Source organism: Faecalibacillus sp. (assembly GCF_047023275.1).
Taxonomy (GTDB): domain Bacteria; phylum Bacillota_I; class Bacilli_A; order Erysipelotrichales; family Coprobacillaceae; genus Faecalibacillus.
In genome coordinates this window covers 1-57671 of the sequence record NZ_JBKYAR010000001.1, presented here as the reverse complement: position 1 = coordinate 57671, position 57671 = coordinate 1, and the positions used below count along the sequence as shown (strand labels likewise).

Below are 57671 nucleotides of genomic sequence, written 5' to 3'. Positions count from 1 at the left end.
ATCAATAAATGGAAGATAGACATTATGATGAGTCAGCAGATTATACTTTCTGACATGGTTTAGTTGATTACGTGGCATGTAGGTATCAATCAAGAGAAGATTGTCTCTATCGATATCATTGACAAAAAGAATGGTATAGACTTCATGGACATTTTCACTGTATAAGATATCTCCTCGATTGACTTGATGATCCATCATTCTTGCTCCATAGATTTGAAAACGATAATGGACTTCTTTAGTAAGAGAACTGTTTTGCATTTCAATATCAATTAATTTTTCTTCATCAGTTTTCACTCTGACATCCAAGACCATATCCTTATCACTTAGATGTTCAGGATTGACTTCACTGTTTAAGACAAAGAGTTCCTGACATTGAATGCCTGTAATGCCTTCAATAATGAGCTTAAGTAAATAATAACAGCGAGAATCATTGAGATCACTCAACATGAATTTAAAGACAAGATCATTTTTAAAATCAGTAATTCTATTTCTTGGTTTGATTTTTGTTTCCATGTTTTCTCTCTCCATTATTTATATAGACAACAAAAATCATTTTTTCTTTAAAAAAACTTAATTAACCATCTGACACATCTTTTGATTTAACTCCGTTATTCTCACTTTAAACCGAGGAGTATAATCTATCACTTCTTTAAAATATTATATACTTTTCTTAAAGAGGTGGATACTATGGCTAAAAATCAAAAACCAAAAAAGGATTCTTTAATTACTTTAACTAGAAAATATGCAAATAATCATGATGAATGTGTAAAATTCTTTTTTAAAATGAAATGGCCTGTTGGCTTTTACTGTGAAAAATGTGGATGTACACATTACTATTCCATTAAAAGAGGTGATGTCTTTCAATGTAAAGAATGTGGTCATCAACATTACTTACTTTCTAATACTATATTTCAAGATAATAAGCTAGATCTTTATAAATTGATTTTAGGAATGTATCTCTTTTTTACGGCAAATAAAGGTTTGTCTGCGATTGAATTAGCTAATGAATTAGAAATAAATTATAAAACAGCGCTATTACTTTGTAGAAAATGTAGGATTCTTATGTCCCAAAGTAACAGTGAAAAAATTCTGGACAGCTTTTTTTATGAAGCAGACGTTGCTTATATAGGCTCAAAAAGTAAAGAAGAACACAAACAAGGAGTTGCTACTGAACAGCAACCCTTTTTAGTAATGTTATCAACAGATAAAGAAAATAAATATCCAAAATTTTTAAAATTAATGCCAGTAGCTGTAGATAGTACAAATAATATTGTTAGATTCATCTCAAAAAAAGCAATACTTTCAAAAGAAAGAATACTAAACACTGATGGAAAAACAACTTTTTTAGGATTAACTGATAAAATAACATTAAAATCAGAAAAAATACTCTATGATGAAGAAAATCATAGATTGTATTGGCTTAATGTATTAATTGGTGATATAAAGAATAATATTACTGGTATATATCATGGAGTAACTAAACGTGACTTACCTTTGTTTTTGAATGAACAAGAATGGCGTTTCAACCATAGATATACTGGAAAGAACTTCATGAACAAAATACAGAAATATGTTTTGAAATCACATCCATGTCCTAAAAAAGCAATTATTACTGTACTCAATTTATCCGAACCATACTATGCACATGTGTCAGATGGTTAATTAAGTAAAAAAATAAAAAAAACGAAATAATTTTCTTATTTCGTTAAATGATATAAATAGCAAGAGCAATTAAAATACTTGCAAGAATGTCTGTTAAATAATGTACGCCTGTAAGCAGTCTTGTGCAAGTAATTGTAACAGCAAGTGCTGATAATAATAATCCCATATTTGGTCCTCTAGCAATAACTGTTAAAGCAATAGAAATAGCTAGACTTGTGTGAATACTTGGAAAAGAATGACCTATTCTTTCTTTATCATCAATTGGTTGAATATTATATTTTTGAACAGGACGAGGTCTATCAACTAATATTCTAAGTAAAACCGTAATTAATAGTACTGTAAATGGTTTAATAAATAATAGATAGAATCCTGTTTGTGACTCTAAAACAATTTTTAATAAGAAAAGAGAATAAAATATAGCAACCATCCAAGGACAAAATTTTGATGCAAAATACACACAAGATTTTATAAAAGGATGTTTATACATAAATTTATTGATACCTTCATAAAAAAACTTCATAATAACCCTCCAAAGTTTTGCTATATCTATTATACTATAAAAGATAAAAGATAGCATTAATAATTGAATTACGTTATAATGGAACATAATAAGAGGTGTGAAAGATGAATAGAAAATTAATGCCCTTTATGTTACTTCTTATCGAAGTTGTCATGTATTACTTTATATGTTTATATTTCCATATGGATATGGATTTAATCATAGGTTCAGGAATCCTTTATTTTTTATTTCTATTTATATATGGACATTATTCATTAAGTACATGTTTAATATGGGATGAAATCAAAGCGTTAGTCAAATCAAGTTTTTGTTTTTATATAGCTTTACTTGTTTTAGTACCAAAATCAACAGGTTATGAAAGAAGAATGCATTTAACGATTATGGTAGCGTCAATGTTTATCATTTGTTTACTTGCTGATCGTTATATTAGAATAGCTTTTAGAGAACAATTTGCTAGAAAAACATTAGTTATTGGAACAGGGTATGAAGCAGCAAGACTTGGTAAAATATCAAATAATAACCGATTTGCCTTAACTAAAGTAGAAGGTTATGTGGATGCAAATTGGACAAATCAATTATTTGATTTTAAACAGGAAAATGTTATTAAAAATAGTTTTATTTATAGTTATGAGGAATTAGATGAAGCTATTAAGACATTAAAAATCGAACAAATTATTGTAGCTTTACCAGAGGCAAGTGAAGAAGTGATTGATAAAGTGATGTCAGATATATATGGAAAAGTAGAAACTGTTAAATATTTACCAGATGTTAATGGAACAATGACTTTTTCTTCTGAAGTTCAGGATTTTGATGGGCAATTACTAATTGCAACTGCAAATAATGAAATGTCTGCTCTTGCTAATACAATGAAAAGATTTATTGATATTTGTGCAGGAATTGTTGGATGTTTAACGTTAATTCCTTTGATTGCTTTTGTAAAATATAAATATGTCAAAAGTGGGGATCATGATAGTATTATTTTTAGTCAAGATAGAATAGGTAAAAATGGGAAATTGATTAAAATTTATAAGTTTAGATCAATGGTACCTGATGCAGAAAGAATTTTAGATGAATTGATGGAAAAAGATCCTAAAATCAAAGAAGAATATCTTACAAATAAAAAACTAGTCAATGATCCAAGAATTACACCAGTAGGAAAGTTTTTAAGAAAAACATCTTTAGATGAATGGCCTCAATTTGTCAATGTTCTTTTAGGAGAAATGTCACTTATTGGCCCTAGACCTTATTTGCCTAGGGAAAAAGAAGATATGGGTCAGTATTATAATTCCATTATTAAATGTAAACCAGGAGTTACAGGAATGTGGCAAGCAAATGGTAGAAGTGATGTTGAATTTAATTATCGTTGTAAATTAGATGATTATTATTATCATAATTGGTCTATTTGGTTAGATTTTACGATTATTTATAAAACAATTAAAAGTGTTGTTTATGGTAAGGGATCGTTATGATTCCTTTTTTTGTTTAAATAACAAAAAAAGGAAAATACTTAAAAAAATAATGTAATGAAACCTATTATGATTGATTTAATAATATATGATGATAAAGTATAAATAGGTAATATATATGTTAATAAAAAGTAGGGAATCTAAATGATACAAGCAAAAGTAACAAAAAATTTAACAGGGATTATAATACAAGGAGATTATGATGATTTTAATGATTTAGTTAATGCTATTTATCGAATGACAGGAGTAGATAGTAATGAAGCTGGGTTGTATGATGAAGTAAAAATGAGATTGTTAGGTTTGTGTTATGATATTCGCCATGCGTATATGGGTGATAGGGAAGTTGTTTTAAAAGATAATGTTTTAAATGAAGATTTGAAAGAAGAAATGGGAATTAAAAATTGTGAACAAAATATTTATTATAGTGTGAATGTTTTATATCCAGAAGCTCTTTTTCTTGCGTTAGCTGTTCCAAATATGTTTATATGTTGTAACTATTATTATGGTAAAAGAGATGAATGTGATCAAGAATTTAAAATGTTTAGTTCGAATTCGGATTATTTAAAAGATAAAGCTCTTTTAATGTTATTATCAGCAGTTATTTTCCAATCACTTGAAGAAGTGATTGGAAGTGATGAGTTTAATAAAGTATATAAATTAATAGAAAAATCACGAGAGTATTATATACATTATGTGACTCAATATGTTGATTATTGTAATTTGGAATTTCTTAAAACTGATATCAATAAAAGAAAAGATAAATTAATTGATATTACTAAAAAATTCATTAAACCATCAAAAGAATATCAAAGAATGGAGAAAAGAATTAAAGAGTATTCCCAAAAGCATCAAATTCCAATTTATGCTGTAGAAGATGATAATTTAGAATATCCAAATGAAATAGAGTGGTAAAAATATTAAAATAACCAAGAATAAATCAAAATTAAACGAATATAATATTAATGATCCTAAGTTACCCGTTGGGGCTTAGGACTTTTATATTTTTTTAATTAAATACCAATTTTCTGAAAGCCCCATTTGTTCATATACTTTTTCTAAAGTTATTACGTTTAATTTTTTTGATAAGCTTGAAAGGCGACCACTTATTTTATTAAACATTGTATTAAATTCTTTAGATGGTAGTAAAATTTTTGAAACAATGATTATAGAAAAAATATCATTTTTTCCTTTTATATATTGATTTTTAGTATTTTTTTGTATAGTTAATAAACTATGATAATTTGTATCAGAAATTTGTTTTTTACATTTTGTATTATATAACCTATCATCGTGAGCACAAATATTTCTAAAAAAAGCCAATACTTCTATATATGATATTAAATCAGTTTCTTGTATACCCCAATGTTGAGAGACTTCTATTCTTTCTTTTTGTTTCATAAGATTATAAAATGTGGATAATCTAGAAAAAGAAATTGCATTAACTAGTACCCATAGAGGAACGTATCCTTCTTTTACAACGTAATGATTTATATAATCTTTCTTTATTGTATATCTTGCTAAATCCATTTGCATATTTGATATTAGTTCGTTAATATGTTTTGCTCTTTCATTTATTTTTTTCTTTGATGCGGATTTATAATCAATAAAATCAAAATTTGAATATCGTAAGTGGTTTTCTACACCATGATATTTTGAAAAAACATGTGAAACAAGAGTTCTTAAAGTGTTTTCAATTTGTAGTGTGTATTTGAATATTATAGCACGTAATTCCCTATCAAATTCATACAATGAATAAATTTCATTGAATGTAGTTCCTTTAATAAATTTCTCGTTTTTATTTTCATCTGTATAACAAAATAAATCTTTATAACCATTGATTACATTATAATAATTATGAATTTCTAATATTTCTTTTGCTTGGTCAATATCGTTAATAATCAAACCTCGTTCTTGTAGAATATTTATTTGGTCATCGAATGTTTTATAATTATGCATATTGTAGAACTCCTTTATAAAATAAAAAGTCTCGAGCCCCAACGGGTAACTCGAGATCTAACGTACTTATATAGTATACCAATTGAGAATTTTTGTAAATAAATTTTTAAGATTTAAATGATAAATTTTCTTCCTATAGTTTATCATATTTTTTAGTTCTATATTATGATAATTATAATAATTATTTATAAACTGTGATGCGAAATTTGTATGTAATAGTTTATTGGAACAATTAGATAAAAGTTATGAAGTTGATATTCTATACCTTTTTATAAATGTTTTTAAGTTGATGTTATTTAATAAACTTAGCAGAAATGTATGTAGAAAGATAATATATTGTACCTTTGGGTTGCTAAATATGTAGTTAGGTGTTGAAAGATAAAATGTGCATAAAGATAATGATACATTTTTTTTATTGGAGGGACTATGATGAAGGAAAATAAAAAAATGAAAAAAGTTGCAATAGCAACAGTAACAACATTAGTATCATTATCATCTATTGTTATGGTTAATGCTTTAGATGCTGATAATGATATTGCACAACAATCTATTTAAGAAGAAAGTGTACAAGGAGTAGCAGAGCAAGATACCAAACAAGGGTGGTCTATTGAAGATGGAAAGAAGTATTACTATAATGAGTGGGGTCTTCGAGTAGGCAGATTAGTTACCATTGATGGTATTACTTATTATTTTGGAGGACAAGGATGTAGTCTATCTGAGTTTGAAGGTGATTACACAATGAATGGTCATAGTGATCATAAATTGTTTACTTATAATAATAAAGGAATAGTAGAAGAAAGTATTGAAATAGTACCTAATGAAATTATTGAATTTAAAGGAAATAGATACTGTTTTGATTCATACTATAAACCATATAATGGTGTTAGAGAAGTCAATGGGAAAAAGTATTATTTTGTAAATATTGATGCTTGGACATATAAAGGTGTTCATACAATTGATGGTGAAAGATATTATTTCAATGAAAATGGGCAATTAGCAGTAAATAGGGAAGATAAAGAATATATTTCTATTTCTTTTGTTGATGGATATGGAATTGATAGATACTTAGTATCTTATGATAAAGATGGTAAAGTAAAAGAAACTAAATTAATTAAACCAAATCAATGGATTGAATTTGCTGGTGGAAAATATTATTTTAATAAGAATTATGATGCATATAATGGTTGGCAAGAAATAGATGGTAAAATGTATTTCTTTGATGAAAATAGTAAAGTTCATACTGGATGGTTAGAAGTAGATGGTAAAAAATACTATTTAAATCAAGATGGTGTAATGGTAACTGGAACACAAGAAATAGATGGGAAGCAATATACATTTAATGAAAAAGGTGAAATGTATGATGCAAATAAATCAGCTGATAATAAAAATACAACTGAACAAATAAAAACAGAAACTGTATTTAAATCTACTAATAAAAAAGATAAAAGTTCTAAAGTAAAAACTGGGGATGAAACAGTTGTTGGTATGTGGTCGATATTAATGTTTATTAGTGGATTGTTTGGAATTAGAGGTTTCAAAAGAAAAAAAGAAATTTAAGGTATCATATATTTGTAAATAGAAACTGGATGGTGTGAAATTAGAAAATATAGTGGAATGGTAGCTGATGAATCATTCCACTATTTGTGTTAAAAGTTTCTAAAAAAATAGACTTGAATCATAACCTTTAGTACAATAATTATATGAATACAGAGGAGGGATGACTGTGTTTAAGAAAATTTTAAAAATTATAATTGTAATGGCATTAACATTTTCGATGTCAATACCACTAATAAATGTATATGCATTTGAGGAAAATTATGAAAGAAATGTAATGCCTACAAGAAAATATGAAAATTTTGATGAGAATGTTAATGAAAATTCAAATAATTCATTAGCTAGATCATCACAAATGCCTGTGACATATAGTTCTGTAGATAAAGGATATGTTACAAGCGTTAAAAATCAAAATCCTTATGGAAATTGTTGGGCATATGCTGCATGTAGTGTAGCAGAATCTTATTTAATTAAACATGGAATAGCTGATAAAAATATTGATTTATCTGAAGCACATTTGAATTATTATATGTATCATAATCAGGGTGATAATTATGAAAATACTGATAATGATCAAACAAATGTCGTAGGGCAATATTCTTTTATGAATGTTGGTGCTGATCCTAAAATGTTACAACTAGCAATGAGTAATTTTGGACTAGCAAGTGAATCGAATTACCCAATTTCTAACATTGAAGAAATGCAAGGATCAAAAGCAAATCAAAATAATACGCAATATGTTATGACAAATAGTAATTTATTATGTCAACAAGCAAAAGGAAACGAAGAATTGATAAAACAAGCAATTTTAGATAATGGAAGTGTCTTAGCTTGTTACTATGATGCAGCAGGTGTTATTAAAGGAGAAAGCTATTATAATTCACAAGAGATTAATAGTTTTAATCATGCGATAAGTATAGTTGGTTGGGACGATGATTATGATGCAAATAATTTTAGAACAGTTCCTTCTAGAAATGGTGCATGGTTAATTAAGAATAGTTGGGGAACTGGTTTTGGGAATGAAGGGTATTTTTGGATATCTTATGATGAATATTCATTAGGAGCTGTTTATTCGTATGAATTTGAACCTAAAAATAATCAAGAAACATATCAATATGATGGAACAACTAATGCATTTAATTATTTTATTTCAGACAAAACAGATACATATGCTAATGAGTTTTTAGTTAAAGGGACAAATGAGGTACTTAATGCTGTTACGATTGGTAATAATACACCCAATGTTCCATATAAATTAGAAATTTATACAAATTTAACAGATACAAATAATCCAACATCAGGAAATTGTATTTTAACTAAAAATGGAATATTAGAAAATAGAGGAATTAATTATATTAAATTAGATTCTAGTATATCACTTCAAAATAGTACATATTATTCAATAGTATTCACATTAATAGGAACAAATCAAAATAACGCATCAATTATGCTAGATACGACAAAAAAAGCAAGTGATATTGAGTTTATTGCTGATCATTCTAATGAACATTGTTTTGCAAAACAGTATAATAACTGGCTTCAATTGACGGATTATACATGTCGTATAAAAGGAATTACCAAACAAAATGTTTTAAAACCAATAGAATCCATCACATTAAATAAAACGACACTGTCGTTAGTAAAAGGAAATACTGAAACATTACAAGCGACGATCAATCCAAGCGATACAACAGATGATAAGACACTAGCATGGAAAAGTGAAGATGAAAGCATTGCAAAAGTAGATGGAAATGGAAAAGTAACAGGAGTAGGAACAGGAACTACAAATATTACAGTAACTACAAGCAATGGAAAGAGTGCCACATGTAAGGTAACAGTGGTCAAACAAACACCAAGTGTAAACTACAGTACACATGTCCAAGACATTGGATGGCAAGGATATGTCAAAGATGGAAGTACTGCAGGAACAACAGGACAGTCAAAAAGACTAGAAGCAATAAGAATCAAACTGACAGATGAATTAGCAGAAAACTATGATATCTACTATAGGGTGCATGCACAAGAATTTGGCTGGCTAGGCTGGGCAAAGAATGGAGAGAGTGCAGGGACAGCAGGATATTCATACAGGCTGGAAGCAATAGAAGTCAAACTTGTAGAAAAAGGTGGAAAAGCACCAGGAAGTACACAGGATGCATACAGACAAAGATATGTAAGCTATCAGACACATGTTCAAGATATTGGATGGCAAGGAATAAAATATGATGGAGACGTAGCAGGAACAAGCGGACAAAGTAAAAGACTAGAAGCCATCAATATCAGTTTAAGCAATCCATTATACAGTGGATCAATCGAATATCAAACACATGTCCAAGACATTGGATGGCAAGGATGGAAAGCCAATGGACAAATGGCAGGAACAAGTGGACAAAGTAAAAGACTAGAAGCGATAAGAATCAAGCTAACAGGAGAGATGGCAAAACAATATGACATCTACTATAGAGTACATTCACAAGAATTTGGCTGGCTAGGCTGGGCAAAGAATGGAGAGAGTGCAGGAACGGAAGGATATTCATATAGACTTGAAGCAATCCAAATCCAACTTGTAAAAAAAGGAAGCAGTGCACCGGGAAGTACAAGTAATAAATTTCATAGATATAATTCTTGGGTTTCTCAATTGAATGTTGCTAAAGATACTTCACAATTAATACTTGTATCTGCTAATGGTTCTAATTATGCAACTGTTTCTATGCATACAAAGGGATCTGATGGATACTGGGCTGATAATTATTCGGTAACAGGAAGAGTTGGAAAAAATGGTATTGGAAAAACTTCTGAAGGAGATAAAAAAACTCCAACGGGTGTTTATACATTTGGACAAGCATTTGGAGTGGCTGATAATCCGGGATCATCTAGAGGTTATTTAAAGGTAAACAATAATCACTATTGGGTAGATGATAGTAGCAGTATTTACTATAATAAATTAGTTGATATTTCTCAAACAGGAAAAAGATGGAATTCTGCTGAACATCTTGCTAAATATCCTAAAGCATATAAATATGCTATAGCTGTTAATTACAATACAGAATGTATACCGGGGAAAGGATCTGCAATTTTTCTACATTGTGATACAGGAAATGCTACTGCTGGATGTATTTCGATTCCTGAATCAACAATGATTTATACATTACAAAATTTACATAGTGATACTAAAATTGTTATTGATTATAGTGGAAATTTATCTAGATATTAGTATAAATGGTAGATTAATTACAAACGTCAATTTTATATGTGAGAATTAAATTAGATAAAATGTTTAAAAAATAATTTGGCAAAGTTTAATAAAAAACGAGATAGTGAGGAGAAAATATAATGAATTCAAGAATAAAAATAGCATACATTATTTTATGCCATAAAAATGCTAATCAAATAAATAAATTGATAAAAAAATTGAATTTGGAAAATTGTGATTTTTTTCTTCATATTGATAAGAAAAGTTCAATAGAAGAAGATATTATTAAAAATAATCATATTTTTATTTTACCTAATGATAAAAGAGTTGATGTCAAGTGGGGAGATATTTCTATGATTGAGGCTACTGTTAGTTTGATGGAAAGTGTATTTGCTTCAAAAACAAAATATGATTATATATGGTTAATAAGTGGGCAAGATTTTCCGCTTAAAAGTTCTCAAGAAATTAATGATTTTTTAGAAAAAAATAAAGGGAAAAATTTTATAGAAATAAATAGATTCAAAGAGGAAAACACTATAAAAAAAAGATATGAATTGTATTTTCCAAATTGGATGAGAAGTAAAAATTTCTTTATAAAATGTTTAAAGATGGGATATATAAATATTGCATTACATTTAGGAAATTTACTTGATAGAAAAAATATACTTAACGTTGATTTCTATTATGGAAGTCAATGGTGGACATTGACCTATGAATGTGCTAAAGAAATATACGATATATTATTAAAAGGTGAATATATAGATTATTACAAAGGATCATTAGTTCCAGATGAATCTATATTCCAAACAATTTATATGAATAGTAGATTTAAAGATGAATATTATGATAAGTTAACATATGTTAATTGGGAAGGACAAACTAATCATCCTAAAACTTTTACTATAGAGGATAATGATGAATTAAAAAATGTTAATTATTTAATGGCAAGAAAGTTTGATGAGGATTTTGATAATAAAATTATAAATAAATTATATAAAGAGTTATAGTTTAGACAATTTAATTACTATTAATCTACAATTTATAATTGTTATTTTTCTTTTAGAAATATATAATGTAGTTGTTTTTGGGAGGAACAAAATGAAAAAAATATTTAGTTTTTTAATTTGTTTATCAATGTTTTTGCCAACATCGGTATTTTCATTAGATGAACAAAATGAAGATTTATCACAGTATAGTTATAGTGTAAGTGATGATGAAAATTTTCAAGATGGTGTTATGTCAAATCCAGATGGATATGAAGGAACAGGATATGTAACTGAAAATAATTCACAAAGTCAAATATCTCAATCTATGACTAGAGGGTCTGGTTATAATTTAACATGGGGCTATGAAAATGGTAAGAAAGCCATGTATGATGGAGATGGTGTTAGATTTGGATATGGTGAATGTAAAAAATAATTGATGTTTCATCATATAATGGTGGTATTAATTGGTCTGCGGTTAGATCAGGTGGAGTAGATGGCGCTATTTTAAGAATTACCTCATTTGCAGGTGGAAATATGCATGAAGATGCTCAATTTGCTAATAACCTACAAGGTTGTAGAAATGTGGGTATGCCTTTGGGTATTTATATGTATAGTTATGCTACTGATACATCTAAAGCAGCTAATGAAGCTAATTACGTTGTTGGATTATTAAGAAAATATGGAGTACGTCCATCAGAATTACAATATCCAGTGTATTATGATATGGAATCTAATAATTCGGTAGCAGGATTAAGTGTTGATCAAAATGCAGCGAATGCAGAAACGTTTATTAGTATTTTAAATGCAAATGGTTATACAGCTAATGTATATAGTTATACAAGTTATTTGAATTCAAATTTAAATAACCCTAGAATTCATAAATATGTTTCTTGGGTTGCACAATATGGAAAAAAATTAAGATTTGTTAACAATTATTATAAAGGTAATTATGGATGGCAATATCAATCTAATGGTTATGTTTCAGGTGTAAATGGTGAAGTAGATGTAAGTTGTTTTTCTAATTTTTATGGGTATGACTCATCAAATCATATAAATCAACCACTAGGTAGAGATAGCAGCACACCATACCTTGAATATAGAGCTAATAATGCAGGTGTAGAATGGTTACCATATTTTGTTGAACCAAATACAGCAGGAACAACAGGAAGAAGTTTACCATTATATCAATTAAAATTTAAATTAAATAATATGCCTAATTCATCACATTTATCTGGAGTTATTAAAAATTCTTCACAAACATTAACTTATGATAATATTGAAAGTGATGATACTATTGGAACAAATGGTTCTGCTATGAGACAAGTTATGTTTAATTTAGAAAATGTACCGGGTTATCATTTAGAATATCAAGTACACAGTTCTAATATAGGATGGCAAAATTGGGTAAAACAAGGAAATTATGCTGGTGATGGAAATAACGAAATTCAAGCGATTGATTTTAGATTAGTAGCTGATGATACAGTTAAAGTAGAATATCCTCAAATTTATTATAGAGGTCATATTGCTGATAAAGGATGGTTATCATATGTTCCTGATTCGCAAATTGCTGGTACTGTAGGACAAGGAATCTTTTTACAAGCACTTCAATTTGGTATGGATGGAGAAGATAATTATAATTTAAGTGGAAAAGTATATGTAGATGGTATTGGATGGAAAGAATATACAAATATTAAATCTGATACAGTATTAGGAACAACTGGACAAAACAAAGCAATCAAAGCAGTTAATTTTAAATTTAGTGATTTTTTAGGATATAAATTGCAATATCGTGTTCATCTATCAAATAAAGGATGGCAAAATTGGGTAGATGAAGGAACTGATGCAGGAGATAAAACGAATAATATAGAAGCTATTAAATTTAGATTAGTTACTGATAGTGGAATCATTAATAAAATCACATTAAATAAAGAAGAAGTAACTTTAGAAAAAGGAAGCAAAGATTCTTTAAGTGTAAGTTTTAGACCAACTAATACAACAATGGATAAAACAATTCATTGGTCATGAAGTAATGATAAAATAGTAACAGTTGATCAAAATGGAAATATTCATGCAGTAGGAGCAGGAAATGCTACAATTACTGCTGAAACAGTTAATGGAGTTAAAGCAACATGTGATGTCAAATCAATCATTTCTATTAGTTCTATTGAATTGGAAAAAACAAATGAAACAATTGAAAAAGGAAAGATAGTTCAATTAAATGCATCAATCAATCCAAACGATACAACTGAAGATAAAACTTTAGAATGGACAAGTAGTAATACAAATGTAGCAACAGTAGATGAAAATGGAAAAGTAAAAGCAGTAGGTGGCGGAGATACAACAATTACTGTCAAATCAAAAAATGGAAAAGAAGCAAAATGTCAAATACATGTCTTAAGTCATATTGATTCAGTCACATTAAATAAAAAAGAGTTAAAAGTAGAAAAGACAAATAGTGAAACATTACAAGCGACGATCAATCCAAGCGATGCAACAGATGATAAGACACTAACATGGAAAAGTGAAGATGAAAACATTGCAAAAGTAGATGGAAATGGAAAAGTAACAGGAGTAGGAACAGGAACTACAAATATTACAGTAACTACAAGCAATGGAAAGAGTGCCACATGTAAGGTAACAGTGGTCAAACAAACACCAAGTGTAAACTACAGTACACATGTCCAAGACATTGGATGGCAAGGATATGTCAAAGATGGAAGTACTGCAGGAACAACAGGACAGTCAAAAAGACTAGAAGCAATAAGAATCAAACTTTCCAATAATACATCCTATAATGGAACAATCCAATATCAGACACATATTCAAGACATTGGATGGCAAGGATGGAAAACAAATGATGAAATGTCAGGAACAAGTGGACAAAGTAAAAGACTAGAAGCAATAAGAATCAAACTGACAGATGAATTAGCAGAAAACTATGATATCTACTATAGGGTGCATGCACAAGAATTTGGCTGGCTAGGCTGGGCAAAGAATGGAGAGAGTGCAGGGACAGCAGGATATTCATACAGGCTGGAAGCAATAGAAGTCAAACTTGTAGAAAAAGGTGGAAAAGCACCAGGAAGTACACAGGATGCATACAGACAAAGATATGTAAGCTATCAGACACATGTTCAAGATATTGGATGGCAAGGAATAAAATATGATGGAGACGTAGCAGGAACAAGCGGACAAAGTAAAAGACTAGAAGCCATCAATATCAGTTTAAGCAATCCATTATACAGTGGATCAATCGAATATCAAACACATGTCCAAGACATTGGATGGCAAGGATGGAAAGCCAATGGACAAATGGCAGGAACAAGTGGACAAAGTAAAAGACTAGAAGCGATAAGAATCAAGCTAACAGGAGAGATGGCAAAACAATATGACATCTACTATAGAGTACATTCACAAGAATTTGGCTGGCTAGGCTGGGCAAAGAATGGAGAGAGTGCAGGAACGGAAGGATATTCATATAGACTTGAAGCAATCCAAATCCAACTTGTAAAAAAAGGAAGCAGTGCACCAGGAAGTACAAGTAATTGCTTCTATAAAAGATAAATAACCAAAAGGTAAATAATAGGCAACAGTACTAAACAACAGTTTTAGATACTGAACGACCAAATATTTACCTTTTTTATTTTATAAAAGAGATGACTACATAAAACTAATTATTAACTTTCATGACAGTTCCTTTAAAAAAATGAATGATAATATGTGAAAATATATTTTATGATTTAAATTTTTTTTTTTTACTGATATAATAAATGATAGGTTTTAGGGGAAGGAAGTGAAAAAACTTATGAATAGAAAAATTACATCGATTTTAATGTCTTTTTCATTGATTTTTAGTATCGTACCTTTTTATAATGTTTCGGCAATAGTAGATGACAGCAAGAATTTGGATGATTATACTGTTGCTAAACAAGAAGTACCAAGTGATTATGAAATTACTACTGTTGATGAAAATGGGAATGTAATCTCCTTAGAAACTGTGGAACAAAATATGCCAGATATTTCAGATGATTTGGATGAAAAAGATTTATTTGTACAACCTGAGGAACAATCTAGAGCAAGAGCATCTAATTCTAGTGTTTCAGTTGTTAACTTTAGGACAAAATCAAGTAGCAAAGAAAATACAGAGTATAAGGAAGATGGTACTAATCGTGATGGTTATACTAATGGATACTATGCAGCAGATGCAGCTTTTTTAGGTTATGATAATGAGGTGTCACCTACAAAAGTAAAATTTATGCAATCAGGTGTTATTGGTTGGGTAAATCTTAATGAGGTTGAGGTTTTAGATTATACTAGTTCTTCTGTTCAAACATTAAGTAAATATTATGTAAAAAATGGAAGACTTTATCATGGAATTAGTACAAAATTGTCAAATACGGCATATAGCAGTAATTTAGATTGTGGAGTTAAGCCATCTTATTTAAAGGATAATACAGATTATTATAGTTATGATGGCCATTATTTTTATGAGGGAAGTACATATAGTAGTTATAAAACCATGTTAGAAGATTATAAAACTAATGTTAGAACACATTCGGTGAATAGTTCTAATCCGTATTATAATTATTACCAATATTTATCTCATAGAAGTTTAACAATATATAATGCATCACAATTGAATCAAGCTATTTCTTATTTTTCTAAAGATAATAGTAAAATGAGAAATGAAGGGAATGTATTTATTTCAAACCAAAATACATATGGAACAAATGCAATGTTGATGATAGGTGTGGCTGCTAATGAAAGTTCGTGGGGGTCAAGTAATATTGCACAAAATAAGAACAATTTATTTGGTCATCATGCTTATGATAAAGATCCAAATGGAAGTGCAAATGGCTATTCTTCAGTAGATTATAGTATTTATTATCATTCGGCAATCTTTTTATCCAAAGGGTATTTAGATCCTATTACAGATTATCGTTATTATGGTGCTTTCTTAGGAGATAAAGCAAGTGGAATAGGTGTAAAATATGCTTCTGATCCATATTGGGGAGAAAAAGCAGCAAGTATTTGTTGGAAAGTAGATAACTATTTAGGTGGTACAGATTCTAAAAAATATACAATTGGTATAAAGGATACATTAAGTAATTTACATAGTGTTGTAAATATAAAAAATTCGTCAAATGCAAATTCGACTACTTTGTATTCAACATATCCAACTAGCTCAAAAATTTCAAACAAGACACTTGCGCCATCAAATTTTGCATTTCTTATTTTAAAAGATGGTAAATCAAATGGGGATTATAAGATACAATCTGATGGTTCTATTGATTCAACACGCTCTAAAATAGTTGTTCAATCAGAATATAACTATGATTCAAATTATGCATATATTCCAACTAATTCAATAACGATTGTAAGTAATGGCAGTAATTCTTCTTCTCAATTGAATACTTCAAATGTAGAAGGACAACCAACTGGTAAAACAGATAGTGAACCAACTCTATATTACCAATCTAATTGTCAAAACGTAGGGTGGTTAAATCAAGTCAATGAACCAAATACAACGGGAACAACAGGTAGGTCTTTAAATTTGTATCAATTGAAGTTTGATTTAAAAAATGCAAATCCAACAGCCTATTTGTCTGGAAAGATTTATAATTCAAAAGGATGGAAAACCTATGATAAAATTAATAATGATACGGTTGTTGGAGATGAATCTTCACCAATACAAGTTATAAATTTTTCAGCTAATTGTTTAACGGGATATAAGTTACAATATAGAGTTCATAGTGCTGATATAGGTTGGCAATCTTGGATAGATGAAGGAAATAATGCAGGAGTTAGTGGAAAAAATATTCAAGCAATAGATTTTAGAATTGTAAAAGATAGCACAGTTACTAGATTACCAGGTATATATTATAGTCAACATTTGAGCAATATAGGATGGACTAATAATTTAACAAATGGTAATGGTTATGGAAATACATCTGAAAATTTGGAAGCCTTAAAAATAGGAGTAGATAATTTAAATAACTATAATTTAACAATTAAAACATTAGATACACAAAATAAAAATAATACATATACTAATGTTACTAATTCAACAGTTATTGGCTCTACTGGACAATCGTTAGGATTAAAGATGATTAACATGTCATTATCTAATAGTAACAATTATGAACTTAAATATAGGGCATATATTGATGGAAATTGGACAAAATGGATATCACAAGGTAATGATTGTGGATCAAAAAATACTGGAATTATAAAAGATATACAAATCAAATTAGTGTATGTTTCACATATTACATCAGTTACATTAAATAAGAGTAGTTTGTCATTGTCAAAAGGAAATACTGAAACATTACAAGCGACGATCAATCCAAGCGATGCAACAGATGATAAGACACTAACATGGAAAAGTGAAGATGAAAACATTGCAAAAGTAGATGGAAATGGAAAAGTAACAGGAGTAGGAACAGGAACTACAAATATTACAGTAACTACAAGCAATGGAAAGAGTGCCACATGTAAGGTAACAGTGGTCAAACAAACACCAAGTGTAAACTACAGTACACATGTCCAAGACATTGGATGGCAAGGATATGTCAAAGATGGAAGTACTGCAGGAACAACAGGACAGTCAAAAAGACTAGAAGCAATAAGAATCAAACTTTCCAATAATACATCCTATAATGGAACAATCCAATATCAGACACATATTCAAGACATTGGATGGCAAGGATGGAAAACAAATGATGAAATGTCAGGAACAAGTGGACAAAGTAAAAGACTAGAAGCAATAAGAATCAAACTGACAGATGAATTAGCAGAAAACTATGATATCTACTATAGGGTGCATGCACAAGAATTTGGCTGGCTAGGCTGGGCAAAGAATGGAGAGAGTGCAGGGACAGCAGGATATTCATACAGGCTGGAAGCAATAGAAGTCAAACTTGTAGAAAAAGGTGGAAAAGCACCAGGAAGTACACAGGATGCATACAGACAAAGATATGTAAGCTATCAGACACATGTTCAAGATATTGGATGGCAAGGAATAAAATATGATGGAGACGTAGCAGGAACAAGCGGACAAAGTAAAAGACTAGAAGCCATCAATATCAGTTTAAGCAATCCATTATACAGTGGATCAATCGAATATCAAACACATGTCCAAGACATTGGATGGCAAGGATGGAAAGCCAATGGACAAATGGCAGGAACAAGTGGACAAAGTAAAAGACTAGAAGCGATAAGAATCAAGCTAACAGGAGAGATGGCAAAACAATATGACATCTACTATAGAGTACATTCACAAGAATTTGGCTGGCTAGGCTGGGCAAAGAATGGAGAGAGTGCAGGAACGGAAGGATATTCATATAGACTTGAAGCAATCCAAATCCAACTTGTAAAAAAAGGAAGCAGTGCACCAGGAAGTACAAGTAATTGCTTCTATAAAAGATAAATAACCAAAAGGTAAATAATAGGCAACAGTACTAAACAACAGTTTTAGATACTGAACGACCAAATATTTACCTTTTTATATGTTAATAAATGTTGTAAACTTAAGTTAGGGAGGTGAGAATGTGAAAAAGACATTAAGCATTATAGTTTCATTGCTATTGATTTTCAGTACTATTTTAAATGTAAAAGCTTTTGAAACAAATCAGATAGAAAATTCTTCCAATGAAGTAGTAGAAGATAATACAAATGATTCTTCTATAAATGAAGATGATTTACAAGATGTAGATCAAAATGAGAATACTGAAATAGTAGATGATAATGAAAACAGTGAAATTAATACTACTGAAGGGAACGATGAAATAACTAATCAAGTTACAACAAATTCACCAGAGGAAGTAATTACACCAAAAATAATGTATAAAACACATGTACAAGATTACGGATGGAGTAATTATATAAGTGAAGGCGTTTCTGGAACTGTTGGCAAATCAAAGAGACTAGAAGCTATTAAAATGAAGTTGGATTTAGGAAGTTACGAAGGATCCATTGAATATGCAACTCATATTCAAGATATTGGATGGACCAGTTTTGTATCAGATGATCAATTAAGTGGAACAGAAGGAAAATCAAAAAGATTAGAAGCTATTAAGATTAAGCTAGTAGGAGATATAGCAAATTATTATGATGTGTATTATAGAGTACATATTCAAGATAATGGATGGCTTGATTGGGCTTGTAATGGAGCAAGCGCTGGTAGTGAAACTTATGGTAAACGATTAGAAGGTATAGAAATTAAATTAATAAAAAAAGGTGACCAAATACCTGAAAACACGCAAAATCCATTTATTTATCCTGGATATATTTATTACTCAACACACGTACAAGATTATGGATGGTTATCTAATGTTGGAGATGGAAAAACAAGTGGAACGTCAGGACAATCAAAAAGAATAGAAGCAATAAAGGTTTCATTATGTAATTTATCTTATAGTGGAAGTGTAGAATATAGTACTCATATTCAAGATATAGGATGGCAATCTTATCGAAAGAATGGTTCTATAAGTGGAACATCAGGTCAATCCCAAAGGGTAGAAGCTATAAAAATCAAACTCACTGGTGAAATAAGTAATTATTATGATGTCTATTATAGAGTACATGCACAAGATTTAGGATGGATGTCTTGGACTTGCAATGATTCTAAAGCAGGTACTGAAGGACTTGAATTAAGAGTAGAAGCAATTCAAATATGTTTAGTTGAAAAAGGTGGAAATGCGCCTGGAGATATTTCTAGACCTTTTGTTGAACAAGGAAAAGTGGAATATAGTTCACATGTACAAAATATTGGATGGCAAAATTATGTTAATAATGGTAATACAAGTGGAACTGTAGGGCAAGGGTTGAGATTAGAGGCTTTAAAAATCAGATTAGGTGATAATTCCTATGAAGGAAATATTGAATATAGTACACATGTACAAGATTATGGCTGGGTGAATTATTCTAGTAATGATTCTATTTCAGGTACAATAGGACAATCAAAAAGAATAGAAGCTATTAAAATAAGACTTACAGGAGAAATTAGTAATTATTATGATGTTTTCTATAGGGTTCAATGTCAGGATTTTGGTTGGCTAGGATGGACATGTAATGATAGAATAGCTGGTACAACTGGTGGAGGCTATAGAATTGAATCAATTCAAATAAAACTATATCCTAAAAATATTACCAATCTAGGTATTTCTCATTTATCATGCATAACGTTTGAAGATAAAAATGGATTTAAAGTATGTAAAGATGCAAATGGAACATTATATGAAGATGCTCAAGGATTGTTAGGTATGAAAAGCTCATATGTACTACGAGTAAATAAATCAACAAATGTTGTAACCGTATTAGCAGCTAATGGTACAGGCGATTATAATATTGCCTATAAAAGATTTGTTTGTTCAACAGGCAATGGGACACCATATGGAACATATTATACACCTGTAAAATACAGATGGAGATATTTAGTGGGTCCAAGCTATGGGCAATACTGCACCAGAATTGTAAATGGTATATTATTTCATTCATTACCATACGGTCAACAAAATCCATATACATTACAAACGAGTGAATTTAATAAACTTGGAACAACTTGTTCGCATGGTTGCGTTAGATTGATGTGTAGAGATGCTAAATGGATTTATGATAATTGTAGTTTAGGAACAAGAGTTGATATTATAAGTGGTAAAGATCCATTAAGTAAACCTACAGCTCCTAAAATTTCTACGAGTCAAACATGGGATCCAACAGACCCAAATATATAAAAATAATGATAAAAATCCCTGGAAGTTAAAATAGCGACAAGGGATTTTTAATATATTAAAGAGAAATACGTTTAAAAATGATATGTTGAGATATAAATGTAATTATGTTAATATAGGACAGGATGAAAGGAAAATTATGATGGAAATATCAGTAATAATGGCAACATATAAAGAAAAAATAGAACTATTAAAAGTAGCGATAGAATCTATCTTAAAGCAAACATATAATAATTTTGAATTTATTATTATTTTAGATAATCCTGAAAATATTGAACATATTAGGTGTATAGAAAATTATCAAAAAAATGATGATAGAATACGTTTTTATATTAATGAAAAAAATATGGGATTAACAAAAACATTAAATAAAGCATTATCACTTTCAAAAGGTAAATATATTTGTAGAATGGATGCAGATGATGTTTCTATGCCAGATAGAATAGAAAAACAATTACATTATTTAAATCAATATCATTATGATTTAATTGGTGGTTTATCACATATGATAGACGAAAATGGTAAAACGATTTATTCTATTAAAAAAGTACCGACTGATTTTAATAAAATCAAAAAATGTATTAAATATAATCAAGTTATTTCTCATCCTACTTGGTTTGGAAAAAAAGAAGTATTTGAGCAATTAGAAGGATACAGACAAATGCCTTTATGTGAAGATTATGATTTTACATTAAGAGCAATTCTAAAAGGATATAAGATATCTAATCTTAATGAAGTTGTTTTAAAATATAGAATGACATCTGACAGTATTTCTCGTTCTAATTTATTTGAACAATATCTATATGGATGCTATATCACAAAACAATATAGTAAAAAACAAATAGCATCTATAGAAGATGCACACAATTATGTAAAAGAACATAATAATTCAAAAAATGCCAAAAAATATTTAAAAGCGAATAAATATTTCAATGATGCTTTAAATGATATAGAAAATAAATCGTTTATTTCGTTTATAAAAAATGGCTTATTATTATTATTTGCTTCAAAATATTATCTTAATAAAATTTATAGATTTGTAATGGTAACTTTATATAGTTAATGGGGGCTTATATGAAAATTTCAGTAGCAATGTGTACCTATAATGGGGAAACATATATTTTAGAACAATTAAAAAGTATTATTAATCAAACAAAACAAGTTGATGAAATCATTATTTGTGATGATTGTTCTAGTGATCAAACTACAACTTTAGTTGAAAATGCTTTGAACAATACATCTATAAATTATAAACTTATTAAAAATGAAAAAAATATGGGCTTTAAGAAAAACTTTTATAAAGTATTAAGTTTATGTACAGGAGATATCATTTTTTTATGTGATCAAGATGACGTTTGGATGGAAAATAAAGTAGAAGCAATGTATCAAAAATTTGAAGAAAATAAAGAAGCTTTACTTGTTTTTAGTAATGGTGAAGTCACAGACAAAGATTTAAATTATAAGATAAGCTTATTTGAATCTATTTCCTTTAAAAAAGATTATATGAAAAGTAATGATGAAATTCTTAAACATATTCTTGCGGATAATTATGTTACAGGAGCTGCGGCAGCTTTAAAAAAAGAATTATTAGATTTTGCAATGCCTTTTCCTGAAAAATGGGCACATGATTATTGGTTAGGTGTTATTGCTGCAATTAATAATGGATTATATTATGTAGATGAAATGCTTTTTAAATATAGACAACATGAAAATAATACTATTGGTGTTAATAAAAAAGTGAATATGAACTTGTTGAAAAGATTATTTGCGAAAAGAGAAGATGGTAATAAAAATAGAGATAATCTATATGCTGAAATAAGATTGCCTTTGTTAGAAGCCTTGATAGATTATTGTAAAATGAAAAATGTTAATAAGGTTTATTATGGATATGTGTTAGATAATTATCATTTTTGGAAAAAAAGAGAAAATTTTGCAAATAGTAATGTAATAAAAAATTCATTTATTGTATTAAAAGATGTATTATCTAAACAACAAGAAATTCATAGAAATACATCTCATCCTGTTTTAAAAGATTTTATTAAAGGAATTGCACTTGCAAATAAGAATAAATAAAAAGGAGTTTTTATGAAAAAAACACTTACAAATATTTTTTACAGTTGTTGTGTACAATTATTAGGAATAATTGTACCTTTAATTACATCTCCCTATATTTCAAGAATTTTAAGACCAACGAATTTAGGAATTTATACATATATTGACTCTGTTTCACAGGTTTTTATGACAATTGGGTTGATAGGATTATCTAATTATGGTATACGTGAAATAGCTTATTCAAAGGATAATAAAAAGGAGCGTTCTAAAACTTTCTTTGAAATAATGATTTTAAGAATTATTTTATTAGCAATATCATATTTTTGTTATTGTTTCTTTATGAAAGGAACAAAATATGAAATGTATTCTATTTACCAAATAATTTGGTTTGCGGGTTCTTTCTTAGATGTTGTTTGGGTATTTAATGGATTGGAAGATTTTAAAACAGTTGTTTTAAGAACGGTTTTAGTTAAAACAGTAAATGTTTTTTGTATTTTTATATTTATAAAATCACCAGCAGATTTATTAAAATATATTCTTTTAATGGGAATATGCCAAGCATTAGGAACTTTAATATGTTATAAGAATTTAAAAAGAGTGCTTGAAATACCAAATTTTAAAGAATTAAATATCTTTAGACATCTTATTCCAACTTTAAAAATTGCTTTACCACAAATAGTAACACTTGTCTTTTATCAAATGGATAAAATTATGTTGGAATGGATATTAGATGATTCTGCTGTTTTGGCTTTTTATGATTTAGCAGATAAAATTGTTAAAATTCCTGTAACGGCTATAACAGCTATAAGTACTGTTATGTTACCTAAAAGTTCAAAATATTTTATAGATAATGATCATGCAGGATTAACAAAAAGTTTACAAGCCACAGTTGATTTTTCAATCATGTTGATTATTCCTATGTGTTTAGGATTGATGAGCATATCATGTGGATTTGTACCTTGGTTTTATGGAAGTGAATATTTAGAAGTTTCTTATATTATTATTACTTTGTGTCCTGTTATTATCGCAAGAGGTTTATCAAGTATTTCAAGCTCACAATATTTGGTTCCTACAAAAAATACACGTTATCTTACATATTCAAGTGTTTTTGCTGCAATTATAAATGTTGTTATTAATTTTATAACAATTCCAATTTTAGGAGTTTATGGAGCAGTGTTAGGAACAATTTTTGCAGAATTTAGTGTAACAATTATTCAATTCTATTACATGTTAAAAGATATAAAAATAAAAGATATGTCAAGAAGTTTTATAAGATATACTTTATTTGGTTGTATCGCTTGTGGTTGTTCTTTAGTTGTATGGTATCTATTAGATACACATATTTATACAACTGTTTTACAAATAGGATGTGCAATGATTGTTTATTTAGGATTATTAGTTGTATCTAAAGATAAACTTTTAGAAAATATTCATTTTAAAAAATAAAATGTGAGGTTTATATGAAAAAATTATATATTGTCTTTGATCAAATTCCAAGTAAAGAAAGTGGTGGGCTTATAGCAACATATTTTAATTTGGTAAAACTATTAGACCAAGACTTTGAAATTCATATTGTTTCAATATTTAATACAAATAAGAAAAATAAAAATTTATTTGATCAATATCCAATACATGTTGTTGATAAAAATTTAATAGATATGCGTTTTTATAAAATATTTTCTTACTTATTAAAAGAAAAAAATATAAAAAAATTTATCTATGGCATAAAAAGTTTATTTTTATATTTTTTTTCTATTCCAATTATAAAGAAAAAGATATCTAAAATGATTTATAATGATGATCGTGTTGTTGTTTCTTCACCATCAGCAGCAATCTTTATGCCTAGAAATTTAAATTTTATATTAGAAATTCATACAAAGTATGAGTACTTTTTTGGAAGCAATAAATTAGGTAAATTGCAAAGTATGTTGATGACTAGACCACAACTCATTTTATTTAGAAGCAAAGTGGATGCAAATAAGGCAAAAAATCAATATTTAACAGATTATATGTATAATACGATTGACGTAGAAAAAATATGTGCTATAAAAGATTATGAACAGGTAAAAAATAAATTTTTGTTTGTTGGACGTCTATCTTCTGAAAAAAATCTTTTTAAATTATTAAGTGTTGCTGCTATCTTAAAAGAAAAAAATCAAAATTTTACAATTGATATTTATGGTACAGGTGAAATGTATGAAAGTCTTAAAGAAGAAATTTATCGATTACATTTAGAAGATTATGTTATTTTAAAGGGATTTATTAATGATAAACATATCTATTTTAATTATGCGGTTTTTTTACTTACATCAACTATTGAAGGTTTTCCCTTAACAATTATTGAGGCAAAAGCTAATGCTACTCCTACAATTACAACATTTTGGGGAGAAGCTGTGAATGAAACGGTTACAGATGGCTATGATGGATATATTATAGAAGATCCTAATGAAATAGCAGACAAGTTAATTATATTAATGAATAATCAGGCGTTATTAAAAAAATTAAGTGAAAACGCACTTAACGAGTTTGATTGCTTTTCAAGAAAAGAATCAAGAAAAAAATGGTTAGAAATATTAAAATAAAAATGGAGGTACAAAATGAAAACTTTAGTTATAATTCCAGCGTATAATGAAGAAGAAAGCATTTTAAGAGTTGTTAGAAATCTTGAAAATGCTAATATTGATTGCGACTATGTTGTAATCAATGATTGTTCTAAAGATAGTACAGGGAAAATTTTAGATGAGAATAATATTAATCATATTGATTTGCCGGTTAACTTAGGATTAACTGGTGCAGTACAAACAGGGTATAAATATGCTTATTATAATAATTATGATGCAGCTATTCAATTTGATGGTGATGGGCAACATTTACCAGAATACATACCTAGTTTAATAAAAGAAATAGAAAATGGTTATGATATTGTTATAGGATCAAGATTTGTGGATGAAAAGAAACATTTTAGTATGAGAATGCTAGGTAGTAGAATTATTACAACAATGATCAAGCTAACAACAGGAGTTACAATTAATGATCCTACTAGTGGGATGAGAATTATTAATAAAGAATTGATTAAAGATTATGCTTTTGAATTAAATAGAAAACCAGAACCTGATACACTTGCTTTTCAATTAAAAAAAGGTTATAAAGCAAAAGAAGTACAAGTTAAGATGGAAGATAGACTTGCCGGTACAAGTATCTATACAGGGATAGGAAGTTCTATTCAATATATGTTAAAAGTATTAATAACAATTATATTCTTTAATTAGGAGGTAAAGTATGAGTTTAACATTACAAATATTATTAATTATAGCCACTGTTTTATTCTTTATTATTTTAGTAAAGAATGTTAAAAAAGGTAAATTAAGAACTGATTATGCTTTAGCATGGATTCTTTGTTCGATAGCATTAATTATTTTAAGTATTTTTCCACAGATTGCTTTTTTTGCAGCTAGGCTTATAGGTGTCATTTCAACTGCAAATATGGTTTTTGCTGCTATTATTTTTATGCTCATTATTTTAGTTTATATTTTATTTAATAAGGTTTCTATGTTAGAAGAAAAGCAAAAGGACTTAATTCAAGAAATTGCTATTTTGAAAAAGAAAAACGATTTGAAATAGGAAGGAAATTATAAAATGCTGAATTATGTAAAAGGTGCAATTTTCATAATTGCATATATATCATTTTTATATGTCTTTGGCTCTGCATTAATACCAAAAACAAAGAGTGCTCCCAAAAGATTTGTAGTTGGTTATATATTTTTTGCTTCATTTTTAGCTATTGTAGGGATACCTATACAATTATTAAATCTATCTTGGAATATGTTTTTTATATATTTTCTAATTTTGAGCTTAAGTATTCTTATTTTTTCAGTATATAGAATATATACTAAAAAAATACGCTTATTTAATGGAGATTTATATGATTTTGTAAAAAAATACTGGTTTTTATTTTTTTTAGCAAGTATCTTGGTTTTAATTTCTACAGTTAAAATAGGATGGTACTGGATGAATAATTGTTTAGATGATGGTTATTACCTAAATAGGATTGCTACATTACCTTACATTGATCATCCTTTTGCAGTTGTACCTGGTACTGGTTTGTTAGGAAATGTGAGTTTATCAAACTCATATAATTATAATATTTTTGAATTAGAAGCTTCAGTTTATATTTATATTCTTAGAATTATACCAACTTTTTTTGCTAGAGGATGTTTATCCTATGTTAATTATTTTTTATTTGCTTGTGTATCATATTGTTTTTTTGAAAAAGTTAATGATCAACTTGGAGTTGAAATAAAATTAGATCAAAATATGTTGCAATATTTAACAATCTTTATCATGATTTTTTCTTTTAATTATGATTTAAGTAAATTGTACAATTTACATCAATTGCAAGATGGATGGCAAAATGCAACAGCTATGTATTATGGATCCTCTATTGTAAGAAGTATGGGATTAGTGATGCTACTAACACCATTTATTGGAAAAGAAAAAATAAAATTTAAAGATTGTTTTTGGTTTGGAATAACATCGTTAGTCCTCATGTCTAAATCGTCTATAGCTTTACCTTTAATTTTTGTAAGTGCGATATGTATTTGTTTCATTATATTTATAAAACAAAAAAAAATGTGGATATTTTTATTTGCACTAATAGTTTTATTAATGGGTGTAGGTTATTTAATTGGAGATAACATAGGAATAGCGAATACATATCGAAATCAATTTATAAGTAATTCTAAATCTATTATAATTGCTATTTCCTTTATAATTATATTTATTAATCTATTTTTTAAATGTAAATCAGTTATGTTAGAAATATGTGGTTATATTTTGTTATTGTTTGGGCTAACATTAATTGAACCTATCAATAATCTTTTTGAAAAATTATCAATGTATGATTTTGTAGCATGTAGATTTTTAACAGGGGTATTTACTTTTGTTATTATGTTTGCTGTTTTTTGCTTAGTTATGATATTAAAGAAAATAATAGTGTCTAGAAAAATTAAATACTATTTTTACTCAATATTTATGTTTGGTGCATCTTTGATTTTTTTCTTTGTAAGTATATTTGCACAAGTTAATTATTCAATGAATAAATTAACAGATACAGTAGAAATTTTTCTAAGAAATAAATATTTTGTACCTCAGTCGATTGTCTTTTTAGGAGATTGTTTAGAACAACTTTCAAAGGAAAAAAATGAAAAATTATATGCAATTATGCCAGAGGGAATAGGGGTAGAAGGTATTACATACTCACTTGCAATATCTATTAGACAGCTATCTCCTTCTACTGTTTCTTTATCGGCATATAATAGATATCCAGGAAGTATTGAGCCTGAGTTTGCAAATTATTCAGCTGATAATCAACGAATTTTTGATGAATTTATTTCTTATAGAAACACGGAAACATTAAAAAACTTTGAAAAAATGTTAAATGAATATCCAATTAATTGTGTAGTTACTCTTAATTGTGTAGATCAAGAAATGCAAAAAATTGGTATGAAAAAATATACAGGAATTTCTTATCAAAATAGTTATTATATTTATTATAGATAAATATAATTTATTGATATGTCAATAAATTATAATGATGGATACGACTGAAGTATCAAATATAATTTTTGTCTAGTAGCAAATGATGATAGTGATAGAGATGTAACACTTTTCAGAAATGTATTTTATAATGAAGGTAAATTGATTTAAAATAATATTAATACGTAAATATTATTTTAAAGAATAATAGTTAAATACAAGAAGTTTGAATTTGATAGTGAATTAATAAATATAAGTTTCTTGTATATTATAAAATTAATAAGAAAATAGTATAGAAATGATGATTAATTATAAAAATCATCATTTTTTTGTATGAAACTAATTTAATTTTAAAATATATACAAAAGATGTGATAGAATATAATAGAATTACGAAGTGTTGGACAAAAGAATATGTATATGGTATATTTTAGAGGTTTTTATATATAAAATTATAAAAGATTTAGCGGAGGTCTTATGAATAAAGAAAATGCTATTGAAGTTAGAAATATGACAAAATATTTCAAAGTTGAGTATGACAAAGCTCATACTTTAAAAGAAAGATTGTTATCTTTTGGAAAAAGCAATAGAGAAGTTCATACGGTATTGAAGAATATAAATTTAGATATTAAAAAAGGTGAAACTGTTTGTTTGATTGGAACAAATGGAAGTGGTAAATCAACTTTATTGAAGTTGATGACTAAGATTATTTATCCTAATGAAGGGACAATTGAAACACATGGTAAGTTGACTTCGTTACTTGAATTGGGTGCAGGTTTCCATCAAGATTTTACAGGAAGAGAAAATATTTATTTTAATGCTGCTGTTTTTGGTTTAACAAAAGCTGAAATTGAAAAAAGAGTAGATGATATCATTGAATTCTCTGAACTTGGAGAATTTATTGATAATCCAGTTAGAACTTATTCTTCTGGGATGTATATGAGACTTGCTTTTTCAATTGCTATTAATGTAGATGCTGAAATTTTATTAATTGATGAAATCTTAGCTGTTGGTGATCAACATTTCCAAGATAAATGTTTTGATAAGTTAAAAGAATTAAGAGATAGTGATAAGACAATTGTCATTGTTTCACACAGTTTGGATACAGTTAAGGATTTATGTACGCGTGCTGTTTGGATCTATAAAGGTGAATTTAGATTAGATGGGGATCCAACATATGTTATTGATGAATATTTAAAACAAGTTAAATTAGATCATAAAGAAGAAGCAAAGAAAAAATATCAAAAACCATTAGATACATATCATGGTATTGTGGTTGTTGATATTCCTCAATCATTTGCAGAAATAAAAAAAGATGCTTCAAAATTTACAATTTCAGGATGGTCGTTGAGTGATTGTTTTAATGATCATTTAAAGGTGACTTTTGATGATCAAGAAATTACAGAAATGAGAAAAGTTAATAGAAGTGATGTTTTAATGGCTTATCAAGAAAAATATGGTGGTTATGGAACAAATGATGATGAGTGTGGATTTGATTATTTTGTAGATATAACTCAACAAGAATTAGGTGAGCATTCTATTAATGTTCAATTATTAGATGAAAAAGATAAAGTTATATCTGAAAAAGATTTAAAGATTAATATCATATAGGAGAAAAAGAAAATGAAATTATTTAAAAACTTATATGACTATCGTGAATTATTAAAGACGAATGTAAAAAAAGATATTAGAGGTAAATATAAAGGCTCTTTTTTAGGAGTGTTATGGTCATTTTTAAATCCTTTATTGATGGTAGCAGTTTATGCGATTGTTTTCCCTTATATTATGAGAATTAAAACTGATAATTATCTTCAATATCTAATTTGTGGGGTTATTCCTTGGAACTTCTTTACGACAGTTATGGGACTTGGAATGGGAAGTATTAAAAACAATGCGGGGGTTATTAAAAAAGTATACTTTCCTAGAGAAATTTTACCAATATCAGCTACTTTAAGTGGTTTGGTTAATTTCTTTATAGCATGTATTATTATCATTATTTTCTGTGTATTTGGTGGACTTGGTTTAAGTTGGCATATTTTATTAGTACCATTTATTGCCTTAGTTCAATTTGTTATTACAGCAGGAATGGTTTTAGGATTAAGTGCAATTAATGTTTATATTCAAGATACAGAATATATTATTCAATTCGTTATCAATATGTTATTTTATGGAACACCTATTTTATATCCAGTAGAATTATTCCCGGAAGCAATTCGTTGGGTGCTCTATTTAAATCCTTTTACACATATTGTAAGTGCCTATCGTGATTGTTTTATGTATCATACATTACCAGCAATGTCTAGTGTAATTTATATGGTTGTAATGGCTCTTATTTGTTTTGTATTAGGTATGTTTATCTTTAGAAAATTAGAAAAAGGATTTGCTGAAGAAATATAAGGGGTGATAGACATGAAGACATTAGATTATATAAACGTCAGAGATGCACAGGTTCATGGTCTTGTTAATCCAACATTTATTATGTATGGTAACTGTACTTTAAAAGATTATTCTTTTGAAGTTACTGTTGATGGAAAGGTTAAAGACGTACGCTTTTTGCCAGATCTAGCAAGTGATAACTATGAATTAACATTATCTTTAAGTAAAGATGATTCTAAAATAAAGGTTTATTTAGTACATGATGGTAAAAAAGAACTTGTTTGTACGAGAAAAAATACTTTAATGAAGAGAATTAAATCAAAGATTAGAACTCTTTTACAAAAAACAGCTAGAAAAACAAAAGAAACAAATAATAAAGTAAAAGTAAATACTTATGCTATTGGTAAAGAAGTTAAATATATTGCGAAAGAATATCATTTTATTTTAACTCCAAATAGATTAAAACAAAGTAAAAGACGTATTAAAGAAAATAAGAAGAATAAGAATAAATTTTTGGATGCTTATAATTTCTTAAATCAAAAAGAATATCTTTTATGGTTAGAAGAAAATGAAAAGCCATTTGATGAACATCCACAATTTGATTACAATCCACTTATTTCGATTTGTATTCCTGTTTATAATGTGGAAAGAAAATATTTAGCAGAATGCTTAGATTCTATTTTAAATCAAACATATCAAAATTTTGAAATATGTTTATCTAATGATTGTTCAACTTTACAAGAAACAATTGATACTTTAAATGAATATGAAAAGAAAGATTCTAGAATCAAAGTGCATCATCGTAAAGAAAATGGACATATTTCTAAAGCAACAAATGATGCTTTAAATATTGCTAGTGGTGAATTTATTGGTTTAATGGATAATGATGATTTACTTGCTAGAAATGCATTAGCTGAATGTGTCGCTGTTTTAAATAAAAATAAAGAATTAGATTTTATCTACACGGATGAAGATAAGATGGATATGAAAGGATTAAGAAGAGATCCTCATTTTAAATCAGATTATGCACCTGATTCATTACTTGGAAGTAACTATATTTGTCACTTTGAAATCATGAGAAAATCAATTGTTGATGAAATCGGTGGTTTTAGAGTAGGTTATGAAGGGGCGCAAGATTATGATATTTTCTTAAGATTTTTAGAAAAAACAACACCAGAACGTGTTTACCATATTCCAAAGATTTTATATCATTGGAGAATGATTGAGGGTTCAACTGCTGCTACTATTGATAGTAAAGGTTATGCTGTTGAAAAAGGAAGAATGGCAGTAGAAGATGCTTTAAAACGACGTGGAATTAAAGCTAAAGTAACTGTTCATCCAAGAGTGCCTTATTATTTAGTAAGATATGAATATGAAACAGAACCAATGGTTTCAATCATTATTCCAACAAAAGATTATGCAGATATTACAGAACAATGTTTAAAATCATTATTTGAAAAAACAACGTATAAAAATTATGAAGTTATTTTAATGAATAACAATAGCGAAAAGAAAGAAACTTTTGATTTATTTAAAAAATATCAAAATAAATATTCTAACTTTAGAGTTATTGATGCTAATTATGAATTTAACTATTCTAAAATCAATAATCAAGCTGTACAAGCTGCTAAAGGTGAATATATTGTTTTATTAAACAATGATACTGAAATTATTACACCACATTGGTTACAAGTAATGGTTGGTTATGCAATGCAACCACATATTGGTGCAGTAGGTGCTAAATTATTATATCCTGATAATACAGTTCAACATGCTGGTATTATTTTAGGTATTGGGGGAATTGCTCAACATTGCTTTATTGATAATCCTAGAGAAGATGTTGGTTTCTATGGAAGATTATCAGTCCCATTTAATTACAGTGCTGTTACAGCAGCATGTTTAATGGTTTCTAAAGAAAAGTATTTAGAAGTCAATGGTTTAGAAGAAGAGTTACAAGTTGCATTTAATGATGTTGATTTCAACTTAAAATTATTAAAACAAGGTTATTACAATATTTGTTTAAATCAAGTAGAACTTTATCATTATGAATCTAAATCTAGAGGTGATGATACAGTTGATACAAATAGTGCTAAATATCGCCGTTTTGTACAAGAACATGATTATATGAAAGATAAATGGGGTTATATGTTATATAGTGATCGTTTCTATAATCCAAATTTAAGTTTGAAAAAGGCGTTTGTTTTAGATAAGAAAAATTAAGAATTATAAAATTGAATACTAAATAAAAAAGTGCTAGTATGTCCATGACATAAAGAGCACTTTTTTGTTAGGAGAAGAAAATGAAAGAATTATTAATAAGATATAAAGAAATAATTATGTATTTAGTATTTGGCGTTCTTACAACACTTGTTAATATTGTTGTGTATTTTGTAAGTGCAGAACTTTTACATATTAATTATTTGATTTCTAATGCATTAGCATGGTTTTTATCTGTTTTATTTGCCTATATCACAAATAGAAAATATGTTTTTGAAAGTAATAGTCAAAATATTTTGAAAGAAGCAATTTCTTTCTTTAGTTCTAGATTAGCTACAGGAATTTTAGATATGGTACTGATGTGGCTATTTGTTTATTTTAATATTGTTAATGATGTTATCGCTAAAGTGATTGTTAATGTGATTGTCGTTGTATTAAATTATGTTTTAAGTAAGTTGGTTGTTTTTAAAGGAGCTAAATAGAATGGAAAAGATTACGGTTATCGTTCCTTGTTATAATGAAGAAGAAGCTTTGCATTATTATTATCAAGAAATGAGTAGAGTTATGGATGAAATGAATGATGTGGATTTTGAACTATTATTTGTAAATGATGGCTCAAAAGATAAAACATTAGAAATCATGATGGAACTTGCTAGAAAAGATTCAAGAGTCAAATATCTTTCTTTTTCAAGAAACTTTGGAAAAGAAGCGGCGATGTATGCAGGTTTTGAAAATAGTACAGGAGATTATGTGTGCTTAATGGATGCTGATTTACAAGATCCCCCAAGATTACTACCTGAAATGTTAAAAGCCATTAGAGAAGAAGGCTATGATAGTGCTGCAACAAGAAGAGTGACACGTAAAGGGGAACCACCAATTAGATCTTTTTTTGCTAGAATGTTTTATAAAATTATGAATAAAATATCTGATACTGAATTAATGGATGGAGCTCGTGATTATCGTTTGATGACAAGACAATTTGTGAATGCTTTATTAGAATTAAAGGAATATAATCGTTTTAGTAAAGGTTTATTTGGTTGGGTTGGATTTAAAACTAAATGGATTGAATTTGAAAATGTAGAAAGAGTTGCTGGAGAAACAAAGTGGTCATTTTGGAAGTTATTATTATATAGTATTGAAGGAATTGTAGCTTTTTCAACAGCACCATTAGCGATTGCTTCACTATTAGGCATGTTGATGTTATTTGTAGCTTTCATCTTTATTATTTTCATTATTATAAGAACCCTTATTTTTAATGATCCTACAAGTGGCTGGCCATCACTTGTTTGTATTATTACTTTAATAGGTGGAATACAAATATTTTGTACAGGAATATTAGGACAATATTTATCTAAAACATATTTAGAAACAAAGAAAAGACCTGTTTATATTGTAAAGGATACAAATATAGAAAATAAAAAATGATAATTCTTTTATAAGAACATTTATAGGTGTTAATTCAAGAATATGCTATAATGAGTATGCAAATTGGAGGTAAATCAATGAAAGTATTAGTAACAGGTGTTAATGGTCAATTAGGCTATGACGTTATGAATGAATTAAAACAAAGAGGATATGAAGCTATTGGAAGTGATATTACTGAAAGTAATGAACATTTTGAAAAATATGTTCAATTAGATATCACTAATAATGATGCTGTAGAAAAAGTTATTACTGAAATTAATCCTGATGTTGTTGTTCATTGTGCAGCATGGACTGCTGTTGATTTAGCAGAAGATGATGATAAAGTAGAAAAAGTAAGAGCGGTTAACGCTAAAGGAACAGAAAATATTGCTTTAGTATGTAAAAAATTAGATTGTAAAATGATTTATATTTCTACTGATTATGTATTTAATGGACAAGGTGAAACACCATGGGATCCAGATTGTAAAGATTATAAACCGTTGAATGTTTATGGACAAACTAAATTAGAAGGTGAACTTGCTGTTTCTTCAAATTTAGATAAATATTTTATTGTTCGTATTGCTTGGGTATTTGGTGTTAATGGTAAAAACTTTATTAAAACAATGTTAAATGTTGGAAAGAAATATCCACAAGTTAAAGTGGTTAATGATCAAATTGGTACACCAACATATACATTTGATCTTGCAAGATTATTAGTGGATATGGCTGAAAGTGATAAATATGGTTATTATCATGCTACTAATGAAGGTGGATATATTTCATGGTATGATTTTACAGTAGAAATCTTTAAACAAGCAGGGTATACTACAGAAGTTTTACCAGTAACAACTGAAGAATATGGATTATCTAAAGCTGCCAGACCATTTAATAGTAGATTAGATAAATCTAAACTTGTAGAAAATGGTTTTAAACCACTTCCTACATGGCAAGATGCATTAAGTAGATATTTAAAAGAAATTGAATATTAAGCTACGACTAGTACTTTAAAAAGTACTAGTTTTTTTAAAATAAAGTTTTTGCCATCACTATAACATGGGGAGTTGTTTATGTTATACTATTTCTAACAAAAGAAAGGTAGTAATTATGAAAGTATCATTAGTAATGGCTGTTTATAATGGCGAAAAGTATTTAATTGAACAATTGGATTCTATTAGAAAACAAACATATCCAATAGATGAAGTTATTTTATTAGATGATGTTTCTACAGATAATAGTTATGAACTTATTCATCAATATATTGATGGTTATAAACTTATTAATTGGAAACTTATAAAAAATGAAAATAATTTAGGATATCGTAAGAACTTTAAAAAAGGATTAGAAATAGTAGATGGAGATATCATTTTTTTAAGTGATCAAGATGATCGTTGGCATTTAAATAAAATTGAAGTGATGGTTGAAAAGATGAAGAATCCTCATATTTTATCACTTGCATCAAGTTTTAATTTTATGGATCAAGATGGAAAATGTTTTGAAGTAAATAAAATTAAAGGACGTTCAAATAATAATTTACTTTTTAAAGAAGTAACAGAAGAATTAACAGAAATAGATTTAAAGAGTTTATTAGAAATGAATTTTTCTCAAGGATGCTGTATGGCAATAAAAAAAGAAATTAAAGAAAACTATTTAAAAGTAACATCAGGAAAGTTACCTCATGATTGGGAATTGAATATTGTATCTGCAGTTAAAAATGGATGTTTTTATTTAGATATACCACTTATGGATTATAGAATACATAATAATAATACAATTGGAATGGATAATATTGTTGAAGGTAATATTATAAATGAAAAGAAACAAAGAGTAAATGAACGTATTGAACAAACAAAGGCACAAATAGAAAATGTGAATTTTGCATTAGAATTAGAGTTAAATAGAGAACAAAAAAGATATTGTTTCAATTATAAAAACTATTTAACTCAAAGAGTTTCAATGATGGAAAATAAAAAAATAATTTCTTTAATTATTTACTTTTTAAAAGGAAAATATAAAGGATTTGGAAGAATTAAAACTTTTTTAGGAGATTTAGTGAATATTATTAAATAGGTGAGTGTATGAAAAAAATATTATTAATATCAAATATGTATCCATCAAAAAAATATAAACATTATGGTGTATTTGTTCAAAATACAGCCCGTATTTTAGAAAATAATGGCTATCAAGTAGATGTATCAGCATTAAAGAAAAAAGATAGTAAATTGGGGAAATTAGGTGGGTATATAGGTTTTTATTTAAAAAGTATCTTTTTATGTTTGTTTCATCATTATGATTATTTATATGCTCATTATATTTCTCATTGTGCTTTATTAATTAAAATCATTAAAAAGTTAAAACCTAGTATAAAAGTTGTTGTTAACGTTCATGGAAATGATGTTGTTCCAGAAGATCAACATGATGAAAAATTTATACCTTTAGTTAAATCTACTTTACCATTAGTAGATATTTGCATTGTTCCTTCTAGTTATTATCAAAAAGTAATGAAAGAAGATTATGGATTAAAAGAATCAATGATTAAAATCTTTCCTTCTGGAGGTATTAACTTTGAGATTTTTAAAGAAATAAATCATGCTAAAGAAAAATTACAGTTAGATACAAATAAAAAATGTATAGGTTATATTGGAAGATATGAAAAAAGAAAAGGTTGGGAAATCTTTTTAAAAGCTATCAGTTTATTAGAAAATGTAGACCAATATCAAATTGTAATGGTAGGTGTTGGTGAAGATGAAGAAAAAGCAGAAGAACTTATCAAAGAATATCATTTAGAAAATGTAATTAAAAAATATCCAATGCAAACTCAAAAAGAATTGGCTTTATTCTATTCAGCTATTGATATTTTTTGTTTTCCAACTTATCGTAAAAGTGATAGTTTAGGATTGGTAGGATTAGAAGCTATGGCTTGTGGGTGTGTTGTGATTGCTTCAAATATGGCAGGACCCACAAGTTATGTTAAAGATCAAGAAAATGGTTTTTTCTTTAAACCAAAAGATGGTGAAGATTTAAGTCGAAAGATTAAAGATGTTTTATTAATGAATAAAGTTCAAATCAATGCTATTAAAATAAATGCTTATCAAACAGCAAAGGAATATGATGTAAATGATATTTCTCAAAGTTTAGTGGATATTTTTAATGAAATATAGGATGTGAAAGTATGGATGTATCAATTATTATTCCTATTTATAAGGGAAATGGATATATAGAATCTTTATTAAATAAAATAGAGATGAATTATAAATTAAGTCAAAAAGAGATAGAAGTTATTTTTGTTAATGATTATCCTGATGAAGAAATTATTGTAGGTAGTCAACATGATTTTCCAATTAGAATTATTAATAATGAAATGAATCAAGGAATTCACCAAACAAGAATCAACGGTTTAAAAAAAGCTTTAGGAAAATACATTTTATTTTTAGATCAAGATGATGAAATTAGTGATAATTTTATTAAAAGTCAATTAGAACATATTGGAGAAGCTGATTTATGTATTGCTAATGGAATTATGGAATCAGAAAATGGGAAATGTTTGATTTATAAAAATAAAAGATCTCAAGATTATTTAAAGAAGCAAATAGGATTTATTAAAGTAAGAGATCTAATTGTTTCACCAGGACATTGTTTGATTAAAAAAACAAGTATACCAGAATATTGGACAAAGAATATTATGTCTGTTAATTCAGCAGATGATTACTTCTTATGGCTATTGATGATAGAAAATAAATGCCAATTCAATGTGAATCATGATGTTTTGTATACGCATAAATATACAGGTGAAAATGTTTCTGGAAGTATTGATCAAGTGCATAAGTCTAACATGGAAATGGTTGATTTATTAAAAGAATATTGTCATAATGTCAATGTTGATTTATTGAAAAGAACTATTACATATAAATATAATATGAAAAAACAAGGGAAATTAGTTCCATCAATAAAAAATATAGATTTATTTTTATATAATACGATCTATCAATTATTATGGAAAGGTATGTAAAATATGAAAAATGTGTTTATTATAGGGAGTAAAGGAATACCTGCTAATTATGGGGGTTTTGAAACTTTTGTAGAATATTTAACAAAATATAAAGTAAGTGAAGATATTAAATATCATGTTGCTTGTATGTCTGATCATGAAGAAGAATTTGAACATAATCAAGCAAGATGTTTTAAGGTACAAGTACCTGCTATTGGTCCAGCAAAAGCTGTTTATTATGATATAGCTGCTTTAAAAGCTGTTTATCAATATGTTGATGAACATCAAATTGAAGATGCTATTGTTTATATTTTAGCTTGTCGTATTGGTCCATTTTTAAAGAAATATGTTAAAATGTTTCATTCAAAGAATATTCAAGTTTTTGTTAATCCAGATGGTCATGAATTTAAAAGAGCTAAATGGAATTGGTTTATTAGACAATATTGGAAATTATCTGAAAGATTGATGATTAAAAATGCAGACTATGTTGTTTGTGATTCACAAAGTATTGAAAAATATATTCAAGAAGATTATAAAAAATATCATCCTCAAACAACTTTTATTGCTTATGGAGCAGATGTCGTTGATAACAGTGATGATGAAAAATTTACAGTATGGGCCAAAGAACATGAAGTTTCAAAAAAAGAATATTATTTAATTGTTGGACGTTTTGTTCCTGAAAACAATTATGAAACAATGATTCGTGAATTCATGAGTTCACATACTAAAAAGGATTTAGTGATTGTTACAGGATATCAAGATAATAAATTGTATCATATTTTAAATAATAAATATCATTTTGAAAATGATACAAGAATTAAATTCGTAGGTACTATTTATGATGATGCTTTATTAAAAAGTGTTAGAAAAAATGCTTTTGCTTATTTACATGGCCATGAAGTAGGTGGAACAAATCCATCTTTATTAGAAGCATTAGGTTCTACAAAATTAAATCTTTTATTAAATGTTGGTTTTAACCAAGAAGTAGGTTTAGATTCAAGTATTTATTGGGGTAAAGAAAAAGGAAATTTAAAGAATTTAATAGAACATGTAGAAACATTTGATCAAGAGTATATTAATACTTTAGGTAAAGCTGCTAAAGAAAGAATAAAAACAGCCTATAGTTGGGATAAAATTGTATCTGACTATGAAAATTTATTCTTAAGAAAAAAAGATTTGTAGATAATTGTAAATTGTTATATAGTAATAAAGAAAAGAAATGAAGAATTTCGTGGAGGAACAATTATGATAAAGAAAATAACAGCTGTATTAATGGCATTTGTTTTATCAATGTCATTAGTAGGATGTAGTAAATCAAGTGATAAGGATTCTAGTAAATCTACTACATCAAGCAGTATTAAAGTCAAAGATGTTAGTGATTTTCAAGAGTTTGATGGTTTAATCAAATATTTTACAATTGATGGTAAAAAAATAGCTATTCCTGAAACAGTTGGTGAATATGCTAATTACTTATCTCAAGTAGGAAAAGTTACTTTAAATGATACAGATGAAAAAGTAGAAGATGTTGATTTAGATGCTGAAGGTATTTCATCAATGGCAGCTTATTTAAGCGTTGAATTAGATAGTGGAGATGTTGCTCGTTTCTATTTAAGATATGAAAATCCTACTAAAAAAACAATTAGTGTAGCTGAAGCATCTGTTACATTTATTGAAGTAAAATATGATGTTTATGCTGAAGAAGAATATGATAAAGCAGCTAAAGGTGTTGAAGTTGAAACAAGTGAAGGAACTTTAGCATTAGATAATAAAGTAAAATATGCTCAAGTTAAAAGAATGTTAGGTGAACCATCTCAAGAAACTGATGGTAGATTCCATTATACAGATGATGCAGGATACAAATATATGTTTGATTGCTGTAATGAAAATAGAAATGGAATATTTAGAGGATTCAGTATTGAATATCCAAGTAAATAATAAAAATATCTGCTTTTTATAAGCAGCTATTTTTATATAGTCATATAATTTAATAGTGTAAAGGATAGATTTAATGAAAAAACTAAAACAATGTATTAATCAAAATAAAAATTATATTTTAGGAACAATTGTTCTATTTCTATTTTTATTTTATTGTTCAACAAAACTATGTATGAATGTAGCACCCGATGAATATATGAGATATGATATACCATTATTTATTTATCATCATTCCTATTTACCACAAGGAAATGAAAAAGAAATATTAAATGCAATATGGGGATTTTCATATGGTTTTACACCATATCTTCCTTCATTGATAAGTGTTTTCTTTATGAAAATAGCATCAATTTTTACAACGAATACAGTACATTTATTAATAGCAGCAAGATTAACGAGTGTATTTGCAGGAGCTTTAACATTTTTTGTATGTTGTAAAATAGGTGAAGAAATCTTTAATCATCGATTAACTATATATTTATTTTCTATTTTTGTTTCTTTATTACCACAATTTATGTATTTATCGCTTTATTTAAATAATGATTCTTTTTCAATTTTTACAACAGCTTTAATTGTATATGGATGGATTAAAGGAATTAAAACAAATTGGCATTATAAGTGGTGTATTTTCTTAGGGATTTCTATAGGCTTATGTGCATTAACTTATTATAATGCGTATGGTTTTATATTATGTAGTATTATTATTTATTTTGTAAGTTGTTATAAAAAGAAAATTGATTTGAAAACTTTCTTAAAGAAAGGTATGTTAATAGCTATTTTTGCTTTTATCGTAGCAGGATGGTTCTTTATAAGAAATGCAATGATTCATAATGGTGATTTTTTAGGAATGAATTCAATGTATGCATGTGGTGAAAAATATGCTAAGCAAGGCTATCAACTTTCACAAAGAAGTACTTACCAAAATCAAGGAATAAGTTTATTTTCGATGATCTTTGGTACTGATTGGTTGATGACAACAATAAAAAGCTTTATTTGTGCTACTGGATATATGCAAAATATTATTAGTGGAAAACGTTTTTATTTATATTTAATGATTATTCTTTTGGGAATCATCATGATGGTAATAGCGTTAAAAAGAAAGTGTCAATTAAGATTTAAATTTGAAAATTATTTTGTGATAAGTCTTATTTTATGTATACTTATTCCTTTTATTCTATCTATAAAGTATTCTTATTCTATAGATTATCAACCACAAGGAAGATATGTTATGTCTATTTTGATTCCAATAGCTTTATTTATGAGTGTTGGTTATGAGTATTTGAGTAAACTTATTGAAGATAAATATAAAATAAAGATGAAATATAGTGAATTAGCGATGATCATCATTTATATTTTATTATTTATTATATGTTATATAAGTTATGTAGTCGTTTGTTTTGGTGATAAAATAATTTAAGTAGGTGATGATGTGTTTGATTCAAAATTAAAGAAATTGGGTAAGAATGTAGTATTAGGCTTCTTTGCAGTTATAACATTATTACTTACATTTTTAAGTTTATTTAATAACGCTTATTTAAGTTGGGATGAACATACGACAATTGTAGCAGATAGACCATTTTATTTATTAGGATGGTTTATTGTTATTGTGTTTTTTGTTTATTTTGTTAGAAAACATTATAGAACTCAAGATACTTATTATTTTAGTAGAATATTTATTATCTTGAGTTTGATATTATTGATTGTTGGTGTATTTATGATTTTTAAGTTTGATTTTGTACCGGTTGCTGATCAAGCGAATATCTTAGAAGCAGCTGCAGGATTAAAAAGTGGAAATTATAGTTATTTTACACCAATGGGTTATGTTGGAAAATGTTCTAATCAAGCAGGAATTGTTGTTATTCTTTATTATTTGTCATTTATATTTGGAGAAAATAACTATCAAGCTTTTCAAGTACTTAATATTATTGGTTTATTAATTAGTTATTATTGTTTATGTAAAATATCACAAATCAGTTTTCATAATGATGAATTAAAAAATTGGACATTGATTTTACTCTTTATATTTTTTCCTTTAACATTTTATATAGCCTTTGTTTATGGAAATATCTTTGGACATGCTTTTTCATTACTAGCAATTCTAGCAGGATATCAATATTTTGAAACAGGTAAAATCAAATATATTTTATTATCTATTATCTCAATTATCTTTGCGATGATGTTTAAATCAAATTATATGATTGTCTTTGTAGCAATGGTTATTTTCATTTTATTTGATATTATTTTAAATAAAAAATATACATCTATTATTTTATTAATTTTATTTGTACCTGCCTATTTTGCATCTTCGATGATTCCTAATACAATTATTAAAAATATAACAGGAATTGAACTTGGTAAAGGAATACCAATGATTGCTTATGTAGAAATGGGTTTACAAGATAGTGATGTAGCTCCAGGATGGTTCAATGGATATAACTGGAGTGTCTATGAAAATAATAATGGTGATTATGAGGTTGCTAATACACAAGTAAAAAATGATTTAAAAAATACATTAATAAATTATTTAACACATCCAAGTGATTTCTTTGATTTTCTGTATAGAAAAACAGTTTCGCAATGGTGTAATCCTGATTTTCAAGGGACATGGGTAACAAGGCATAGTAGTTTTTATATTCAAAGTGAATTGTGGTATCAAATATATAATGTTTATGAAACGCTTATTTTACTAGGAACTCTTGCTTATATTTATTTTACAGGTAGACATATGAAGTTACATCGATTATTGTTACCAACAATTTTTATTGGAGGATTTATTTTTCATTTATTTTGGGAAGCTAAATCACAATATACAATTACATATTTTGTTTTATTGATTCCTTATTGTGCAAAAGGGTTAATGGATATGACAAATGAAATGATTGATTCATTTCGTAATATAAGAATCGTTAAAAGCATTCCTAAAAAAGTAAGCATGATTATTGAAATGGATACTTTTAGGTTTATGGTTGTTGTCATTGCACTTATTTGTATCATAAAGATACTTATATAAAGTTTTTAATTAGGTTATTTAAATATAACTAATAGAGTCCAACTAAAGTAGTTGGATTTTTTTATTTATATGTAAAAAATCAAGCTGTATTTTTAATATAAAAATAGTATAATCTATACAATATATGAACATATATTATGTATGATAAAACTAAAAAGAAAGGAGTACTAATTTGGAAAAACTATTTGATTTAAGTGAATTTAATTCTTATAAAGAAGATAATCGCAGAGAAGTAAAAAGTGCTAAAAATGGGTTACCAAACTCAGTTTGGGAAACGTATTCTGCTTTTGCGAATGGTTATGGTGGTGTTATAATTTTAGGTGTTATAGAAAATAAAGATGGATCTTGGTCAACTTCTGGATTAAATGATGAAAATTGTCAAAAACTTATAAAACAATTTTGGAATGATGTTAATAATAGACAAAAAGTAAATATTAATTTACTAAAAGATGATGACGTAACTGTTTATAAAGAAAAAGATGATAGAATTGTTGTTATTTGTGTTCCAATGGCTAGAAGAGAAGAAAAGCCAGTTTACATTAATAATAACTTATTTAATGGAACATATAGAAGAAATCATGATGGTGATTATCATTGTACACGTTTGCAAGTTAAAACGATGTTACGTGACCAAGCAGAAAAAACAATGGACATGGAAGTATTAGATGATGTTCCTTTGAAGGATTTGAACTATGAAACAATACAAGGGTATAGAAATAGACATCAAGTATTAAAAGCAGGACATCCTTTTGAAAGATTAAATAATGATGAATATTTAAGAAGTATTGGTGCAGCGGCCATTTCAAAAGAAGATCATCAATTGCATCCTACAGCAGCAGGAATGCTGATGTTTGGCGATGAATACAACATTGTACGTCATTTTCCGGATTATTTTTTAGATTATAGAGAAGTATTAGATCCAACAATACGTTGGACGGATCGTTTACAATCAAGTTCAGGAGAGTGGTCTGGAAATATTTGTGACTTTTATTTTAGAGTTTATAATAAAATTATTAAAGATGTAAAGGTTCCTTTTTTGATGAAAGGTGGAGATCGTATAGATGATACTCCTGTTCATAAAGCTCTTCGAGAAGCGTTAGCTAATTGTTTGATTAATGCGGATTATTATGGCACAAGAGGTGTTGTTATAAAAAAAGATCAAGATAGAATTGTTTTTGAAAACCCTGGATATATTAGAACTGGTAAGGAACAAATGAGAAGAGGTGGAGAATCTGATCCTCGAAATAAAACACTTATGAAAATGTTTAATTTAATAAATATTGGAGAACGTTCTGGAAGTGGTGTTCCAAATATTTTTGATACCTGGAATGATCAAGGATGGAAAGAACCTGTTATTGAGGAAAAGTTTGACCCTGATAGAACAACTTTAACGCTTGAATTTATAAATAAGATCGGTAAAGAAAAACCGGCGAAGAAAACAAGCGAAGAAAACAATCGAAGAAAACAATCGAAGAAAACAAGCGAAGAAAATAAAATTGGGAATAAAACAAGAATAAATATGTTGAAAATAGAAAAATATTTACAAGAAAATGGAGAATCGAAAACAAATGAAATTGCTAAATATTTAGAACTTAGCCCTGCTAGAACTAGAAAGATTCTTTCGCAAATGGATTCACTCGAAGCTATTGGTACAAATACAAATAGAAGATATAGACTTAAAAACAACTCCGATTAACAGAGTTGTTTTTAAAATGCCTCCTTTCTAAACACAAGTAAAATCTCTATTTATTAAACTGAGAACAAATAGATGTGTTTTTTAATATTTGCTCAGGTTCTCGTTTAATGTGTGTCGGTAGTGAATTTCTTTTTTTAAATTTATTTGTATAGAGATTTCATTGTTATTTTATATGATGGAAAATGTTTTTTGTTTATTCAGGGAAAATAAGAGAAATAGTGGGAAAATTGTTTGTTATGATGATAAATATTCTATTGAAAGAGATAAATATCAAGGGATAAGGGTATCATTTTAATTGATAAAATAGTATAATATCACAAAATGAGGTGGAATCATGGAAACAGTTTTGGTAGAAAAAAAGAACATAAACGAGGTTGTTGAATTATTAAAGCAAGATGAGGTTGTGGCTTTTCCTACCGAGACTGTTTTTGGTTTAGGTGTGAAATTTGGAAATCTTTCGGCACTTGAGAAAATCTATGAAATTAAACATAGAAGTCATAGTAAAGCAGTATCTTTGATGATTTATGATCCTCGAGATATAGAAAAATATGCTTATGTAAGTGCGAATGCTCAAAAATTGATTGATGAATTTATGCCGGGAATGATAACCCTTGTTTTAAAAAAGAAATCAATTTTATCGGATGATTTTACAGCTGGATTAGAAACAATAGGTATACGAATACCTGATGATCCATTTGTATTAGAATTATTGAAAAGAGTAGGACCAATGTTAGTAACAAGTGCTAATATTTCAGGTCAAGAGACACTTTTAAATGATTTAGATGTGTATCATGAATTTAATGGGAAACTAAAGATGATCGTCAAAGGAAAATGTCAAAATACTCTAGCAAGTACGGTGGTAAAAATTGATGATGATGTAACAATATTACGTCAAGGTTGTATTAGTGAAGAAAAAATCAGGGAGGTATTGAAGTGAAAATTGCAATGGCATGTGACCATGGTGGTCTCAGATTAAAAAATGTATTAAAAGAAGATTTAGAAAAAAATGGTTATGAAGTTGTAGATTTTGGTACATACACAGAAGAAAGCTGTGATTACCCAGATTATGCTTCTAAAGCAGCAAAAGCAGTTGCTGATGGAACGTGCGACAAGGGGGTTGTCGTATGTGGAACTGGAATTGGTGTAAGTATTACTGCCAATAAAGTAAACGGAATTCGTTGTTCGTTATGTCATGACGTATTTAGTGCAAAAGCAACACGTCAACATAATGATTCAAACATGTTAGCAATGGGGCAACGTGTTATAGGGGAAGGCTTAGCTTTAGAAATCTTACATGCATGGCTTGAAAGCGAATATGAAGGCGGAAGACATGATGCAAGAATTCAAAAAATGATGGCTTTAGAAAAGGAGTAATAAAATTATGAAAGATACACAATTATTTGAAAGTGTTGAAAGAGAATTAAATAGACAAAGAAATAACATTGAATTGATTGCTTCAGAAAACTTTGTTTCTGAAGAAGTATTACAATTAGCTGGATCAGTTCTTACAAATAAATATGCTGAAGGATATCCAGCAAAAAGATATTATGGGGGATGTCAATTTGTTGATGAAGTTGAAGAACTTGCAAGACAAAGAATTTGTGAAATCTATGGGGCAGAACATGCCAATGTTCAACCACATAGTGGGGCACAAGCTAATACTGCAGTTTATTTAGCTTTATTACAACATGGAGATAAAGTGTTAGGTATGTCACTTGCTGATGGAGGACATTTAACACATGGACATCCATTGAACTTTTCAGGAATTAACTATGAATTTTATAGCTATGGTGTTTCAAAAGAAACAGAAACAATTGATTATGAAGCTTATAAAAAACAAGTAGAAGAAATTAAACCAAAATTAGTTGTTGCTGGAGCAAGTGCTTATAGTAGAATTATTGATTTTGAATTTATGGCTAAAGTTGCTCATGATAATGGCGCATTATTTATGGTAGATATGGCTCATATCGCTGGACTTGTAGCTGCTGGCGTTCATCCATCACCATTTCCATATGCTGACATTGTGACAACAACAACACATAAAACATTAAGAGGGCCTCGTGGTGGTGTCATCATGTGTAAAAAAGAATTTGCTGCAGATATTGATCGTGCAGTTTTCCCAGGTATGCAAGGTGGACCATTAATGCATATTATCGCTGCTAAAGCACAATGTTTCTATGAAGTACAACAACCAGAATTTAAAGACTATGCAAAACAAATTATCAAAAATGCTAAAGCAATGGAAAAAGTCTTTAAAGAAGAAGGGTTCAGATTGGTTGCTGGAGGAACAGATAACCACTTATTACTTGTTGATGTTAAAGCAAGTTGTGGTATTTCTGGTAAAAAAGCACAACGTTTACTTGATGAAATCAATATTACAGCTAATAAAAATGCAATTCCTTTTGATACAGAAAAACCATTCAAAGCTTCAGGAATTCGTATTGGAACACCAGCAATGACAACAAAAGGATTCAAAGAAGAAGACTTTGAAGAAGTTGCTAGAATTATTGCGTATCGTTTAAAAAATGAAGAAACTGATGAAATTAAAGAAGAATGTTTAAAACGAGTAGCTAAACTTACTGAAAAGGTCACAATGTATTCAAATATTAAATATATCTAGGAGGCAATTATGTCAGTAACAATATTAGATCATGCTTTAATTAAGCATAAATTAACAATTATGCGTGATAAAAATACTTCAACTTATATCTTTAAACAAAATTTAGATGAAATTGCTAAACTTATGGCATTTGAAGTAACACGCAATGTTTCATTAAAAGATAAAGCAATTGAAACACCTGTTTGTCCAATGGTGGGAAAAGAAATGGATCAACAAATTATCTTAGCACCTATTTTACGTGCAGGAATTGGTTTAGTTGATGGTTTTAGAGATATTATTCCAACAGCTAAAGTTGGACATATTGGAATGGAAAGAGATGAAGAAACTTTAATTCCACGTGAATATTATGCTAAATTTCCAAAAGGTCTAGAAGATGCTTTAGTCATTGTTTTAGATCCAATGCTAGCAACTGGTGGAAGTGCTAATATGGCAATTGAAAATATTAAACAAAGAGGAGCTAAAAAAATTAAGCTTGTTTGTTTAGTAGGGGCACCAGAAGGAGTTAAAGCGATTCAAGAAGCACATCCTGATGTTGATATTACACTTGCAGCATTAGATGAAAAATTAAATGAGCATGGTTATATTGTTCCTGGACTTGGAGATGCCGGAGATCGTTTGTTTGGAACAAATGAATAATAAAGAGAAACTTTTTAAAGATTTGCTTTATGCATTGACGTTATCAGGAAAAATATTTGGAACTTTAATAGCTGGCGTCATATTGGGTTTATATTTGGATAGTATATTACTGACTAGACCTCTTATGACGCTAGTATTTCTTGTTTTAGCGTTTATAGAAGTGATGAGAACATTATTAAAAGGTGGAAAATCATGAATGAAAAGTTAGTTTTTAAGAAATCATTTTTTATTTTTTTAATAGGTTTTATCATTTTTTCAATTGTTGGTTTAGTGATGAAATCTATCAGTTATCCGCTAGGTTTTTTGCTTGGATATTTATTTAATCTTGCAATTTTTTATGTTATCATTATCACGTCTGATATGATATTAAACTTAAAAAAATCCACAAGTTTAATTATCTTATTAAATATCATCAAACTTGCAATTTATGCGATTGGTTTTTTAATTGCTATTTTTATTCCAAAATGGTTTAATCTTATCGGTGTTCTTTTTGGATATATGGTCATTAAAATAACCATATATATTGTAAGTTATCAAATGAAGGGGGTGAAAGGGTGAGTAACTTCTTAGATTCTTTACAAGTAGAATTAATCTTTTCATTGATTATTATGGTGGTGATGGCTATCTTCTTTATTTATGCCGGAAAGAAATTTGCAGCTGCTGATCCAACAGCAAGACCTAAAGGTGTTGTTTTAGTTGTTGAAACAGGTGTTAAAATGATTTACGACTATTTAAAAAGTATCATGCCAAAGAAATTTGAAAAGAACTATTATCCATACTTTGCAATGCTCTTTGCATATTTGATCATTGCCAACTTAAGTGGATTATTAGGATTTGAAGCACCAACTTCAAATTATTCTATTACTCTTGCATTAACAACAATTACATTCTGTTTAATTCAGTTTAATGCAATCAAAAAACAAGGATTATTATCCTACATTTGGGGTGCTGTATGGCCACCAACAAACTTATTAAGTATTCTTTCGCCATTGATTTCGTTATCAATGCGTTTATTTGGGAATATTTTAAGTGGATCGATCCTTATGTATTTAGTTTATCAATTAACAGGTTATATTTCAGGGTTATTGATCAACTTTAACTTTTTAGGACCAGTGATTGCTCCTTGGTTACATTGTTATTTTGATGTCTTTGCAGGATGCATTCAAACATTGGTATTTGTTACATTATCATCTATCTTGATAATGATGGAAAATCCAGATTAAGTTCTTTACTAGCTTGCTAGTTAAGATATAAATGAAAAATGAACTATTTTTTAGGAGGAAAAAAATTATGGTAAAAGGTTTAATTGCTATTGCAGCAGGTCTTGCTGTATGTGCAGGTTTAGGAACAGGGATTGGTGAAGGGATTGCTGCTAGTAAAGCCGTAGAAGCTGTTGGTAGAAACCCAGAAGCTGAAGGTAAAATCCGTACTATGATGATCTTAGGGATTGCCTTATCAGAAACAGTTGCCATCTATGGTTTATTAGTTTCTTTAATCTTATTATTCGTATATTAATAATTGAAAATCTGACAAAGGAGGAATAAAGATGCCAGATATAGCAGGAAAATTATTCCCTAATCTTACAACACTGATTGTTCAATTATTATCTACAGGAGTTTTGTTACTTATTTTTAAGAAGTTTTTATGGAAAAATGTCATGGAATATTTTGCTAAAAGAGCAGATTACATAGAATCTACTATTAATGATGCAAAAGAAATGAACGAAAAAGCTTCTGCTCATTTACAAACTGCTGAAAAAGAAGCACGTGAAGCAGCTAGTAAATATCGTGAAATTCTTGATCAAGCAAAAGATGATGGTCAAAAAGTGAAACAACAAATTATTGACCAAGCAAACGAAGAAGCAAGAGCTAAAATTGAACAAGCACAAAAAGAAATTGAAACAGAAAAGAAACAAGCTCAAGCAGATATGAAACAAGAAATTGTGGATGTTGCTATTGAGGTTGCAACTAAAGTCATGAACAAAGAAATGAATGAAGAAATCAACAAAGGCTTAGTAGAAGAATTTGTTGATGATGTGGTTAACTAATGAGTGTTGTTGGCGATAGATATGCTGAATCTTTATTTGATTTAGCGAAAGAAGAAAATAAAGTCACTCAATATCTTGATGACATCAAATTAGTTGGAGAGGTTCTTGATAGTGATCCTCAAATTGTTCAATTCTTTAATCACGTTCTTATTGGAAATGATAAAAAGGTTCAATTATTGGATCAATCATTTAAAGGGAATGTTGATCAATATGTTTTAAATTTCTTAAAACTATTAGTGCAATCAAGAAGAATTCGTTATATTGATGATATTGTTAAATCTTATATTAATTTATCAAATCAATATTTAGGTATAGAAGAAGGTACAATCTATACACCTTATGAATTAACTGATCAACAAATTCAAGATATAGAAAAAGCAATCAGTCAAAGAGAAAATAAAAAGGTTACTTTAAAAGTATCTATTGATCCATCATTATTAGGTGGTATTAAAGTTCAAATATCTAATCGTATTTATGATGGAACAATCAAAAATAAAGTAGAAATGCTTAAAAAAGAACTATTAAGAAAGTAGGTGGAAATAGTGGGGCTTAGACCAAATGAAATTAGTGCTTTAATTAAAGAACAAATTAAGCATTATGACGATATCATTGAACAAAAAGATGTCGGAACAGTTATGACTGTTGGTGATGGTGTAAGTGTAATTCATGGTTTGGATAACGCAATGTTAGGTGAATTATTACTTTTCCCAAATGATGTTTATGGAATGGTCATGAACTTAGATGAAGATAGTGTAGGAGCCGTACTACTTGGATCTGAAAGTACGATTAAAGAAGGAGACGAAGTTAAACGTACTGGAAGAATTATTGAAGTCCCTGTTGGGGATGAAATGTTAGGAAGAGTTGTTAATCCATTAGGACAAGCAATCGATGGTCAAGGTGAAATCAATACTGGTAAAACTAAACCAATCGAACGTGTTGCTAGTGGGGTAATGACAAGAAAATCAGTTGATCAACCTTTACAAACAGGGATCACATCAATTGATGCAATCATTCCTATCGGTAGAGGTCAACGTGAGTTAATTATCGGTGACCGTCAAACAGGTAAAACTGCAATTGCTATTGATACAATTTTAAACCAAAAAGGACAAAACATTTATTGTGTTTATGTTGCTATTGGACAAAAGAACTCAACAGTTGCACAAGTTGTTGAAAAATTACGTCAAGGTGGAGCAATGGATTATACATGTGTTGTTTCTGCCGGAGCGAGTGAACTTGCACCAATTCAATATATTGCACCATATGCTGGATGTGCAATTGCTGAACATTGGTTAGATGAAGGAAAAGATGTTTTAATTGTTTATGATGATTTATCTAAACATGCGGTAGCTTATCGTACAATGTCGTTATTATTAAAAAGACCACCAGGACGTGAAGCTTATCCAGGGGATGTCTTCTATTTACATTCAAGATTACTTGAACGTGCTTGCCGTTTAAATGAAGAAAATGGTGGAGGATCAATTACTGCTTTACCAATCATTGAAACACAAGCTGGGGATATTTCAGCATATATTCCAACAAACGTTATTTCAATTACTGATGGACAAATCTTCTTACAACAAGAATTGTTCAACTCTGGATTTAGACCAGCTGTAGATACAGGATTATCTGTATCACGTGTAGGTTCTACTGCACAAATTAAAGCGATGAAACAAGTATCTGGTTCATTAAAACTTGAACTTGCTCAATATGCAGAAATGCAAGCTTTCGCACAATTTGGTTCTGACTTAGATGCTGCTACTAAAGCAACATTGGATCATGGGGCAAAAGTACGTGAAGTATTAAAACAAGCACAATACTCACCACGTAGTGTGCCAACACAAGTCATTACTTTATTTGCATTAAAATATGGTTATACAAAACAAATAGCTGTAGAAAAAGTAAAAGAATTTATGGATGGCTTAGTAGAAAATATTCAAATGTCTCATCCTGAATTTATTACTGAAATAGAAACTCAAAAAGTGATTTCAAATGAATTAGAAGCGAAGATGAAAGAAGCAACAGGCGCTTATGTTGATCAATTCTTAAAAACTCAAGGGGCTAACTAATGCCTGGATCAATGCAAGAAATTAAGCGTCGTATTAAATCCGTTGAATCTACTAAAAAGATTACAAAAGCAATGGAATTAGTTGCGACATCTAAACTTCGTAAAACAAGAAATCAACTTGATGAATTAAAACCTTATTATCAAGGTGTTAGACAAACATGTGCAGAAATTTTAGCTTCTAATAAAGGGTTAAAAGATTCTGCCTATCTCGCTGAAAATAAAGTAGATAAAGATGTTTATATTGTTATTTCTTCAAGTTTAGGATTATGTGGTGGATATAATGCCAATGTCTTTAAAGAAATTAGTCAACAAATTAAAGATGAAGATTATGTTTACTCAATTGGAAGTAAAGGAACAAATTATTTCCGTAGAACTCATCAAGGACCAATCAATACTGATTTTGCTTCATTAAATTCGACATTAGCTTTTGATGAAGTAACTAAATTAGTAAAAAGTGTTACAGATCTTTATATTAATAAAGAAGTAGGAAGTATTAAAATTATTTATACTGAATTTGTTAATAACTTAACATTTAAACCACGTACAGTAACACTTTTACCAATTGATACAAATGAGTTTGAAAACATTGAAATTACTAATAAATTTACTGTTTTTGAACCAAGTCCTGAAGAAGTTTTAGATAGTTTAATACCAATGTATTTACAAGCTGTCGTTTATGGTTATCTTGTTGAAAGTGTGACAAGTGAAAATGCGTCACGTAGAACTTCAATGGAAAATGCTACAGATAACGCAGAAGAATTAACAGAACAATTATTATTAAAATACAATCAAGCTCGTCAAACAGCAATTACTAATGAAGTTAGTGAAATTGTTGCTGGAGCTAATGCGCAATAAGGAGGTCAATATGGCAAATATTGGGAAAATAATTAGTGCCCGTGGGCCAGTTATTGATATTGCATTTGATGGCGAAGATAAATTACCTCGATTAAATACAGCCATTCGTATTCAAAATGGTGAAGAAGAATTAGTTGTAGAAGTTGCTCAACATATTGGAGATGATGCAGTAAGATGTATCGCCATGGGTCCAACTGATGGGGTAGTAAGAGGAATGGATGCTGTTGATACAGGTCACCCAATTTCAGTTCCAGTAGGAAATGAAACGTTAGGACGTATGTTCAATGTCTTAGGTGAACCAATTGATGGTAAAGGGGCATTAAGTGAAGATGTTACAAGAATGCCAATCCATAGATCTGCACCAACTTATGCAGAACAAATGACAACTACAGAAATCTTTGAAACAGGAATTAAAGTTGTAGACTTAATTTGTCCTTTTATCAAAGGTGGTAAAATTGGGTTATTCGGTGGTGCCGGAGTAGGTAAAACAGTATTAATCCAAGAATTTATTAACAATATCGCAACACAACATGGTGGGTTATCAGTATTCGCCGGTGTTGGAGAACGTAGCCGTGAAGGTAACGATTTATACTATGAAATGAAAGAAAGTGGCGTTTTATCTAAAACATCACTTGTCTTTGGACAAATGAACGAACCACCTGGAGCACGTTTACGTGTTGCCTTAACTGGTTTGACAATGGCTGAACAATTCCGTGATGGACAAGGTCAAGACGTGTTATTATTCATTGATAACATCTTCCGTTTCACACAAGCAGGTTCAGAAGTTTCTGCCTTACTTGGACGTGTACCATCACAAGCAGGATATCAACCAACTCTAGCAACTGAAATGGGTGCTTTACAAGAACGTATTACATCAACTAAAAAAGGATCAATTACATCAGTACAAGCGGTCTATGTACCAGCCGATGACTTAACTGACCCTGCACCAGCAACAACATTTGCTCACTTGGATGCTAAAATCGTCTTGGATCGTTCAATCGCTGCTTTAGGTATTTACCCTGCAGTAGATCCACTTAACTCTTCATCAAGAGCCTTAGATCCATTAGTTGTAGGTAAAGATCATTATGAAGTTGCTCATGGTGTTCAACAAATCTTACAACGTTATCAAGAATTACAAGATATTATCGCAATTCTTGGTATGGATGAATTAGGTGATGAAGATAAATTAATCGTTGCACGTGCAAGACGTGTACGTAACTTCTTATCACAACCATTTACAGTAGCTAGTCAATTTACTGGGTTAGATGGAAAATATGTCCGTGTAGAAGATACTGTTCAAGGATTTAAAGAAATTCTTGAAGGTAAATGGGATCAATTACCTGAACAAGCATTCCATAATGTTGGTACTATTCAAGAAGCTGTAGAAAAGGCTAAACAAATCGAAAATGACTAAATTTAAGCTAAAAATCATTACACCTCAAGGTATTTACCAAGAAGTGGAAATTGATCAGATAAATCTTGATACAACTGCTGGACAAATAGGTATTTTAGCTCATCATATTCCACTTGCAAGTGGTGTGAAAGTGTCTCAAATGAATTATATTATTGATGGCAATAGAACTTATTTTTCTGTTGCTGGTGGTTTCGTTTATGTAAATGAAACAGAAACAACTTTAATTGCTAATGCAATTGAATCACAAGATGAAATTGATTTAAATAGGGCACAAGAAGCAAAAAGAAGAGCTGAAGAAAGACTTAAAATACAAAACGATGAAATAGATATGTTAAGAGCACAAGCTGCATTGCAACGTGCAATTACACGTATTCATGTCAAAGGTTTATAGAGAAGAAATTTCCATTCTTCTCTTTTTTTTGTATAATGGTTTTAAGGAGAAAATGGAAGTATGAAAAAAAGGCTTATAGGAATTATTGGGATTGTTATTGTGATAATCATTGGAGGTATTTTCTATTTTACAAGAGAAGAAAAAATAGAATTATCTTTAAAAAATAAAAAGGATATAGTTGTAGAATATGGAAATACAGTTCAATATTCATTTGATGATCTTATTCAAACAAAAGATATAGATAAAGATCAATTGAAAGAAATAAAAAAAGAAACAAAAATAACAGATAATATAAAAAAAGAAGATCAAAAAGATTATCCAGCAATAGGTAAATATACAATAAATATCAAATATCAAGATCAAAAATTAAAAAAGAAAGTAGTTGTTAAAGATACAACACCACCTGTCTTTAATGAAACAAATGAAGTTTCATTTGTAGAAGGTACAGAAAATTATGATTTTAATCAAACAATTAAAGCAACAGATTTAAGCAATGTTGATTTACAATACGACATGTCTTCATTAGATATCAATAAAGCAGGAGATTATCAAATGAAGGCAATAGCTAAAGATAGTTCTGGAAACCAAACAGAAAAAACAATTACTGTACATATTCAAGCTAAGCCACAATTACCAGCAGCTAAAATTTATTATGGTGGAGGAAAAATAGTTTGTATTGATGCAGGGCATCAAGGAAGAGGAAATAGTTCATTAGAACCTAATGGACCAGGATCGTCTACAATGAAAGCCAAAGTCACATCAGGAGCAACAGGCTGTGTGACAGGAAAAACAGAATCACAAATTAATTTAGAGGTTGCATTGAAATTACAAGCAGCTTTATCAAAACAAGGATATACAGTAGTTATGTGTCGTACATCACAAAATGTAGATATTTCAAATGCTCAAAGAGCTAAAATGGCTAATGAGGCACAGGCAGATGCTTTTATTCGTTTACATTGTGATTCAAGTGAATCATCTTCACCTACAGGGACACTTACTTTGGCACCATCAACTTCAAATAAGTATTGTGCAAGTATTGCTTCTCAATCACAAGCGTTATCAAAAAGTATTGTGAACAATATTTGTAAGGTGACAGGTTCTAGAAATAGGGGTGTTTCAATTGTTGATAACATGACAGGATTGAATTGGTCAAAAGTACCTGTCACAATTGTAGAAATGGGATTTTTATCAAATCCGGGTGAAGATAGATTACTTTCTAGTGAGGAGTATCAAAACAAGATAGTTCAAGGAATTGTAAATGGAATTGGCGAATATTTAAGTTAAGTAAAGGAAAGAGGAAAAAGGAATGGAAAAAGTTACATTGGGAAGAACAGGCATTACTGTTAATCGTAATGGATTTGGTGCATTACCAATTCAACGTGTAACAGGAGAAGATGCGACAACAATTTTAAGAAAGGCTTATGATCAAGGAATTCGTTTTTTTGATAGTGCAAGATGGTATAGTGATAGTGAAGAAAAACTAGGAAATGCATTAAGTGATGTTAGAAAAGATATTTATATTGCAACTAAAACGGGTTCTACAACAGTAGAGGGTTTTTGGAAAGATTTAGAAACAAGTTTAAATAATTTAAAAACAGATTATATTGATATTTATCAATTTCATAATCCTTCATTTTGTCCAAAGCCAGGAGATGGAACAGGACTTTATGAAGCTATGTTAGAAGCAAAAGCACAAGGAAAGATACATTTTATTGGGCTTACAAATCATCGTTTACCAGTAGCGATAGAAGCTTGTGAAAGTGGTTTATATGATACAATTCAATTTCCATTTAGTTATTTAGCAGATCAAAAAGATATCGATTTAGTTAATAAATGTAAAGAAAATAATATTGGATTTATTTGTATGAAAGCTTTATCGGGAGGTCTTATTAATCGTTCTGATGCAGCTTATGCATATTTAGCACAATTTGATAATGTATTACCAATTTGGGGAATTCAAAAAGAAAGTGAATTAGATGAATTTATTTCATATCAAACAAAAGCACCAGAACTTACACAAGAAATTCAAGATTTAATTGCGCACGATCGAAAAGAATTAGCAGGAGATTTCTGTAGAGGATGTGGTTATTGTATGCCTTGTCCTAAAGGTATTCAAATTAATCAATGTGCTAGAATGTCTTTAATGTTAAGAAGAGCACCAGCAGCAAGTTGGCTCAATGATCACTGGCAAGCAGAAATGAAAAAAATTGAAGAATGCTTAAACTGTGGAAAATGTAAACAACATTGTCCATATCATTTAAATACACCAGAATTATTAAAGAAAAATTATGAAGATTACAAAACATTTTTAAAATAAGCCTAACTCAAGATAAATGTTGGTAATGACACCTAATAATGTCAGTCTAACT

52 protein-coding genes (1 of these 52 running past the window's edge) are annotated in these 57671 nt (G+C 28.6%); 49 read left to right on the top strand and 3 right to left on the bottom strand.

Annotation, left to right across the window (positions count from 1 at the left end):
- On the bottom strand, positions 1–513 hold the 5' portion of the coding sequence (locus tag ACLVEP_RS00260; protein ID WP_412582108.1) for a PD-(D/E)XK nuclease family transposase. The gene continues 426 nt to the left of window position 1, outside the view; only the first 513 of its 939 coding nucleotides appear in the window; its start codon is at positions 511–513; its stop codon lies beyond the left edge, outside the window.
- A 174-nt stretch (positions 514–687) separates the two neighbouring features.
- Here ACLVEP_RS00260 and ACLVEP_RS00255 point away from each other — a divergent pair, with 174 nt between their 5' ends.
- Complete coding sequence (locus ACLVEP_RS00255) at positions 688–1662, top strand: IS1595 family transposase (protein ID WP_257360652.1); 975 nt, start codon at positions 688–690, stop codon at positions 1660–1662.
- A gap of 43 nt (positions 1663–1705) precedes the next feature.
- On the opposite strand, the gene ACLVEP_RS00250 is transcribed toward ACLVEP_RS00255, so the two are convergent.
- Positions 1706–2182, bottom strand: a complete 477-nt coding sequence (locus ACLVEP_RS00250; RefSeq protein WP_412582107.1) for a phosphatase PAP2 family protein — start codon at positions 2180–2182, stop codon at positions 1706–1708.
- Positions 2183–2286: 104 nt separating this feature from the next.
- Between ACLVEP_RS00250 and ACLVEP_RS00245 the strand changes: the two genes are divergently transcribed.
- Entirely contained in the window at positions 2287–3651 is a 1365-nt protein-coding gene (locus ACLVEP_RS00245) for an exopolysaccharide biosynthesis polyprenyl glycosylphosphotransferase (protein WP_412582106.1), read from the top strand.
- A 141-nt stretch (positions 3652–3792) separates the two neighbouring features.
- Positions 3793–4560 (top strand): DUF6904 family protein, encoded by a 768-nt coding sequence (locus ACLVEP_RS00240; RefSeq protein ID WP_412582105.1) that lies wholly within the window; start codon positions 3793–3795, stop codon positions 4558–4560.
- 84 nt (positions 4561–4644) lie between these two features.
- On the opposite strand, the gene ACLVEP_RS00235 is transcribed toward ACLVEP_RS00240, so the two are convergent.
- Positions 4645–5604 carry an Abi family protein gene (locus ACLVEP_RS00235; RefSeq protein ID WP_412582104.1) on the bottom strand — a complete coding sequence of 320 codons (960 nt, stop codon included), beginning with the start codon at positions 5602–5604 and terminating at the stop codon, positions 4645–4647.
- Positions 5605–6033: 429 nt separating this feature from the next.
- On the opposite strand from ACLVEP_RS00235, the gene ACLVEP_RS00230 reads away from it, so the two are divergent.
- The 46 genes from ACLVEP_RS00230 to ACLVEP_RS00005 all read left to right on the top strand — a co-directional run bounded on the left by ACLVEP_RS00230 (position 6034) and on the right by ACLVEP_RS00005 (position 57619).
- The gene (locus tag ACLVEP_RS00230; RefSeq protein WP_412401490.1) at positions 6034–6159 is read left to right on the top strand and encodes a hypothetical protein; all 126 of its coding nucleotides are present in this window, start codon (positions 6034–6036) and stop codon (positions 6157–6159) included.
- A gap of 183 nt (positions 6160–6342) precedes the next feature.
- The gene (locus ACLVEP_RS00225) at positions 6343–7161 is read left to right on the top strand and encodes an N-acetylmuramoyl-L-alanine amidase family protein (RefSeq protein ID WP_412401488.1); all 819 of its coding nucleotides are present in this window, start codon (positions 6343–6345) and stop codon (positions 7159–7161) included.
- 166 nt (positions 7162–7327) lie between these two features.
- Positions 7328–10369, top strand: coding sequence for a C1 family peptidase (locus ACLVEP_RS00220; protein ID WP_412582103.1), 3042 nt, complete (start codon positions 7328–7330; stop codon positions 10367–10369).
- Between the two features lie 119 nt (positions 10370–10488).
- Positions 10489–11355: a beta-1,6-N-acetylglucosaminyltransferase gene (locus tag ACLVEP_RS00215; RefSeq protein ID WP_412582102.1), complete on the top strand. Its 867-nt coding sequence runs from the start codon at positions 10489–10491 to the stop codon at positions 11353–11355.
- A gap of 91 nt (positions 11356–11446) precedes the next feature.
- Positions 11447–11767 (top strand): hypothetical protein, encoded by a 321-nt coding sequence (locus tag ACLVEP_RS00210; protein ID WP_412582101.1) that lies wholly within the window; start codon positions 11447–11449, stop codon positions 11765–11767.
- A complete protein-coding gene (locus tag ACLVEP_RS00205) occupies positions 11764–13359 on the top strand; it encodes a GH25 family lysozyme (RefSeq protein ID WP_412582195.1) in 1596 nt (531 codons plus the stop codon). Before ACLVEP_RS00210 ends, ACLVEP_RS00205 begins: the two co-directional genes overlap by 4 nt.
- Before the next feature lie 144 nt (positions 13360–13503).
- Complete coding sequence (locus ACLVEP_RS00200; RefSeq protein ID WP_412582100.1) at positions 13504–14898, top strand: Ig-like domain-containing protein; 1395 nt, start codon at positions 13504–13506, stop codon at positions 14896–14898.
- Positions 14899–15139: 241 nt separating this feature from the next.
- Entirely contained in the window at positions 15140–18763 is a 3624-nt protein-coding gene (locus ACLVEP_RS00195; RefSeq protein WP_412582099.1) for an Ig-like domain-containing protein, read from the top strand.
- Between the two features lie 121 nt (positions 18764–18884).
- On the top strand, positions 18885–21068 hold the full coding sequence (locus ACLVEP_RS00190) for a L,D-transpeptidase family protein (RefSeq protein WP_412582098.1): 2184 nt from the start codon (positions 18885–18887) through the stop codon (positions 21066–21068).
- 139 nt (positions 21069–21207) lie between these two features.
- Positions 21208–22128, top strand: coding sequence for a glycosyltransferase (locus ACLVEP_RS00185; RefSeq protein ID WP_230312895.1), 921 nt, complete (start codon positions 21208–21210; stop codon positions 22126–22128).
- Positions 22129–22139: 11 nt separating this feature from the next.
- Positions 22140–23138, top strand: coding sequence for a glycosyltransferase family 2 protein (locus ACLVEP_RS00180; protein ID WP_158561922.1), 999 nt, complete (start codon positions 22140–22142; stop codon positions 23136–23138).
- Between the two features lie 12 nt (positions 23139–23150).
- Entirely contained in the window at positions 23151–24563 is a 1413-nt protein-coding gene (locus tag ACLVEP_RS00175) for a flippase (protein WP_412582097.1), read from the top strand.
- A 14-nt stretch (positions 24564–24577) separates the two neighbouring features.
- Positions 24578–25699 (top strand): glycosyltransferase, encoded by a 1122-nt coding sequence (locus ACLVEP_RS00170; RefSeq protein ID WP_412582096.1) that lies wholly within the window; start codon positions 24578–24580, stop codon positions 25697–25699.
- A 15-nt stretch (positions 25700–25714) separates the two neighbouring features.
- Entirely contained in the window at positions 25715–26386 is a 672-nt protein-coding gene (locus tag ACLVEP_RS00165; protein WP_412582095.1) for a glycosyltransferase family 2 protein, read from the top strand.
- Between the two features lie 10 nt (positions 26387–26396).
- Positions 26397–26738, top strand: a complete 342-nt coding sequence (locus ACLVEP_RS00160; RefSeq protein ID WP_412582094.1) for a DUF2304 domain-containing protein — start codon at positions 26397–26399, stop codon at positions 26736–26738.
- 15 nt (positions 26739–26753) lie between these two features.
- Positions 26754–28676, top strand: coding sequence for a DUF6077 domain-containing protein (locus ACLVEP_RS00155; RefSeq protein WP_412582093.1), 1923 nt, complete (start codon positions 26754–26756; stop codon positions 28674–28676).
- 452 nt (positions 28677–29128) lie between these two features.
- Positions 29129–30262 (top strand): ABC transporter ATP-binding protein, encoded by a 1134-nt coding sequence (locus ACLVEP_RS00150; protein WP_412582092.1) that lies wholly within the window; start codon positions 29129–29131, stop codon positions 30260–30262.
- 12 nt (positions 30263–30274) lie between these two features.
- The gene (locus ACLVEP_RS00145; RefSeq protein ID WP_412582091.1) at positions 30275–31048 is read left to right on the top strand and encodes an ABC transporter permease; all 774 of its coding nucleotides are present in this window, start codon (positions 30275–30277) and stop codon (positions 31046–31048) included.
- 12 nt (positions 31049–31060) lie between these two features.
- A complete protein-coding gene (locus tag ACLVEP_RS00140; RefSeq protein ID WP_412582090.1) occupies positions 31061–33247 on the top strand; it encodes a glycosyltransferase family 2 protein in 2187 nt (728 codons plus the stop codon).
- An 80-nt stretch (positions 33248–33327) separates the two neighbouring features.
- On the top strand, positions 33328–33726 hold the full coding sequence (locus ACLVEP_RS00135; RefSeq protein WP_412582089.1) for a GtrA family protein: 399 nt from the start codon (positions 33328–33330) through the stop codon (positions 33724–33726).
- Position 33727: 1 nt separating this feature from the next.
- Positions 33728–34669: a glycosyltransferase family 2 protein gene (locus ACLVEP_RS00130; RefSeq protein ID WP_412582088.1), complete on the top strand. Its 942-nt coding sequence runs from the start codon at positions 33728–33730 to the stop codon at positions 34667–34669.
- A 77-nt stretch (positions 34670–34746) separates the two neighbouring features.
- On the top strand, positions 34747–35637 hold the full coding sequence (rfbD, locus tag ACLVEP_RS00125; RefSeq protein WP_412582087.1) for a dTDP-4-dehydrorhamnose reductase: 891 nt from the start codon (positions 34747–34749) through the stop codon (positions 35635–35637).
- A 115-nt stretch (positions 35638–35752) separates the two neighbouring features.
- Positions 35753–36715 carry a glycosyltransferase gene (locus ACLVEP_RS00120; protein WP_412582086.1) on the top strand — a complete coding sequence of 321 codons (963 nt, stop codon included), beginning with the start codon at positions 35753–35755 and terminating at the stop codon, positions 36713–36715.
- An 8-nt stretch (positions 36716–36723) separates the two neighbouring features.
- The gene (locus ACLVEP_RS00115; RefSeq protein WP_412582085.1) at positions 36724–37806 is read left to right on the top strand and encodes a glycosyltransferase family 4 protein; all 1083 of its coding nucleotides are present in this window, start codon (positions 36724–36726) and stop codon (positions 37804–37806) included.
- Positions 37807–37817: 11 nt separating this feature from the next.
- Complete coding sequence (locus tag ACLVEP_RS00110) at positions 37818–38654, top strand: glycosyltransferase family 2 protein (protein ID WP_412582084.1); 837 nt, start codon at positions 37818–37820, stop codon at positions 38652–38654.
- 3 nt (positions 38655–38657) lie between these two features.
- Positions 38658–39815 (top strand): beta 1-4 rhamnosyltransferase Cps2T, encoded by a 1158-nt coding sequence (gene cps2T / locus ACLVEP_RS00105; RefSeq protein ID WP_412582083.1) that lies wholly within the window; start codon positions 38658–38660, stop codon positions 39813–39815.
- Positions 39816–39878: 63 nt separating this feature from the next.
- A complete protein-coding gene (locus tag ACLVEP_RS00100; protein WP_412582082.1) occupies positions 39879–40568 on the top strand; it encodes a hypothetical protein in 690 nt (229 codons plus the stop codon).
- Positions 40569–40641: 73 nt separating this feature from the next.
- Positions 40642–41985, top strand: a complete 1344-nt coding sequence (locus ACLVEP_RS00095) for an ArnT family glycosyltransferase (protein ID WP_412582081.1) — start codon at positions 40642–40644, stop codon at positions 41983–41985.
- Positions 41986–41997: 12 nt separating this feature from the next.
- On the top strand, positions 41998–43578 hold the full coding sequence (locus tag ACLVEP_RS00090; RefSeq protein WP_412582080.1) for a hypothetical protein: 1581 nt from the start codon (positions 41998–42000) through the stop codon (positions 43576–43578).
- A 172-nt stretch (positions 43579–43750) separates the two neighbouring features.
- A complete protein-coding gene (locus ACLVEP_RS00085) occupies positions 43751–45274 on the top strand; it encodes an ATP-binding protein (protein ID WP_320096963.1) in 1524 nt (507 codons plus the stop codon).
- 334 nt (positions 45275–45608) lie between these two features.
- The gene (locus tag ACLVEP_RS00080) at positions 45609–46211 is read left to right on the top strand and encodes an L-threonylcarbamoyladenylate synthase (RefSeq protein WP_318000352.1); all 603 of its coding nucleotides are present in this window, start codon (positions 45609–45611) and stop codon (positions 46209–46211) included.
- Positions 46208–46648 (top strand): ribose 5-phosphate isomerase B, encoded by a 441-nt coding sequence (gene rpiB, locus ACLVEP_RS00075; RefSeq protein WP_032090888.1) that lies wholly within the window; start codon positions 46208–46210, stop codon positions 46646–46648. Before ACLVEP_RS00080 ends, rpiB begins: the two co-directional genes overlap by 4 nt.
- Before the next feature lie 7 nt (positions 46649–46655).
- Positions 46656–47894 (top strand): serine hydroxymethyltransferase, encoded by a 1239-nt coding sequence (glyA, locus tag ACLVEP_RS00070; protein WP_032090887.1) that lies wholly within the window; start codon positions 46656–46658, stop codon positions 47892–47894.
- Positions 47895–47903: 9 nt separating this feature from the next.
- Positions 47904–48530 (top strand): uracil phosphoribosyltransferase, encoded by a 627-nt coding sequence (upp, locus tag ACLVEP_RS00065; protein WP_412582079.1) that lies wholly within the window; start codon positions 47904–47906, stop codon positions 48528–48530.
- A complete protein-coding gene (locus ACLVEP_RS00060) occupies positions 48514–48726 on the top strand; it encodes a hypothetical protein (protein WP_412582078.1) in 213 nt (70 codons plus the stop codon). Before upp ends, ACLVEP_RS00060 begins: the two co-directional genes overlap by 17 nt.
- Complete coding sequence (locus ACLVEP_RS00055; RefSeq protein ID WP_412582077.1) at positions 48723–49088, top strand: hypothetical protein; 366 nt, start codon at positions 48723–48725, stop codon at positions 49086–49088. The genes ACLVEP_RS00060 and ACLVEP_RS00055 overlap by 4 nt, the downstream gene beginning before the upstream one ends.
- On the top strand, positions 49085–49753 hold the full coding sequence (locus ACLVEP_RS00050; protein WP_412582076.1) for a F0F1 ATP synthase subunit A: 669 nt from the start codon (positions 49085–49087) through the stop codon (positions 49751–49753). The genes ACLVEP_RS00055 and ACLVEP_RS00050 overlap by 4 nt, the downstream gene beginning before the upstream one ends.
- A 67-nt stretch (positions 49754–49820) precedes the next feature.
- A complete protein-coding gene (atpE, locus tag ACLVEP_RS00045) occupies positions 49821–50045 on the top strand; it encodes an ATP synthase F0 subunit C (RefSeq protein WP_022001942.1) in 225 nt (74 codons plus the stop codon).
- A gap of 31 nt (positions 50046–50076) precedes the next feature.
- Positions 50077–50577, top strand: a complete 501-nt coding sequence (gene atpF, locus ACLVEP_RS00040; protein ID WP_412582075.1) for a F0F1 ATP synthase subunit B — start codon at positions 50077–50079, stop codon at positions 50575–50577.
- Complete coding sequence (locus ACLVEP_RS00035) at positions 50577–51110, top strand: F0F1 ATP synthase subunit delta (RefSeq protein ID WP_412582074.1); 534 nt, start codon at positions 50577–50579, stop codon at positions 51108–51110. The genes atpF and ACLVEP_RS00035 overlap by 1 nt, the downstream gene beginning before the upstream one ends.
- 9 nt (positions 51111–51119) lie before the next feature.
- Complete coding sequence (atpA, locus tag ACLVEP_RS00030; RefSeq protein WP_412582073.1) at positions 51120–52643, top strand: F0F1 ATP synthase subunit alpha; 1524 nt, start codon at positions 51120–51122, stop codon at positions 52641–52643.
- Positions 52643–53497, top strand: a complete 855-nt coding sequence (atpG, locus tag ACLVEP_RS00025; RefSeq protein WP_318000032.1) for an ATP synthase F1 subunit gamma — start codon at positions 52643–52645, stop codon at positions 53495–53497. Before atpA ends, atpG begins: the two co-directional genes overlap by 1 nt.
- Before the next feature lie 10 nt (positions 53498–53507).
- Positions 53508–54911, top strand: coding sequence for a F0F1 ATP synthase subunit beta (atpD, locus tag ACLVEP_RS00020; protein ID WP_318000033.1), 1404 nt, complete (start codon positions 53508–53510; stop codon positions 54909–54911).
- Positions 54904–55302, top strand: a complete 399-nt coding sequence (atpC, locus tag ACLVEP_RS00015) for an ATP synthase F1 subunit epsilon (RefSeq protein ID WP_318000034.1) — start codon at positions 54904–54906, stop codon at positions 55300–55302. Before atpD ends, atpC begins: the two co-directional genes overlap by 8 nt.
- A gap of 60 nt (positions 55303–55362) precedes the next feature.
- Positions 55363–56586, top strand: coding sequence for an N-acetylmuramoyl-L-alanine amidase (locus ACLVEP_RS00010; RefSeq protein WP_412582072.1), 1224 nt, complete (start codon positions 55363–55365; stop codon positions 56584–56586).
- A gap of 22 nt (positions 56587–56608) precedes the next feature.
- On the top strand, positions 56609–57619 hold the full coding sequence (locus ACLVEP_RS00005) for an aldo/keto reductase (RefSeq protein WP_227392027.1): 1011 nt from the start codon (positions 56609–56611) through the stop codon (positions 57617–57619).
- Positions 57620–57671 lie beyond the last annotated feature (52 nt).

What these genes read in the sequence shown, in the direction of transcription:
- ACLVEP_RS00215 (WP_412582102.1), top strand. Translation starts at nt 10,489, where the DNA reads ATGAATTCAAGAATAAAAATAGCATACATTATTTTATGCCATAAAAAT.
- ACLVEP_RS00165 (WP_412582095.1), top strand. Translation starts at nt 25,715, where the DNA reads ATGAAAACTTTAGTTATAATTCCAGCGTATAATGAAGAAGAAAGCATT.
- ACLVEP_RS00100 (WP_412582082.1), top strand. Translation starts at nt 39,879, where the DNA reads ATGATAAAGAAAATAACAGCTGTATTAATGGCATTTGTTTTATCAATG.
- atpE (WP_022001942.1), top strand. Translation starts at nt 49,821, where the DNA reads ATGGTAAAAGGTTTAATTGCTATTGCAGCAGGTCTTGCTGTATGTGCA.
- ACLVEP_RS00170 (WP_412582096.1), top strand. Translation starts at nt 24,578, where the DNA reads ATGAAAAAATTATATATTGTCTTTGATCAAATTCCAAGTAAAGAAAGT.
- ACLVEP_RS00145 (WP_412582091.1), top strand. Translation starts at nt 30,275, where the DNA reads ATGAAATTATTTAAAAACTTATATGACTATCGTGAATTATTAAAGACG.
- ACLVEP_RS00155 (WP_412582093.1), top strand. Translation starts at nt 26,754, where the DNA reads ATGCTGAATTATGTAAAAGGTGCAATTTTCATAATTGCATATATATCA.
- ACLVEP_RS00195 (WP_412582099.1), top strand. Translation starts at nt 15,140, where the DNA reads ATGAATAGAAAAATTACATCGATTTTAATGTCTTTTTCATTGATTTTT.
- ACLVEP_RS00160 (WP_412582094.1), top strand. Translation starts at nt 26,397, where the DNA reads ATGAGTTTAACATTACAAATATTATTAATTATAGCCACTGTTTTATTC.
- ACLVEP_RS00110 (WP_412582084.1), top strand. Translation starts at nt 37,818, where the DNA reads ATGGATGTATCAATTATTATTCCTATTTATAAGGGAAATGGATATATA.
- ACLVEP_RS00035 (WP_412582074.1), top strand. Translation starts at nt 50,577, where the DNA reads ATGAGTGTTGTTGGCGATAGATATGCTGAATCTTTATTTGATTTAGCG.
- ACLVEP_RS00175 (WP_412582097.1), top strand. Translation starts at nt 23,151, where the DNA reads ATGAAAAAAACACTTACAAATATTTTTTACAGTTGTTGTGTACAATTA.
- ACLVEP_RS00245 (WP_412582106.1), top strand. Translation starts at nt 2,287, where the DNA reads ATGAATAGAAAATTAATGCCCTTTATGTTACTTCTTATCGAAGTTGTC.
- ACLVEP_RS00140 (WP_412582090.1), top strand. Translation starts at nt 31,061, where the DNA reads ATGAAGACATTAGATTATATAAACGTCAGAGATGCACAGGTTCATGGT.
- ACLVEP_RS00095 (WP_412582081.1), top strand. Translation starts at nt 40,642, where the DNA reads ATGAAAAAACTAAAACAATGTATTAATCAAAATAAAAATTATATTTTA.
- ACLVEP_RS00135 (WP_412582089.1), top strand. Translation starts at nt 33,328, where the DNA reads ATGAAAGAATTATTAATAAGATATAAAGAAATAATTATGTATTTAGTA.
- ACLVEP_RS00210 (WP_412582101.1), top strand. Translation starts at nt 11,447, where the DNA reads ATGAAAAAAATATTTAGTTTTTTAATTTGTTTATCAATGTTTTTGCCA.
- atpC (WP_318000034.1), top strand. Translation starts at nt 54,904, where the DNA reads ATGACTAAATTTAAGCTAAAAATCATTACACCTCAAGGTATTTACCAA.
- ACLVEP_RS00150 (WP_412582092.1), top strand. Translation starts at nt 29,129, where the DNA reads ATGAATAAAGAAAATGCTATTGAAGTTAGAAATATGACAAAATATTTC.
- glyA (WP_032090887.1), top strand. Translation starts at nt 46,656, where the DNA reads ATGAAAGATACACAATTATTTGAAAGTGTTGAAAGAGAATTAAATAGA.
- ACLVEP_RS00080 (WP_318000352.1), top strand. Translation starts at nt 45,609, where the DNA reads ATGGAAACAGTTTTGGTAGAAAAAAAGAACATAAACGAGGTTGTTGAA.
- ACLVEP_RS00055 (WP_412582077.1), top strand. Translation starts at nt 48,723, where the DNA reads ATGAATGAAAAGTTAGTTTTTAAGAAATCATTTTTTATTTTTTTAATA.
- ACLVEP_RS00185 (WP_230312895.1), top strand. Translation starts at nt 21,208, where the DNA reads ATGGAAATATCAGTAATAATGGCAACATATAAAGAAAAAATAGAACTA.
- ACLVEP_RS00005 (WP_227392027.1), top strand. Translation starts at nt 56,609, where the DNA reads ATGGAAAAAGTTACATTGGGAAGAACAGGCATTACTGTTAATCGTAAT.
- atpF (WP_412582075.1), top strand. Translation starts at nt 50,077, where the DNA reads ATGCCAGATATAGCAGGAAAATTATTCCCTAATCTTACAACACTGATT.
- atpG (WP_318000032.1), top strand. Translation starts at nt 52,643, where the DNA reads ATGCCTGGATCAATGCAAGAAATTAAGCGTCGTATTAAATCCGTTGAA.
- rfbD (WP_412582087.1), top strand. Translation starts at nt 34,747, where the DNA reads ATGAAAGTATTAGTAACAGGTGTTAATGGTCAATTAGGCTATGACGTT.
- ACLVEP_RS00225 (WP_412401488.1), top strand. Translation starts at nt 6,343, where the DNA reads ATGAATGGTCATAGTGATCATAAATTGTTTACTTATAATAATAAAGGA.
- ACLVEP_RS00230 (WP_412401490.1), top strand. Translation starts at nt 6,034, where the DNA reads ATGAAGGAAAATAAAAAAATGAAAAAAGTTGCAATAGCAACAGTAACA.
- ACLVEP_RS00255 (WP_257360652.1), top strand. Translation starts at nt 688, where the DNA reads ATGGCTAAAAATCAAAAACCAAAAAAGGATTCTTTAATTACTTTAACT.
- ACLVEP_RS00120 (WP_412582086.1), top strand. Translation starts at nt 35,753, where the DNA reads ATGAAAGTATCATTAGTAATGGCTGTTTATAATGGCGAAAAGTATTTA.
- ACLVEP_RS00115 (WP_412582085.1), top strand. Translation starts at nt 36,724, where the DNA reads ATGAAAAAAATATTATTAATATCAAATATGTATCCATCAAAAAAATAT.
- upp (WP_412582079.1), top strand. Translation starts at nt 47,904, where the DNA reads ATGTCAGTAACAATATTAGATCATGCTTTAATTAAGCATAAATTAACA.
- ACLVEP_RS00235 (WP_412582104.1), bottom strand. Translation starts at nt 5,604, where the DNA reads ATGCATAATTATAAAACATTCGATGACCAAATAAATATTCTACAAGAA.
- ACLVEP_RS00180 (WP_158561922.1), top strand. Translation starts at nt 22,140, where the DNA reads ATGAAAATTTCAGTAGCAATGTGTACCTATAATGGGGAAACATATATT.
- ACLVEP_RS00250 (WP_412582107.1), bottom strand. Translation starts at nt 2,182, where the DNA reads ATGAAGTTTTTTTATGAAGGTATCAATAAATTTATGTATAAACATCCT.
- ACLVEP_RS00010 (WP_412582072.1), top strand. Translation starts at nt 55,363, where the DNA reads ATGAAAAAAAGGCTTATAGGAATTATTGGGATTGTTATTGTGATAATC.
- atpD (WP_318000033.1), top strand. Translation starts at nt 53,508, where the DNA reads ATGGCAAATATTGGGAAAATAATTAGTGCCCGTGGGCCAGTTATTGAT.
- cps2T (WP_412582083.1), top strand. Translation starts at nt 38,658, where the DNA reads ATGAAAAATGTGTTTATTATAGGGAGTAAAGGAATACCTGCTAATTAT.
- ACLVEP_RS00130 (WP_412582088.1), top strand. Translation starts at nt 33,728, where the DNA reads ATGGAAAAGATTACGGTTATCGTTCCTTGTTATAATGAAGAAGAAGCT.
- ACLVEP_RS00240 (WP_412582105.1), top strand. Translation starts at nt 3,793, where the DNA reads ATGATACAAGCAAAAGTAACAAAAAATTTAACAGGGATTATAATACAA.